This is a genomic window from Kribbella sp. NPDC050281, assembly GCF_040655855.1.
GTDB lineage: Bacteria > Actinomycetota > Actinomycetes > Propionibacteriales > Kribbellaceae > Kribbella.
Genome location: NZ_JBFAKS010000007.1, coordinates 1 through 54,981, shown reverse-complemented (window position 1 = coordinate 54,981; position 54,981 = coordinate 1). Strand labels below are relative to the sequence as shown.

58 protein-coding genes, 3 tRNA genes and 1 riboswitch (1 of these 62 only partly in view) are annotated in these 54,981 nt (G+C 67.2%); of the genes, 30 read left to right on the top strand and 31 right to left on the bottom strand.

The annotated features are described in order from the left end of the window. Positions 1-1,078: the 3' portion of a serine/threonine-protein kinase gene (locus tag AB0I34_RS09865; RefSeq protein ID WP_360442370.1), read on the top strand. Its footprint begins 335 nt before the window's first position; only the last 1,078 of its 1,413 coding nucleotides appear in the window; the start codon falls outside the window, past its left edge; it ends in the stop codon at positions 1,076-1,078. On the opposite strand, the gene AB0I34_RS09860 is transcribed toward AB0I34_RS09865, so the two are convergent. Continuing rightward, positions 1,075-2,016: a hypothetical protein gene (locus AB0I34_RS09860; RefSeq protein WP_360442367.1), complete on the bottom strand. Its 942-nt coding sequence runs from the start codon at positions 2,014-2,016 to the stop codon at positions 1,075-1,077. The genes AB0I34_RS09865 and AB0I34_RS09860 overlap by 4 nt on opposite strands. A gap of 132 nt (positions 2,017-2,148) precedes the next feature. Here AB0I34_RS09860 and AB0I34_RS09855 point away from each other — a divergent pair, with 132 nt between their 5' ends. The 4 genes from AB0I34_RS09855 to AB0I34_RS09840 are packed head-to-tail and all read left to right on the top strand — an operon-like array spanning position 2,149 to position 6,320. Further along, on the top strand, positions 2,149-3,483 hold the full coding sequence (locus AB0I34_RS09855) for a dipeptidase (protein ID WP_360442364.1): 1,335 nt from the start codon (positions 2,149-2,151) through the stop codon (positions 3,481-3,483). 43 nt (positions 3,484-3,526) lie between these two features. Then, the gene (locus tag AB0I34_RS09850) at positions 3,527-4,651 is read left to right on the top strand and encodes an NAD(P) transhydrogenase subunit alpha (RefSeq protein ID WP_360442361.1); all 1,125 of its coding nucleotides are present in this window, start codon (positions 3,527-3,529) and stop codon (positions 4,649-4,651) included. Continuing rightward, a complete protein-coding gene (locus AB0I34_RS09845) occupies positions 4,648-4,953 on the top strand; it encodes an NAD(P) transhydrogenase subunit alpha (RefSeq protein WP_360442358.1) in 306 nt (101 codons plus the stop codon). The genes AB0I34_RS09850 and AB0I34_RS09845 overlap by 4 nt, the downstream gene beginning before the upstream one ends. Further along, positions 4,950-6,320, top strand: a complete 1,371-nt coding sequence (locus tag AB0I34_RS09840) for an NAD(P)(+) transhydrogenase (Re/Si-specific) subunit beta (RefSeq protein ID WP_360442355.1) — start codon at positions 4,950-4,952, stop codon at positions 6,318-6,320. Before AB0I34_RS09845 ends, AB0I34_RS09840 begins: the two co-directional genes overlap by 4 nt. Positions 6,321-6,330: 10 nt before the next feature. On the opposite strand, the gene AB0I34_RS09835 is transcribed toward AB0I34_RS09840, so the two are convergent. Continuing rightward, entirely contained in the window at positions 6,331-7,314 is a 984-nt protein-coding gene (locus AB0I34_RS09835; protein ID WP_360442353.1) for a LuxR C-terminal-related transcriptional regulator, read from the bottom strand. Between the two features lie 320 nt (positions 7,315-7,634). Between AB0I34_RS09835 and purF the strand changes: the two genes are divergently transcribed. Then, on the top strand, positions 7,635-9,197 hold the full coding sequence (purF, locus tag AB0I34_RS09830; protein ID WP_360442350.1) for an amidophosphoribosyltransferase: 1,563 nt from the start codon (positions 7,635-7,637) through the stop codon (positions 9,195-9,197). A gap of 50 nt (positions 9,198-9,247) precedes the next feature. Next, the gene (gene purM, locus AB0I34_RS09825) at positions 9,248-10,330 is read left to right on the top strand and encodes a phosphoribosylformylglycinamidine cyclo-ligase (protein ID WP_360442347.1); all 1,083 of its coding nucleotides are present in this window, start codon (positions 9,248-9,250) and stop codon (positions 10,328-10,330) included. A gap of 176 nt (positions 10,331-10,506) precedes the next feature. Here the strand turns inward: purM and AB0I34_RS09820 are convergent, their stop codons facing one another. The 3 genes from AB0I34_RS09820 to AB0I34_RS09810 all read right to left on the bottom strand — a co-directional run bounded on the left by AB0I34_RS09820 (position 10,507) and on the right by AB0I34_RS09810 (position 12,654). After that, positions 10,507-10,692, bottom strand: coding sequence for a DUF3073 domain-containing protein (locus tag AB0I34_RS09820; protein ID WP_131361552.1), 186 nt, complete (start codon positions 10,690-10,692; stop codon positions 10,507-10,509). A 205-nt stretch (positions 10,693-10,897) separates the two neighbouring features. Continuing rightward, entirely contained in the window at positions 10,898-11,704 is an 807-nt protein-coding gene (locus AB0I34_RS09815) for an ABC transporter permease (protein WP_360442344.1), read from the bottom strand. Positions 11,705-11,766: 62 nt separating this feature from the next. Continuing rightward, a complete protein-coding gene (locus AB0I34_RS09810) occupies positions 11,767-12,654 on the bottom strand; it encodes an ABC transporter ATP-binding protein (protein WP_360442341.1) in 888 nt (295 codons plus the stop codon). A gap of 143 nt (positions 12,655-12,797) precedes the next feature. Between AB0I34_RS09810 and AB0I34_RS09805 the strand changes: the two genes are divergently transcribed. Continuing rightward, positions 12,798-13,988 carry a histidine kinase gene (locus AB0I34_RS09805; protein WP_360442338.1) on the top strand — a complete coding sequence of 397 codons (1,191 nt, stop codon included), beginning with the start codon at positions 12,798-12,800 and terminating at the stop codon, positions 13,986-13,988. Next, entirely contained in the window at positions 13,985-14,641 is a 657-nt protein-coding gene (locus tag AB0I34_RS09800) for a response regulator transcription factor (RefSeq protein WP_360442335.1), read from the top strand. The genes AB0I34_RS09805 and AB0I34_RS09800 overlap by 4 nt, the downstream gene beginning before the upstream one ends. 102 nt (positions 14,642-14,743) lie before the next feature. Here the strand turns inward: AB0I34_RS09800 and AB0I34_RS09795 are convergent, their stop codons facing one another. Together AB0I34_RS09795 and AB0I34_RS09790 are read right to left on the bottom strand one after the other, a co-directional pair. Continuing rightward, entirely contained in the window at positions 14,744-15,601 is an 858-nt protein-coding gene (locus AB0I34_RS09795) for an NlpC/P60 family protein (protein WP_360442333.1), read from the bottom strand. Continuing rightward, positions 15,601-15,793: riboswitch (cyclic di-AMP (ydaO/yuaA leader) on the bottom strand. It overlaps the preceding gene by 1 nt. A gap of 270 nt (positions 15,794-16,063) precedes the next feature. Continuing rightward, the gene (locus AB0I34_RS09790; RefSeq protein WP_360442330.1) at positions 16,064-17,026 is read right to left on the bottom strand and encodes a threo-3-hydroxy-L-aspartate ammonia-lyase; all 963 of its coding nucleotides are present in this window, start codon (positions 17,024-17,026) and stop codon (positions 16,064-16,066) included. 94 nt (positions 17,027-17,120) lie between these two features. Between AB0I34_RS09790 and AB0I34_RS09785 the strand changes: the two genes are divergently transcribed. Then, on the top strand, positions 17,121-17,483 hold the full coding sequence (locus AB0I34_RS09785; RefSeq protein WP_360442327.1) for a YciI family protein: 363 nt from the start codon (positions 17,121-17,123) through the stop codon (positions 17,481-17,483). A 62-nt stretch (positions 17,484-17,545) separates the two neighbouring features. On the opposite strand, the gene AB0I34_RS09780 is transcribed toward AB0I34_RS09785, so the two are convergent. The 3 genes from AB0I34_RS09780 to AB0I34_RS09770 are packed head-to-tail and all read right to left on the bottom strand — an operon-like array spanning position 17,546 to position 19,051. Then, positions 17,546-17,731 (bottom strand): YegP family protein, encoded by a 186-nt coding sequence (locus tag AB0I34_RS09780; RefSeq protein WP_360442324.1) that lies wholly within the window; start codon positions 17,729-17,731, stop codon positions 17,546-17,548. 54 nt (positions 17,732-17,785) lie between these two features. Continuing rightward, positions 17,786-18,379, bottom strand: a complete 594-nt coding sequence (locus AB0I34_RS09775; RefSeq protein ID WP_360442321.1) for a GNAT family N-acetyltransferase — start codon at positions 18,377-18,379, stop codon at positions 17,786-17,788. After that, positions 18,380-19,051 (bottom strand): TetR/AcrR family transcriptional regulator, encoded by a 672-nt coding sequence (locus AB0I34_RS09770; RefSeq protein WP_360442318.1) that lies wholly within the window; start codon positions 19,049-19,051, stop codon positions 18,380-18,382. It abuts the gene before it with no gap. A gap of 91 nt (positions 19,052-19,142) precedes the next feature. Here AB0I34_RS09770 and AB0I34_RS09765 point away from each other — a divergent pair, with 91 nt between their 5' ends. Continuing rightward, positions 19,143-20,567, top strand: coding sequence for an MFS transporter (locus AB0I34_RS09765; RefSeq protein ID WP_360442315.1), 1,425 nt, complete (start codon positions 19,143-19,145; stop codon positions 20,565-20,567). A 79-nt stretch (positions 20,568-20,646) separates the two neighbouring features. Here the strand turns inward: AB0I34_RS09765 and AB0I34_RS09760 are convergent, their stop codons facing one another. The 4 genes from AB0I34_RS09760 to AB0I34_RS09745 form a co-directional block, all read right to left on the bottom strand. Continuing rightward, complete coding sequence (locus AB0I34_RS09760; RefSeq protein WP_360442312.1) at positions 20,647-21,768, bottom strand: hypothetical protein; 1,122 nt, start codon at positions 21,766-21,768, stop codon at positions 20,647-20,649. Between the two features lie 95 nt (positions 21,769-21,863). Beyond that, positions 21,864-22,895, bottom strand: coding sequence for a hypothetical protein (locus tag AB0I34_RS09755; protein ID WP_360442309.1), 1,032 nt, complete (start codon positions 22,893-22,895; stop codon positions 21,864-21,866). Between the two features lie 134 nt (positions 22,896-23,029). Beyond that, positions 23,030-23,524, bottom strand: coding sequence for a GNAT family N-acetyltransferase (locus AB0I34_RS09750; protein WP_360442306.1), 495 nt, complete (start codon positions 23,522-23,524; stop codon positions 23,030-23,032). 80 nt (positions 23,525-23,604) lie between these two features. Continuing rightward, positions 23,605-24,618 (bottom strand): hypothetical protein, encoded by a 1,014-nt coding sequence (locus AB0I34_RS09745; protein WP_360442303.1) that lies wholly within the window; start codon positions 24,616-24,618, stop codon positions 23,605-23,607. 593 nt (positions 24,619-25,211) lie between these two features. Between AB0I34_RS09745 and AB0I34_RS09740 the strand changes: the two genes are divergently transcribed. The 4 genes from AB0I34_RS09740 to AB0I34_RS09725 all read left to right on the top strand — a co-directional run bounded on the left by AB0I34_RS09740 (position 25,212) and on the right by AB0I34_RS09725 (position 28,736). Further along, the gene (locus AB0I34_RS09740; RefSeq protein WP_360442300.1) at positions 25,212-25,982 is read left to right on the top strand and encodes a hypothetical protein; all 771 of its coding nucleotides are present in this window, start codon (positions 25,212-25,214) and stop codon (positions 25,980-25,982) included. 150 nt (positions 25,983-26,132) lie between these two features. Further along, the gene (locus AB0I34_RS09735; protein ID WP_360442297.1) at positions 26,133-27,569 is read left to right on the top strand and encodes a hypothetical protein; all 1,437 of its coding nucleotides are present in this window, start codon (positions 26,133-26,135) and stop codon (positions 27,567-27,569) included. A gap of 251 nt (positions 27,570-27,820) precedes the next feature. Further along, complete coding sequence (locus AB0I34_RS09730; protein WP_360442294.1) at positions 27,821-28,165, top strand: hypothetical protein; 345 nt, start codon at positions 27,821-27,823, stop codon at positions 28,163-28,165. Positions 28,166-28,271: 106 nt separating this feature from the next. Beyond that, the gene (locus AB0I34_RS09725) at positions 28,272-28,736 is read left to right on the top strand and encodes a pyridoxamine 5-phosphate oxidase (protein WP_360442292.1); all 465 of its coding nucleotides are present in this window, start codon (positions 28,272-28,274) and stop codon (positions 28,734-28,736) included. Between the two features lie 70 nt (positions 28,737-28,806). On the opposite strand, the gene AB0I34_RS09720 is transcribed toward AB0I34_RS09725, so the two are convergent. Then, entirely contained in the window at positions 28,807-29,532 is a 726-nt protein-coding gene (locus tag AB0I34_RS09720; protein WP_360442290.1) for an SDR family NAD(P)-dependent oxidoreductase, read from the bottom strand. 123 nt (positions 29,533-29,655) lie between these two features. Here AB0I34_RS09720 and AB0I34_RS09715 point away from each other — a divergent pair, with 123 nt between their 5' ends. Genes AB0I34_RS09715 through AB0I34_RS09705 form a run of 3 tightly spaced genes read left to right on the top strand, consistent with a single transcriptional unit; the run spans position 29,656 to position 32,045 of the window. Then, positions 29,656-30,639: a sigma-70 family RNA polymerase sigma factor gene (locus tag AB0I34_RS09715; RefSeq protein ID WP_360442287.1), complete on the top strand. Its 984-nt coding sequence runs from the start codon at positions 29,656-29,658 to the stop codon at positions 30,637-30,639. A 5-nt stretch (positions 30,640-30,644) separates the two neighbouring features. Beyond that, complete coding sequence (locus AB0I34_RS09710) at positions 30,645-31,304, top strand: tyrosine-protein phosphatase (RefSeq protein WP_360442284.1); 660 nt, start codon at positions 30,645-30,647, stop codon at positions 31,302-31,304. A gap of 9 nt (positions 31,305-31,313) precedes the next feature. Next, complete coding sequence (locus AB0I34_RS09705; protein ID WP_360442281.1) at positions 31,314-32,045, top strand: dienelactone hydrolase family protein; 732 nt, start codon at positions 31,314-31,316, stop codon at positions 32,043-32,045. On the opposite strand, the gene AB0I34_RS09700 is transcribed toward AB0I34_RS09705, so the two are convergent. Beyond that, positions 32,042-32,857, bottom strand: coding sequence for an AraC family transcriptional regulator (locus AB0I34_RS09700; protein ID WP_360442278.1), 816 nt, complete (start codon positions 32,855-32,857; stop codon positions 32,042-32,044). The two genes, AB0I34_RS09705 and AB0I34_RS09700, sit on opposite strands and share 4 nt — an antisense overlap. A gap of 68 nt (positions 32,858-32,925) precedes the next feature. Between AB0I34_RS09700 and AB0I34_RS09695 the strand changes: the two genes are divergently transcribed. Continuing rightward, positions 32,926-33,354: a VOC family protein gene (locus AB0I34_RS09695; protein WP_360442275.1), complete on the top strand. Its 429-nt coding sequence runs from the start codon at positions 32,926-32,928 to the stop codon at positions 33,352-33,354. 1 nt (position 33,355) lies between these two features. Here the strand turns inward: AB0I34_RS09695 and AB0I34_RS09690 are convergent, their stop codons facing one another. Continuing rightward, on the bottom strand, positions 33,356-33,793 hold the full coding sequence (locus tag AB0I34_RS09690; protein ID WP_360442272.1) for a GNAT family N-acetyltransferase: 438 nt from the start codon (positions 33,791-33,793) through the stop codon (positions 33,356-33,358). A gap of 308 nt (positions 33,794-34,101) precedes the next feature. Here AB0I34_RS09690 and AB0I34_RS09685 point away from each other — a divergent pair, with 308 nt between their 5' ends. After that, positions 34,102-34,590, top strand: a complete 489-nt coding sequence (locus AB0I34_RS09685; RefSeq protein ID WP_360442269.1) for a hypothetical protein — start codon at positions 34,102-34,104, stop codon at positions 34,588-34,590. Between the two features lie 5 nt (positions 34,591-34,595). On the opposite strand, the gene AB0I34_RS09680 is transcribed toward AB0I34_RS09685, so the two are convergent. The 3 genes from AB0I34_RS09680 to AB0I34_RS09670 form a co-directional block, all read right to left on the bottom strand. Next, the gene (locus AB0I34_RS09680; RefSeq protein ID WP_360442267.1) at positions 34,596-35,294 is read right to left on the bottom strand and encodes a class I SAM-dependent methyltransferase; all 699 of its coding nucleotides are present in this window, start codon (positions 35,292-35,294) and stop codon (positions 34,596-34,598) included. Positions 35,295-35,351: 57 nt separating this feature from the next. Then, entirely contained in the window at positions 35,352-35,666 is a 315-nt protein-coding gene (locus AB0I34_RS09675) for a hypothetical protein (RefSeq protein ID WP_360442264.1), read from the bottom strand. Positions 35,667-35,887: 221 nt separating this feature from the next. Next, entirely contained in the window at positions 35,888-36,607 is a 720-nt protein-coding gene (locus AB0I34_RS09670) for a hypothetical protein (RefSeq protein ID WP_360442261.1), read from the bottom strand. Between the two features lie 362 nt (positions 36,608-36,969). On the opposite strand from AB0I34_RS09670, the gene AB0I34_RS09665 reads away from it, so the two are divergent. After that, complete coding sequence (locus AB0I34_RS09665; RefSeq protein ID WP_360442258.1) at positions 36,970-37,359, top strand: hypothetical protein; 390 nt, start codon at positions 36,970-36,972, stop codon at positions 37,357-37,359. Between the two features lie 18 nt (positions 37,360-37,377). Here AB0I34_RS09665 and AB0I34_RS09660 read toward each other — a convergent pair whose 3' ends face one another. Both AB0I34_RS09660 and AB0I34_RS09655 read right to left on the bottom strand, forming a co-directional pair. Then, positions 37,378-38,361 (bottom strand): glycosyltransferase family 4 protein, encoded by a 984-nt coding sequence (locus AB0I34_RS09660; RefSeq protein ID WP_360442255.1) that lies wholly within the window; start codon positions 38,359-38,361, stop codon positions 37,378-37,380. Between the two features lie 564 nt (positions 38,362-38,925). After that, positions 38,926-39,972 carry a hypothetical protein gene (locus tag AB0I34_RS09655; RefSeq protein ID WP_360442252.1) on the bottom strand — a complete coding sequence of 349 codons (1,047 nt, stop codon included), beginning with the start codon at positions 39,970-39,972 and terminating at the stop codon, positions 38,926-38,928. Positions 39,973-40,450: 478 nt separating this feature from the next. Between AB0I34_RS09655 and AB0I34_RS09650 the strand changes: the two genes are divergently transcribed. Then, positions 40,451-40,684: a hypothetical protein gene (locus AB0I34_RS09650; RefSeq protein WP_360442249.1), complete on the top strand. Its 234-nt coding sequence runs from the start codon at positions 40,451-40,453 to the stop codon at positions 40,682-40,684. Positions 40,685-41,696: 1,012 nt separating this feature from the next. Then, positions 41,697-42,389: a hypothetical protein gene (locus AB0I34_RS09645; protein WP_360442246.1), complete on the top strand. Its 693-nt coding sequence runs from the start codon at positions 41,697-41,699 to the stop codon at positions 42,387-42,389. A 369-nt stretch (positions 42,390-42,758) separates the two neighbouring features. Here the strand turns inward: AB0I34_RS09645 and AB0I34_RS09640 are convergent, their stop codons facing one another. Then, positions 42,759-43,268, bottom strand: a complete 510-nt coding sequence (locus tag AB0I34_RS09640) for a hypothetical protein (protein WP_360442243.1) — start codon at positions 43,266-43,268, stop codon at positions 42,759-42,761. A gap of 425 nt (positions 43,269-43,693) precedes the next feature. Between AB0I34_RS09640 and AB0I34_RS09635 the strand changes: the two genes are divergently transcribed. Then, positions 43,694-44,242 (top strand): hypothetical protein, encoded by a 549-nt coding sequence (locus AB0I34_RS09635; RefSeq protein ID WP_360442241.1) that lies wholly within the window; start codon positions 43,694-43,696, stop codon positions 44,240-44,242. A gap of 96 nt (positions 44,243-44,338) precedes the next feature. Here the strand turns inward: AB0I34_RS09635 and AB0I34_RS09630 are convergent. From AB0I34_RS09630 to AB0I34_RS09615, 4 genes are all read right to left on the bottom strand, one after another. After that, a tRNA-Phe gene (locus AB0I34_RS09630) sits at positions 44,339-44,414 on the bottom strand. A 44-nt stretch (positions 44,415-44,458) separates the two neighbouring features. Beyond that, a tRNA-Asp gene (locus tag AB0I34_RS09625) sits at positions 44,459-44,535 on the bottom strand. A 60-nt stretch (positions 44,536-44,595) separates the two neighbouring features. Continuing rightward, positions 44,596-44,668, bottom strand: a tRNA-Glu gene (locus tag AB0I34_RS09620). Positions 44,669-44,836: 168 nt separating this feature from the next. Continuing rightward, a complete protein-coding gene (locus AB0I34_RS09615) occupies positions 44,837-46,018 on the bottom strand; it encodes a hypothetical protein (protein WP_360442238.1) in 1,182 nt (393 codons plus the stop codon). A gap of 125 nt (positions 46,019-46,143) precedes the next feature. On the opposite strand from AB0I34_RS09615, the gene AB0I34_RS09610 reads away from it, so the two are divergent. Both AB0I34_RS09610 and AB0I34_RS09605 read left to right on the top strand, forming a co-directional pair. Further along, positions 46,144-47,076, top strand: a complete 933-nt coding sequence (locus AB0I34_RS09610) for a LuxR C-terminal-related transcriptional regulator (protein WP_360442235.1) — start codon at positions 46,144-46,146, stop codon at positions 47,074-47,076. A gap of 17 nt (positions 47,077-47,093) precedes the next feature. Next, complete coding sequence (locus AB0I34_RS09605; protein WP_360442232.1) at positions 47,094-47,444, top strand: metallopeptidase family protein; 351 nt, start codon at positions 47,094-47,096, stop codon at positions 47,442-47,444. A gap of 60 nt (positions 47,445-47,504) precedes the next feature. Here the strand turns inward: AB0I34_RS09605 and AB0I34_RS09600 are convergent, their stop codons facing one another. Both AB0I34_RS09600 and AB0I34_RS09595 read right to left on the bottom strand, forming a co-directional pair. Next, positions 47,505-48,236, bottom strand: coding sequence for a polyprenol monophosphomannose synthase (locus AB0I34_RS09600; RefSeq protein ID WP_131361578.1), 732 nt, complete (start codon positions 48,234-48,236; stop codon positions 47,505-47,507). Between the two features lie 108 nt (positions 48,237-48,344). Then, a complete protein-coding gene (locus AB0I34_RS09595) occupies positions 48,345-48,695 on the bottom strand; it encodes an STAS domain-containing protein (protein ID WP_360442229.1) in 351 nt (116 codons plus the stop codon). A gap of 309 nt (positions 48,696-49,004) precedes the next feature. Between AB0I34_RS09595 and AB0I34_RS09590 the strand changes: the two genes are divergently transcribed. From AB0I34_RS09590 to AB0I34_RS09580, 3 genes are all read left to right on the top strand, one after another. Continuing rightward, complete coding sequence (locus AB0I34_RS09590) at positions 49,005-49,748, top strand: SDR family oxidoreductase (protein WP_360442226.1); 744 nt, start codon at positions 49,005-49,007, stop codon at positions 49,746-49,748. Positions 49,749-49,768: 20 nt separating this feature from the next. Next, on the top strand, positions 49,769-50,497 hold the full coding sequence (locus AB0I34_RS09585; protein WP_360442223.1) for a DNA alkylation repair protein: 729 nt from the start codon (positions 49,769-49,771) through the stop codon (positions 50,495-50,497). 84 nt (positions 50,498-50,581) lie between these two features. Then, positions 50,582-51,388, top strand: coding sequence for a M23 family metallopeptidase (locus AB0I34_RS09580; RefSeq protein WP_360442220.1), 807 nt, complete (start codon positions 50,582-50,584; stop codon positions 51,386-51,388). A 41-nt stretch (positions 51,389-51,429) separates the two neighbouring features. On the opposite strand, the gene AB0I34_RS09575 is transcribed toward AB0I34_RS09580, so the two are convergent. Continuing rightward, positions 51,430-52,899 carry a DHA2 family efflux MFS transporter permease subunit gene (locus AB0I34_RS09575; RefSeq protein WP_360442217.1) on the bottom strand — a complete coding sequence of 490 codons (1,470 nt, stop codon included), beginning with the start codon at positions 52,897-52,899 and terminating at the stop codon, positions 51,430-51,432. 31 nt (positions 52,900-52,930) lie between these two features. Continuing rightward, complete coding sequence (locus AB0I34_RS09570) at positions 52,931-53,620, bottom strand: hypothetical protein (protein ID WP_360442214.1); 690 nt, start codon at positions 53,618-53,620, stop codon at positions 52,931-52,933. A 309-nt stretch (positions 53,621-53,929) separates the two neighbouring features. On the opposite strand from AB0I34_RS09570, the gene AB0I34_RS09565 reads away from it, so the two are divergent. Continuing rightward, on the top strand, positions 53,930-54,760 hold the full coding sequence (locus AB0I34_RS09565; protein WP_360442211.1) for a DUF4397 domain-containing protein: 831 nt from the start codon (positions 53,930-53,932) through the stop codon (positions 54,758-54,760). The last annotated feature ends 221 nt before the right edge of the window (positions 54,761-54,981 follow it).

Sequence of the window (54,981 nt, the reverse complement as noted above, 5' to 3'; positions counted from 1 at the left end):
CGTCATCACCGAGGTCGGCAAGGGCCTCAAGCACCTGCACATGCGCGGCGTTCTGCATCGCGACGTGAAGCCGGCCAACGTGCTGTTCCGCACCGAGCCGGATGGTGCCCGCGCGATGCTCGGGGACCTCGGTCTGGGTAAAGCGGTTCAGGACGTGTCCCAGCTGACCATGCCCGGCGGCACTCCGGCGTACGTCGCGCCGGAGCAGGTGCGCGGCGAGCGGCTGGACCACCGGGCGGACCTCTACTCGCTCGGAGCGGTCGCGTACGCCGCCTTCACCGGCCAAGCGCCGCATGGTGTGGCGAGCCTCGGTGCGGTGATGCAGATCGAGTCACCGCCGCCGTCGATGACGACACTGCGCGCGGACGTCTCGGACGCGATCGACGTCGTCGTACGTCGTGCACTCGAGCCGGACCGGGACAAGCGGTGGCCGGATCTGGACAGCTTCCTCAACGCGTTGCGGGAGGCCCACGCCACCGGCAAGGTCCCGGTCGGACTGGTGCCGGCGGCCGAGATGCCGACGCCTGTGCCCAAGACGGCCGGTGGGGTCGACCAGGAGACCGCTCTGGTCAGTGCCAACGAGCCGACCGTCGCGGTTCCCCCGAAGCGGTCCGGCCGGTCCCGCGTGATCGCCACAGTGCTGGCCGTCGTACTGGCAGTCGGCGGCGGGTACGGCGGCTATCGGTACGTCTTGAGTCGCCCGGTGAAGGTGGAAGCCAACGGACTGTCGGTGGAGGTCCCGCGCGAGTGGTCCCAGAAGGCGCAGGCAGACACTCAGTTGCTGGTCGCCACCGACACCGCCGGATGGCAGACGGATACGAGCGTCGAGGGTGTCTACCTCGGTCTGGTGGCCTCGTCGACGCTGCCCACGAGCGCGACGGCGCCCGAGGGCTGTACGTCGCTGACTCCGGAAACGTCTGACACGACCGCCACCTTCAGGTACAGCTGCAACAACGTGCCGACCGTTGTGGAGCAGTACCGGAAGGTGAACGAGTCGACTCTGCTCCGCGTCCAGGTCCGTGAGGACAACCCGAAGAAGCGTCAGGCAGTGCTGGACTCCGCGGAGTACAAGCCTTAGGGGACCAGGGACGTCAGGGACGAGATCGAGGCCTTGTGCAGCCGGGGAATGACGTTGAGGGTGGCCGGGTCCGAGGCGTACAGGTATGAGCCGGACTCGTAGACCAGGTACGCCGTTCCGTTGTACTCGGTGATGCCCTCGGTCATGCTCGGCGCCCGGAAGCAGCTGAGTGCGGCCGCGTCCAGATCCTTCTGGCCGCGCTTCACGACGTACAGGTTGCTGCGGTTCCCGCGCCCGTACGACGTGCTGTAGATGAAGTGGCCGGCGGTGACCGTCAGGCCCTGCGTCTTGGTCGGCACCTCCCACGCGCCGGCCACCGTGGTCAGCGTTCCGTCGTCGGCGATCTTGTACTCGTACATGGTCCCGCGGCCGGTGTCGTTGAACGTCCCGGAGAACAGCGAGTCCCCGTAGCTGCCGATGAACGACGCGCCGGCCACGTCCCGCGCGGTCCCCACCTGCGCGAGGTACGGCGTACCCGCTGCCTTCAGGGCGTCCCGCAGCGAGGTCAGGCTGTACTTGCGGATGCTGCTGCCGGCGCCGGACACGAACGCCCAGCCCTTGCTGACGGTGATGCCGCCGACGTGCGACTCGGCGATCGCGACCACGCCGACGGTCGATCCGGTGGCCGGGTCGATGCCGTAGATCTGCGAGTCGGCGCCGGCGCGGTACGAGCCGACCAGCAGCAGGTTCTTGCCGGAGCCGTCCCAGTTGTACCAAGTGCCCGCGCCCTGTGGGGTGTAGGTGCTCAGGTTGGGGATGCTCGCGCTGTTGCTGAACCGGGCGTCGTACTTCTTCGACGCGGACGGGCCGTCGTAGAAGGTCGCGCCGCCGGTGGTGGCGGTGTCGCAGGTGATCGCTGCACTGGCGGGCAGTGCGGCGGTGAGTGCGGCCGCGGACGTGACGACGGCGGTCAGGATGGCGAGGGGGCGACGGGCCATGAGTGAAGTCCTCTTCGGTCGGGCGGAAACCTACGAGGACACCAGAGTATGACGGCAATCAGTAACATGGCCAGACAACGACCACAGCATTCCGGGCGGCGGGCCGGCGAACGGACGCCGTACGGTAGGCGCATGACCGATCTGTCCGCGGCGATCGACCGCGTTCTGCCCAGTGTCCGTGCCGACCTCGAGGACCTCATCCGGATCCCGTCGGTCAGCTACGAGCCCGCCCGCGCGGCCGACGTCCAGCGCTCCGCCGAGGCGACCGCGGCGCTGTTCGAGGCCGAGGGGTTCACGGTGAAGATCGTCCGGGCCGGCGACGGCGCGCCCGCGGTGATCGCGAAGAAGGCCGCGCCGGCCGGTAAGCCGACCGTGCTGCTGTACGCGCACCATGACGTCCAGCCGACCGGGCCGGTCGAGCAGTGGACCTCGGACCCGTTCGTGCCGACCGAGCGCGGCGACCGGCTGTACGGCCGGGGTGCGGCCGACGACAAGGCCGGCATCGCCGCGCACCTGGCCGCAGTACGGGCCTTCGGCAACGATCTGCCGGTGGGTGTGACCGTGTTCGTGGAGGGCGAGGAGGAGATCGGCTCGCCGACCCTGCTGCAGTTGCTCGACGAGTACTCCGAGGAGCTCGCCGCCGATGCGATCGTGATCGCCGACTCGGGCAACTGGGACGTCGGCCGGCCGGCGCTGACCGTGTCGCTGCGCGGCCTGGTCGAGGCGTACGTCGAGGTGCGGACGCTCGAGCACGCGGTCCACTCGGGGTTGTTCGGTGGGCCGATCCCGGACGCACTGTCGACGCTGTGCCGCCTGCTCGCCACCCTGCACGACGACAAGGGTGACGTCGCGGTGGACGGGCTGCACGCTTCGCGGGCGGCGGATGTGGACTATCCCGAAGCGCGGCTGCGCGCCGAGTCGAGTGTGCTGGACTCTGTCCGGCTGACCGGTTCGGGTTCGCTCGTCGACCGCCTGTGGACCCGGCCGTCGATCGCCGTACTGGGCATCGACGCGCCGTCCGTGGCGGAGGCCAGCAACACGCTGGTGCCGGTCGCGCGGGCCAAGGTGAGCCTGCGGGTCGCGCCGGGCGACGACGCGATCAAGGCAAGCGCGGCGCTGAAGGCGCACCTCGAGAACCACGCGCCGTGGGGTGCGCAGGTCACCGTCACCGAGGGACAGAACGGCCAGCCCTGCAGCGTGAACGCGCGCGGCGCCGGGTACGAAGCGGCCCGGTCCGCCTTCCAGACCGCGTGGGGTGTCGAGCCGATCGACATGGGCATGGGCGGGTCGATCCCGTTCATCGCGGAGTTCCAGCAGACCTTCCCGGAGGCCTCGATCCTGGTCACCGGCGTGGAGGATCCGGACACCCGCGCCCACGGCATCGACGAGGGCCTGCACCTCGCCGAGTTCACCAAGGTCTGCCTGGCCGAAGCCCTTCTCCTTCAGAACCTGGCGAACCAAGCGTGACCGGGCTTTCCGGCGACCCAGTGTTTGGCATAGGTTTCGGCGAGTGAAGATCGCAGTCGTACGGGAGACCAGACCGGCGGAGCGCCGGGTCGCGCTGGTGCCGGAACAAGTCGCGAAACTCATCGAGCTCGGCTACGAGGTGGCGGTCGAGCCGGCCGCCGGCGAACGGGCCCTGTACTCCGACGACCAGTACCGCGATGCCGGTGCCGAGGTCGCCTGGGGCGCCGACCACGCGGCCACCATCGTGACGTCGGTCCAGCCGTTGGAGCGGGAACGCCTGCAGCGGCTGCACGCCGGTACGGCGCTGATGTCGTTCCTGCCGACGAATCCACCGGATGTGGTCCGCACCGCAACCACGGCGAAGCTCACCGCGTTCGCGATGGAGCTCGTCCCGCGGATCTCGCGCGCCCAGTCGATGGACGCGCTGTCCTCCCAGGCGCTGGTCGCCGGGTACCGCGCCGCGATCGTGGCGGCCGAGCGGCTGCCACGATTCTTCCCGCTGAACATGACCGCGGCGGGCACCGTGCCGCCGGCCCAGGTCCTGGTCCTCGGCGCCGGCGTCGCCGGCCTGCAGGCCATCGCCACCGCCAAACGGCTCGGCGCCGTCGTCAGGGCGTACGACGTCCGGACCGCGGCCGCCGAGGAGATCGCCTCGATGGGCGCGCAGCCGATCGAGCTCGAGCTCGGCACCCTGGACGGCCCCGGCGGGTACGCCCGCGAGATGACGCCGGAACGGGCCCAGCTCCAGCGTGAGCTGCTGACCCCGTTCGTCGCCGCCGCGGACGCGCTGATCACGACCGCCGCCGTACCCGGGCGGACCGCGCCGATCCTGGTGTCGCGAGCGATGGTCGAGCAGATGAAGCCCGGTTCCGTCGTCGTCGACCTGGCCTCCGAGCAGGGCGGCAACGTCGAGGGCTCGGTGGCCGGCACCGAGCTCACCATCGGCAACGCGCTGGTCTGGGGCGGCGCGAACGTCGCCAGCCAGATGGCCGGACCGGCCAGCCGGCTCTACGGTCAGAACATCGCGAACCTGATCCGCCTGATGACCCGGAACGCCTCGTTCGATCCGGACTTCAACGACGAGATCGTCCGCGGCTGCTGCGTCACCCACGACGGCAGCGTGCTCCACGAGCCGACCCGCGAGCTCCTGAAAGGACAGTCCCTGTGACCGAGTCCATCGCGCTGCTGACGATCTTCGTCCTTGCGGCGTTCGTCGGGGTCGAGGTGATCAGCAAGGTCTCGTCGACCCTGCACACCCCGCTGATGTCCGGCGCGAACGCCATCCACGGCGTCATCCTGGTCGGCGCCATCATCGTCACCGGGCAGGCCGACTCCGCGATCGTGGTGGTCGTCGGGCTCGTGGCCGTCGTCCTCGCGACCGTCAACATGGTCGGCGGATTCGTGGTCACCGACCGGATGCTGCAGATGTTCAAAGGCCCGGGGGCACGCAAGAAGGAGCTGCGCAAGTGATCCCCACCTGGGCCCAGATCGGTTACCTGGTCGCCGCGGTCTGCTTCATCATCGCCCTGAAGGCGCTGTCGTCGCCCCGCAGCGCCCGGGCCGGCAACCTGCTCGGTGCCGCCGGGGCGGTGCTCGCCGTCATCATCACCTTCGTCGCCTACAAGCCCGATCACCTGACGCCGATCCTGATCGCGCTGGCGGCCGGCACCGTCGTCGGTGTGGTCGGGTCGCGCCGGGTGCAGATGACGCACATGCCGCAGCTCGTTGCCCTCTTCAACGGTGTCGGCGGTGGCGCGGCCGCGCTGGTCGCGTTGATAGAGCTCGGCGAGGTCAGCGACGACGCGACGGTGGCCGCGATCGCGACCGCGTTCACCATCCTGGTCGGTGCGGTCAGCTTCTCCGGCTCGATCGTGACGTTCGCCAAACTGCAGGAACTGATGACCACCCGGCCGGTGACGTTCCCCGGTCTGCCGGTGCTCTTCATCGCCTCGATCATCGGCGGGATCGCGCTGGCCGGCTGGCTCGTCTCCGATCCGCGCGTGTGGGTCGGCGTACTGCTCTGCCTGGTCGGTCTCGCGGTCGGCGTGATGCTGGTGCTGCCCGTAGGCGGTGCCGACGTACCGATCGTCATCTCGCTGCTGAACGCCTTCACCGGCCTCACCGTGGCCGCGGGCGGTTACGTGCTCGGCAACACCCTGCTGCTGGTGGCCGGCACGCTCGTCGGCGCCGCCGGTACGTTGCTGACCAAGCTGATGGCGGACGCGATGGGCCGGTCCGTCTTCAACATCCTCTTCGGTGCCGTCCGCGGTGGTTCGACTCTGGGCGGCGGTACGGCGTCCGAGCGGCCGGTGATCTCCGGTGGCGCGGAAGATGTCGCCATCCTGCTCGGGTACGCGAACAAGGTCATCATCGTGCCCGGGTACGGGCTGGCCGTGGCGCAGGCGCAGCACACGCTGCGTGACCTGGTCGACGAGCTCCAGAGCCGCGGTGTGAAGGTCGACTACGCGATCCATCCGGTCGCCGGCCGGATGCCCGGCCACATGAACGTGCTGCTGGCCGAGGCCCAGGTGCCGTACGACCAGTTGCGCGAGATGGACGACATCAACGGCGACTTCAAGTCGACGGACGTCGTCCTGGTGGTCGGCGCCAACGACGTCGTCAACCCCGCCGCCCGGAACATGCCCAGCGCCCCGATCTACGGGATGCCGATCCTGAACGCCGACGAGGCGCAGCGGGTGATCTTCCTCAAGCGCTCCATGCGTCCGGGATTCGCCGGTATCGAGAACGAACTCCTCTACGACCCCCGGACGACCCTGCTGTTCGGCGACGCCCGCGAATCCCTCACCAAGCTTCTGGCCGCACTGAAGAGCGTCTGACCGGAGGCGGTCAGACCCAGCCGCGCTTCGCTGCCGCCACGCCCAGCTCGAAGCGGCTGGCGGCATTGAGGCGCTCCGACAGGGTCGCGGTGATTCGCCGGGCCGTCCGCAACGAGATGCCCAGCAGACGCGCGACCTGTTCGTCCTTCGCGCCGCCCGCGAGCAGCCGCAGTACTTCGGCCTCGTGGGGCGTCAGGGGCGCGTTGTCCTCCCGGTCGTCCGCGTCGAAGAGCTCGGTGGCGCGGGCCCAGTAGGAGTCGAACAAGGCGAGCGCGACCGAGACCACGGCGGGGCTGCGGTGAATGACCGCGCCGACGGTCGGGTTCTCCGGGTCCATCGGCATGACCGCGATCTCCTGGTCGAAGATCAGCAGCCGCAGCGGCAGCGTGGGCGTCGCCCGGATCTCGCCGCCGAGCTGATGCATGGCCGCGGCGTAGTCCAGCGCCTGCTTGGACGAGGTGATGCTCTGGAGATAGACGGTCCGCATCCGTAGCCCGCGCTCGAGCAACGGAACATCCGGCGACTTGTCGATCGGGTGGGTGACGTCGTCGATGTGCGCGGGCACCAGGCCCCACAGTGTGTCCTTGGCCTTCAGGCCCAGCTCTTCGATCCGCCGGGAGGCGTTCGCCCGGCCGTTGAGCACCTCGACGTCCCCACTGCTGCGGGCGGTCAGGAGCTCGTTGTACTGCTCTGCCAGCACCTCGGCCGAGGCTTCGGCTTCCTTGAGCTCGCCGAGCATCTTGTTCAACTCGGTCCGCCGCCGCTCGGCCAGGCCGGTCAGACCGACCCGCGGGTGCACCGCGTGCTCACCGTCGGGGTTCGTCCAGGTCGGGACGAGCAGCTCCAGCTTCCGGAGCTTCTCCATCAGCTCGTGAACCTCGGTCACCGGCCTTTTTACTAGCGCGGCAATGTTCTCGGGCGTACTGTCTGGGTGGCTGAGAAGGGCGTGATAAACCGCGAAGGTGGCTTCATCAACACCCAGCGGCTCGAGCACGTCCTCCTCCTTCTCAGTCTTGTCGGAACCGACCATATACAGAGCGCGTCGACACAGAGCACTCCTCAGCCGGTCACGGCTCATTTTCGAAGGGACAGATGTGTGATCAGGAAATTGCTCATTGTAGTTGGTGTCGCCGCGGTGCTGACATTGGGCGGCGCCCCACTGACCGCGTCGGCGGTCGGAGGCAGTGAACCGGGCTGTATCCCGGTGCTCTGCTGGTGACCGTAGCTTTCCACTGAGTAGTCGTAGGACGGGCTCCCTGTGCCCGGCCATCGGATCGGGCCAGGGCACCCCGTGACGTCCCGTAGACTGACGCCGTGGCTCGTGGCGATGGTCGGCTAACCCATGACCTTGACCCGCAGGACCTGGGACCGCAGGACGCGTGTGGCGTCTTCGGGGTCTGGGCACCGGGGGAAGAGGTTGCCAAACTCACCTACTTCGGGCTCTACGCCTTGCAGCATCGAGGGCAGGAGTCGGCTGGCATCGCGGTCAGCAACGGAAGCCAGATTCTGGTCTACAAGGACATGGGTCTGGTCAGTCAGGCGTTCGACGAGGCGACCCTCGCGTCGCTGCGCGGACACATAGCGATCGGCCACTGCCGGTACTCGACGACCGGGTCCAGTGTCTGGGCCAACGCGCAGCCGACGTTCCGGTCGACCGCGACCGGGTCGATCGCGCTCGGGCACAACGGGAACCTGACCAACACCGGTGAGCTGGCCGAGAGCCTGAACGGCGGCGGCGACCTCGATCTCGGCCTGGACGCCGACGTCGAGCACGCCAAGGCGAACGCGAAGCACGGCGCCTCCTCCGACACCGACATCCTCACCTCGATGCTCGCCGGGTATCCGGACCTGACCATCGAGCAGGCGGCCGCGAAGGTGCTGCCGAAGGTCAAGGGCGCTTACAGCCTGATCTTCATGGACGAGAACACCCTGTACGCCGCTCGCGACCCGCAGGGCATCCGCCCGCTGGTGCTGGGCCGGCTGGAGCGCGGCTGGGTGATCGCCAGCGAGACCGCTGCCCTCGACATCGTCGGTGCCTCGTTCATCCGCGAGGTGGAGCCGGGCGAGATCGTCGCGGTCGACGCCGACGGCCTGCGCTCGACCCGGTTCGCCGAGCCGGACCCGAAGGGCTGCCTGTTCGAGTTCGTCTACCTGGCCCGCCCGGACACCCAGATCTCCGGCCGGCGGATCTACTCCACCCGCGTCGAGATCGGCCGCCGGCTGGCCGGCGAGCACCCGGCCGACGCCGACCTGGTCATCGCCACGCCCGAGTCCGGGACGCCCGGCGCGATCGGGTACGCCGAAGCGTCCGGCATCCCGTACGGATCGGGCCTGGTCAAGAACGCGTACGTCGGCCGCACGTTCATCCAGCCCAGCCAGACGATCCGCCAACTGGGGATCCGGCTGAAGCTGAACCCGCTGCGCGAGGTGATCGAGGGCAAGCGGCTGGTCGTGGTCGACGACACGATCGTGCGCGGCAACACCCAGCGCGCGGTGATCCGGATGCTGCGCGAGGCCGGCGCGAAGGAGATCCACGTCCGGATCACGGCGCCGCCGGTCAAGTGGCCGTGCTTCTACGGCATCGACTTCGCCAGCCGCGCCGAACTGATCGCGAACGGGCTGAACACCGAGGAGATCTGCCGCTCGCTCGGCGCCGACTCGCTCGGCTACATCAGCCTGGACGGCCTGATCGCGGCGACCACAGTGCCGAAGGACAAGCTCTGCCGCGCATGCTTCGACGGGGTCTACCCGGTCGCGCTGCCGGATCCGGAGCAGCTCGGCAAGCACCTGCTGGAGCTGCCGGTGTCCACCGACGTCGACGGCCTGGCCACGGTCTCCGGTGGCGCCGGTGCCGCCGACGCCCTGAGCCGTCCGTAGCCAGATCAGCCCGGCGTACGTCGTACCGCCGGAGTATCGAGGAGATGAACGTGAGCGAAGGCGCGAGCTACGCCGCTGCCGGAGTCGACATCGAGGCCGGTGACCGGGCCGTCGAGCTGATGAAGGAATGGGTGGCGAAGGCGACCCGCCCGGAGGTGGTCGGTGGGCTCGGCGGGTTCGCCGGGCTGTTCGACGCGACCGCGCTCACGTCGTACCGGCGGCCGCTGCTGGCGACCTCGACGGACGGGATCGGGACCAAGGTCGCGATCGCGCAGAAGCTGGACAAGCACGACACGATCGGGTTCGACCTGGTCGGGATGGTCGTCGACGACCTGGTCGTCTGCGGCGCCGAACCGCTGTTCATGACCGACTACATCTGCACCGGCAAGGTGGTCCCGGAGACGATCGCGCAGATCGTGAAGGGCATCGCCGAGGCGTGCGTGGAGGCCGGTACGGCGCTCGTCGGCGGCGAGACCGCCGAACACCCGGGCCTGCTCGAGCCGGACGAGTACGACGTGGCCGGTGCCTCGACCGGTGTGGTCGAGGCCGACGAGGTGCTCGGTGCGGAGCGAGTCCGCGCGGGCGACGTCGTCGTGGCGATGGCCTCCTCCGGCCTGCACTCGAACGGGTACTCCCTGGTCCGTCACGTCTTCTTCAACCGCGCTCGCTGGACGCTGGACCGGGTCGTGCCGGAGCTGGGTACGACGCTGGGCGAGGTGCTGCTGACTCCGACCAGGGTGTACGCGAAGCACTGCCTGGAGCTGATCGCGGAGCTGAACGGCGACGTCGAGGGTGACGCCAAGCCGCTGCACGCGATGTCGCACATCACCGGCGGTGGGTTCGCGGCGAACCTGGCCCGGGTCATCCCCGACGATCTCTCGGTCCGGATCGACCGGTCGACCTGGGCGCCGGCGCCGATCTTCGGCCTGGTCGGGCTGCTCGGCGACGTCGCGCTGCCCGAACTGGAGAAGACGCTGAACATGGGTGCAGGCATGGTCGCCGTACTCGACCCGTCGTCCGCTGACGCCGCGATCGCCGAGCTGGCGTCCCGCGACATCCCGGCCTGGGTCTGCGGCGAGGTCACCGCGACGCCCGGTGGCACGGTCGCCCTGGAAGGCACCTACGCCAAGTAGGGACCCGCGCAGGTAGCTCTCAGGCCGTGCCTGCCCAGGCGCCGCCCGCTCGAGCAACCGATTTCTGGGCAGGCTCGACCGCTCCGGGTGGTGCTGGTGTGGTGGAACACGTCGGGCGCACGGTCAGCCTGCTCAGCACCCGAGGGCACTGAGCAGGTCAGCCGAGCTGTCGTTGCTTACCGACGGGGGTGGTATTCGTCGGCGTCGTAATCGTCGCCGTCGTTGTCGCCGTTCGCAGAACGGTCGCCACCCTGGTCACCGGACAGCTCTTTCTTGAGCTGGTCCAAGTCGGTGTCCCAGGTGCGGTACTTCAGGTCGCGAGCGACCTTCGTCTGCTTGGCCTTTGCACGGCCGCGCCCCATAGCGTCGACCCCCTCGCACAAGTCAACCGGGTACGCAGCGTGGCGCCCACGGATCAGTCGTCAGTAATCGTGCTTCTAGGTTACCCGGACCCGGGGATCGACACACGCACCGCCCCCTGGCTGAACCGCCGAAGAGGTCCGATCACCCCGTCGGCGGGGTGGGCCGGTCCCCTCAAACCGGCCCACCCCACCGCGTCGGACCCCGTTACTTGACCTCGCGACGTGAGCTTGCCCACAGTCCGACGATGGTCGGGACAACGATCCAGACCGCGATCGAGGTCAGTGTCTCGGGCACCATGCCGTGTAGGTCGCGGTCCGCGATCCGGCCGAAGGCGCCGAACACGTCCAGCCAGTTCGCGTTGTCCTTGAACAGGGCCGGGCCGGCCAGCGACCAGGCGGTCGGGGCGATGAAGTAGACCAGAATCGCGACCGCGGTCTGGGCGATCACGGCGCCGAAGGCGGCGGCCATCACCACGTTGAGCGCATTGGTCAGGTACGCGCCGGCCAGTGCTCCGCCGAGCCCGGTGTACGACGAGCCGTCGCCGCCGACCGCGCCACCGAGCGCTGTACCCGCCAGCGCCAGCAGGTTGGTCACGGTCAGTACCACGATGCTGATGATGAGCGCGGAGACGAATTTGGCGATCTGCACCCGAACCCGCCGGGGCGACAGCGTGAAGGTGGTCAGCGCGGTGCGCTGCGTCCATTCGCTCGTCATCGCCATCACGCCGATGACCGGCAGCAACAGCATCACGCCGGTGGAGGCCGCACTGAGGAATCCGTCGACGGTGGCCGGCCCCTGCGGCAGGTGGGTCAGTTGCCAGCCGATCGCGATGACTGCCAGCGCCAGGATCGCGCCGATCAGCAACTTGCCGCTGCGGGTGTCCACGGACTTGCGCAGTTCGATGCCGACGAGTTTCAGGAAGGACTGCCCGCGGACGGGCGGAAGACTGGTCGTCGCCTCGGCCCGGTGCTTCGCCGGGGTGGTGGGCGCGACGTCGGTCACGGTGGTCATGGCTATGAGCTCCAAACTCGGTGCTTGATGCTGAACTCGCTCTGCTCGTTCAGGAGAAGTGGTCAGGCCGCTTCGGCGGCCGGAGTGGTGAGCTGGAAGAACAGGTCCTCCAGGCCGGCGCCGTCGCTCTGGCGCAGTTCGAGCAGGATCTGGCCTGCGGCCGCGGCGGCCCGGCCGACCTGCTCGGCGGTGGCGTCGACGCGCAGCGCGCCGTCGTGCAGCGGCTCCAGCCGCAGACCGGCCGCGGTCAGGGCCTCGTTCAGGCCGATCGGGTCGAGGCCGCGGACGAGCGTGCCGCTGCCGGCCAGCAGTTCTTCCAGCGAGCCGTTGGCAACGATCCGGCCGCCGCCGATCACGACCAGCCGGTCGACGGTCGCCTGGACCTCGCCCAGCAGGTGGCTGGACAGGATCACCGTGCCGCCGCGGGACGCGAAGTCCTGGAGCAGTCCACGCATCCACCGGATGCCCTCCGGGTCCATCCCGTTGGCCGGCTCGTCCAGGATCAGTACGGCGGGATCGCCCAGCAGCGCACTCGCGATACCGAGTCGCTGCCGCATGCCCAGGGAGTACTGCCCGACCCGGCGTTTGGCGGCGTGGCTGAGGCCGACGGCCTCGAGCATCTCGTCCACGCGCGTCTTCGGCACTCCGAGCAGGCTGGCGTTGAGCAGGAGCGTCTCCCGTCCACTCCGGCCCGCGTGCTGCGCGGCGGCGTCCAGCATGACCCCGACGACCCGGCCCGGGTTCGGCAGGTCGGCGTACTTCTTGCCGTTGATGGTCGCGGTGCCTGACGAAGGCGGCGTGAGGCCGGTCAGCATCCGGAGTGTGGTGGACTTGCCGGCGCCGTTCGGGCCGAGGAAGCCGGTGATGCTTCCCGGCTGGACGGTGAAGGACACGTCCTGGACGGCAGTGGTGCTGCCGTACCGCTTGGTCAGGTTCTCGACGGTGATCATGACGTCGAGTCAACCGTCACCGACCCCCGCGGCACATCGGACGACAGGCTCGACCAACCCCCTACGAAAGTCTCTCGGGGACATCCCCGACCCCCACCTGATGGGGGACGAGACGGCGTACTCCGGGCAACTACGCTGACAGAATGCGACGGTTGCGCCGGTGGTACGCCTGGTGGGTCAGGCATGCCCCGCGCCTGCGCGACTTCCTGTACGTCGGCTTCGGCCTGCTCACGATCGTTCTCCAGGCGGCCTCCGGTGACGGCGGTTGGGACATCAAGGACTGGTACGTCCTGGGCGCCGGGACGGTGGCGTCGGTCGCGCTGTTCTGGCGCAGGCGGTTCCCGGCGACCGTCACGGCGATCGGCGTGCTCTCGATGCTGACGGCGGGCGTCCTGGTCCCGATGGGCCTCGCCCTGCTGACGCTCTCGATCCGCCGCCGCGACTTCGTCCTCGCGATCCTCGGCGTCGCGGGGTACGCCGCCTACATCCTCAACACCTGGAGTGAGGGCGGCGGATTCTGGGTGTCGGTCTTCAGCGGACCGTTCCTGATCGGGAGCTGGATCGCGGCCGGCGCCTACATCGGCGCCCGCCGGGATCTGATGGTGTCGTTGCGAGATCGTGCCGAGCGTGCCGAGGCGGAGCGCGAGTTGCGCAGTGAGCAGGCGCGGCTGGGCGAGCGGGCCCGGATCGCCCAGGAGATGCACGACGTGCTGGCACACAAGGTGTCGCTCATCGCCCTGCACGCCGGCGGCCTCGAGGTGAACCCGGCCGTCGGCCCGGACAAGGTCGAGGGGTCGGCCCGGTTGATCCGGGAGACCGCGCGGCAGGCGATGGAGGATCTCCGCGAGGTTCTCGGCGTACTGCGTTCCGACGTCAGCGTCGACGGGGCCGACCTGACTCCGGTGCCGCGGGCCGCGGACCTGGAGCGCCTCGTGACGGCGTCGCGGGATGCGGGCGTGAGTGTGGCGGGCGAGTTCACGCTGCCGGACGACGTACCGGTGTCGATCGGACGGACGGTCTACCGCGTGGTCCAGGAGTCGCTGACCAACGTGCACAAGCACGCCCGGGGTGCGTCGACCGAGGTCCTCGTGTACGGCGACCGCGGCGACGGGGTGACCGTGAGGGTGACGAACGTGCGTCCGGTGGCTGCTGGTTCACTGCTCCCGGGCGCCGGTGCCGGACTGGTAGGGCTGCGTGAGCGGGTCCAGCTGGCCGGTGGGCGGCTGTCGACGGGACCGACGCCCGAAGGCGGCTGGCGGGTCGAGGGCTGGCTGCCCTGGCCGGACAACCGGGAGAGTGCCGAGCCTGTGCATGTGGACGAAGGGGAACGATGACGCGGCTGCTGATCGTGGACGACGAGGCGCTGGTCCGGGCCGGACTGAAGATGATCCTGGAGTCGGACGACGAGCTCGAGGTGGTCGCCGAGGCCGAGGACGGTGCGGACGCCGCGCGGATGGTGAAGGAGAACCGGCCGGACGTCGTACTGATGGACATCCGGATGCCGCGGCTGGACGGACTGGCCGCCACCCGCGAGGTCCAGGCGTTGCCGGATCCGCCGAAGATCGTCGTACTGACGACGTTCGACCTGGACGACTATGTGTTCCGGGCGCTGCAGGCCGGGGCGAGCGGGTTCCTGCTGAAGGACACTCCGCCGCGCGAGCTGGTGCAGGCGATCAAGGTGGTGGCGGCCGGGGACGCGATGCTGTCGCCGGCGGTGACCCGGCGGCTGATCGGGCACTTCGCCGCCGACCCACGGGCGGACCGCCGGCGGGCGGCGAAGGAGCGGATCGCCAAGCTAACCGATCGCGAGCGCGAGGTGCTGGTCGAGGTCGGCCGCGGCCTGCAGAACTCCGACATCGGCAGGACGCTGTTCATGAGTGAGGCGACGGTCAAGGCACACGTGTCGCGGGCGCTGGTGAAGCTGGACGCCACCAACCGGGTCCAGGTCGCGATCCTCGCCTACGAGGCCGGTCTGCTGGACGGATAGAGAAACCGGCCCAGGCCGTCGGAGGGGTGGGGGGAACGACGGCCCGGACCGGTTTCGGGGTCAGCGGCGCCCGTGGGGGGAGGAGACGCTGACGGGTCGGACTCAGACGCGGCCGAAGGCCACCTTGCTGGTCCAGATCTTCGCCTTCGCGACCGGGCGGCCCGGCCTCGAGGCGTGCCACAGCATGTTTCTGCCGGCGTAGATGCCGACGTGGTACACGCGGCCGCCACTGCTCTTGAAGAAGACGAGGTCACCCGGCTTCGCGGACTTGCGGCTGATGTGCTTTGTCGCCCTGTACTGCGCTCGCGACGTACGCGGCAGCTTCTTGCCGGCCTTCTTGTAGACGTAGCCGGTGTAGCCGGAGCAGTCGAAGCCGCGCGGTGTCGTGCCGCCGTAGCGGTACGGCCTGCCCCTCAGCTTCGCGGCCTCCCTGAGCACCCTGGCCCGGAAGGTCGACGCGGCGGGCTTGCCGTACGGACCGTAGAGGATCCCGCGCTTCGCGGCCCAGGTGAGCCGGCCCCAGGTCTTCGGGTCCGTGTACCCGGTCGCGCGAATGCCCCAGGAGCGCTGGAACTTGATCAGCACCCGGTAGGTGCTGGTGCCGAAGTAGCCGTCCGGCCCGAGGTGCAGGGCACGCTGCACGTACGAGACCGTCTTGCCCTTGTCCCCGCGCCGGAGGTACGGGTGGCTGTTGATCGGCGCGTTGCCGCGGATCTGGGCCGGGGTCAGGGCGGTGGTGGCCGCCGAAGCGGGCGCCGGGCTGGTGGTGACGCTGATCGCGGCTCCACCGCCGACAGCAAGGCCAACCGACAGGACTGCGGCAGCCGCCCCCCGGGGTGCGCCGGACTTGGTGTTCTTGCGGTGTTTGGCGACGGTCCGGCCGATCGGCCGGACGGTACTGGCCTCGCTGGGCTGGCTGACGGCGCGCCAAAGCGACGTCCGCCGGGCAGTGACGGGCATGGTTGTCTCCCGACGCCTGTGAAGTTAGCTGTCGGGTTCGGGCTGGGAAATCATCGCCCGGTCCGCTCCCGCGGACTTCACCCCAGGGTTCCGACCACTCACGGTCGAGACCCAACCTCCTGGGTCCCCCACCTCTGCCATGGTTCTTCGAGGGGAGCACATGTGCCTGGCAGAGCTCGGCGTTCACACATGTGCGGTCCGTGTTGTTTACCGAACCGCCGACGACTGTATAACAGAACGATCACGACGCAAACCCTCAGATCCACAGGGACCCTCTGGTAAGGCCCTCAACGGCTCCCTGACGGATCAGGGACTTGGGGTGAACACAAGGTGTCCTGAGCGTGTCTGAGCGCGGCTCAGACGGCGAATCAGCGGCTCGGTGTGACTCCGGTCACATTTCATTGTGGCTCTCTGTGACAACGAGCACAGCGAGTACTCAGGCACCTGTAGGTGCTTACGAATTCAGCTATCTCCGAGCAGCTCGCGGAACCGGTCCAGCCCCACGTTCCCGCCGGACAGCACCACCCCGACGCGCTCCGGCAGACCCTGGATCCGCCCGGCCAGCAGTGCCGCCAGCGCGCTGGCCCCGCTCGGCTCCAGGACGATCTTCAGTCGCTCGAACGCGAACGCCATCGCGGCCACGATCTCGTCGTCACTGACCAGCTCGAAGCTGTCCACCAGCCGCCGGTTCACCGCGAACGTCAGCTCGCCGGGCGACGAGATCGCCTGCCCGTCCGCAATCGTCCGCGGTACGTCGATCTCCACCCGCTCGCCCGCGGCCAACGACCGGGCGTGGTCGTCGCCGGCCTCCGGCTCGACGCCGATCATCCGGATCCCCGGCGACAGCAGCGTCGCCGCGGTCGCGCAGCCGGCCATCAACCCACCGCCGCCGACCGGGACCAGCAGTGCGCCGAGCCGGCCGACCTCCTCGATCAGCTCGAGCGCAACCGTCCCCTGCCCCGCCATCACGTCGTAGTGGTCGTACGGCGGAATCAGCGTGAGCCCACGTTCGGTGGCCAACTCCTTGGCCAGGGCGGCCCGGTCCTGCGTATACCGGTCGTAGGTGACGACCTCAGCGCCGTACCCACGGGTGGCCGCGAGCTTCGTCGGGGGAGCGTCCTCGGGCATCAGGATCACCGCGGCCGTCCCCGCGATCCGGGCCGCGAGAGCGACCGCCTGCGCGTGATTCCCCGACGAGTACGCCGCGACGCCGTGCTGGAGCTGGTCGGCGGACAACCGGCTCACCGCGTTGTAGGCGCCGCGGAACTTGAACGCGCCGATCCGCTGGAAGTTCTCCGCCTTGAGGAAGACGTGCGCTCCGACCCGCTCGTCCAGAGTCCTCGAGGTGAGGACCGGCGTACGGTGGGCGACCCCGGCGATGCGCTCGGCGGCGGCCCGGACATCTGTGAGACTCAGCTCGGCCATGGGGCGACGCTATCGCGATGTCAAGATCGCCCGGGCGGCTCCGTACTCATCGTCGAGAGGCCCCCGCACCGGGGGCTGTGGTGAAGGAGAGATCGTGAAGTACCTACTGATCATGAACATCAACCCCGACGTTCTCGCCGCGCTGAGTGAGGAGGAGCAGCAGGCGATCGGCGCCGGTCACCAGAAGGTGATGGCGACCATGAAAGAGTCGGGCGAGTTCCACAGCACCGTCGCACTGGCCGAGCCGGCCAGGTCGACGGTGGTCAAGGTCCGCGACGGCGTACCGGCGGTGACGGACGGGCCGTTCGTGGAGGCCAAGGAGTTCCTCGGCGGCTACTACCTGATCGACGTGGCGTCGGCGGAGCGGGCCCAGGAGTTGGCGGCGATGATCCCGGACGCCGCGATCGAGGGCCTCGGTATCGAGATCCGGCCGGTGGTCTTCGAGGAAGGTCTCTGACCGTTGCCGACAGCAAAGGGGTTCTCCACAGGTTGTGGAGAACCCCTTGTTTTCTGTGGGTTTCAGTCCGTCTGGTCGTCGATCTTCGCCTCGGGGGCGTTCTTCTGGATCGACTCGATCCCGTTCAGCGCCGCGGCCTTGCTCGAGTAGCTCTCGCTGCTGGTCGCGATCACCTCGCCGTTGCCGGCCTTCAGCCGGAACCGGAACTCGCCCGACTTGTCCTTGTAGAGCTCGAACTTCCCCGCCATCGGTCTACCTCCGTGAGGATTGTTGTCACTGTCCGTGTCGGGAGCGTAGCGCCGTCAGCCCGCCGGAACCTCGCGCACCACGCCGGGCGGGCCGGACCAGCCCGGCCACGGACCGGGCGACGGGCCGTCGCCGTCCGGGCGCTCCTCTTCCACTGTCTTGTACGGCTTCAGCCCGCGCGCCTGGTAGTTGGCCAGCGCGGCCGGACCGTCGAGCGTGTTCGTGTTCACCCAGACGCGGGTGATCGGATCGACGCTCTCGTGCCGCTCGTGCAAGGTCCACGCGTTCCGCAGACCGACCGTCAGCAGGTGGCCGCCGAGCCCGCGGCCGATGAATCCGGGCAGCAGTCCGAAGTTCTCGATCTCGACCTCGCTGCCGACCCCGCGCATCGCGACGTACCCGGCCGGAATGCCGCCGGCCCACGGGACGTAGGTCTCGAAACCGGGGCGGCTCAGCCAGTCGACCCACTGGTCCCAGTTCCAGCCGAGCTTGCCGAACCAGTGCCAGTGGCCGCCGACGGCGGTGTAGAGGTACCGCCCGAACTCCGGTGAGACCTCCTCGACCCGGCGGATCTCCACCGGCTGCTCGCGGGCCGGAACCAGCTCGTCCGGGCTGTGCTGCTGCAGGTAGGTGATGACGCTGAGTGCCAACTACTGCTCCTTCTTCAGTACGCCGCAGATGCCCGCGACCACGAGTTCGATCCCCAGAGCGTAGTAACGGTCGGTCGAGGTCGGGCAGATCAGGGTGTCCGCGGCAGCCGTGATCAGCGGGTACTTCCGCGGCGACAGGCCGGCCAGGGCGGCACGCTTCATCCGCAGGGAATCCTCGCGCGCGACCGGGTCAGTCACCTCGCGGGTGATCGGGTCCGTGGTCACCAGGGAGATCAGCGAGCAGACGGACTGCCTGCCGACCTCGGCCGCGTCGTCGATCGAGAATCCGCCCTCGGTGAGCAGTTCCATGATCCGCTCGGACATCGACAGTCCCGCCTCGGACACCAGGATCCGGGTCAGCGTGAGGTCCGCCAGTTTCGGGTGCTCACGGAGCGCCGTCACGAACGCCGTCAGCACCTCGGTCAGCCGCAGGTCCCACCGGTCGTCGGTCGGCTCCGGAAGTACGACGTCCGCGAGCAACCGGTCGCCGAGGGCGGCCAGCAGATCGTCCTTGTCCTTGAAGTGCCGGTACAGCGCCATGGGCGTGACGCTGTGCTGGGTCGCCAGACGGCGGAGGGTGACCGAGGCCGGTCCCTCCATGTCCGCGAGGGCCAGCGCGCTGTCGACGACCTTGTCCGGATCCAGGCGGCGAACGGGTTCTTTGGCAATCACGTTGACAAGTTTACACCGTAGACCTACCGTCTACGGAGTACGCATACAGCGTATACATACAACGTAGACTCTCGTTCTGAGTGAGGTAGGCATGCGACGCAGTCCCTGGGCCACCCTGGCGGTGCTGGCCCTAGCGCAGTTCATCGTGGTGCTCGACGTGACGATCGTGAACGTCGCGCTGCCGCACATCCAGGCGGATCTGAACTTCTCCGCCGACTCCCTGCAGTGGGTGATCAACGCCTACACCCTGCTCTTCGGCGGCTTCCTGCTGCTCGGCGGGCGGATGGCCGACCTGCTCGGGCCGCGCCGGGTGTTCGTCGCGGGCCTGCTGCTGTTCGGTGTCACCTCGCTGGTGGCCGGATTGTCCAACTCACCTGAGTTCCTGATCGGTGCGCGCGCCGTACAGGGTCTCGGCGGGGCGCTGCTGTCGCCGGCGGCGCTGGCGATCCTGACCATGACGTTCGCGCACGGGCGGGAGCGGAACATCGCGATGGGCGTGTGGGGCGGTCTTGCCGGTCTCGGTGGAACGCTCGGCGTCGTGGCCGGCGGTCTGCTGGTCGACTCGCTCAGCTGGCAGTGGGTGTTCTTCGTCAACGTGCCGATCGTGCTCGCACTGGTCGCACTCATTCCGGTGTTCGTCCCCGACGTACGGCATCACTCCGGACGGCGTACGTTCGACACGCTTGGCGCAGTGCTCGGTACGGCGGGCCTGATGGCGATCGTGTACGGCGTGGTGCGGTCGGAGCCTGCTGGTTGGGGTTCGTTCGAGGTGGTCGGCGTACTGGTCGCCGGAGTGGCGCTGTTGATCTCCTTCGTCGTGGTGGAGCGACGCTCTGCTGCTCCGCTGGTGCCGCTGCGGCTGTTCCGCTCGCGTGCGTTGAGTGTTTCGAGCGCATCGCTTGCTCTGAACGGTGCTGGGTTCCTCTCCATGTTCTTCCTGACTGCTATCTACCTGCAGCAGGTCCGTGGAGACAGTGCGCTCGACGCCGGTGTGCACTTCCTGCCCATGGGTGGTGCGGCGATCCTCGGGGCGGTCCTGGCTTCGCAGCTCGTGCAGCGCGTTGGTACGCGTACGGTGCAGCTGGCCGGCGCAGTACTGAGCGTGGGTGGTCTGCTGCTTCTCTCGCAGGCCGATGCGTCCGGCAGCTACACCTCCCAGCTGCTCCCCGGGTTCATCATCTTCGGCTTCGGCATCATCGGGGTCGGCGTACCTGGTCAGATCACCGCTGTCTCCGAAGTACAGCCGCAGGAGGCCGGCGCTGCGTCCGGTGTGGTCAACGCGATGTACCAGGTCGGTGGTGCACTGGGCCTGGCCATCGTCACGACCTTGTCCATCACCCACACCACCAACGAACTGACCCACGGCGCCACTCAGCAACACGCCCTGGAAGCCGGCTTCGAACGCGGCCTCCTGGTAGCCGCCGCCTTCGCCGTAGCCAACGTCCTCCTCACCCTCGCATCCCCCCAACTCCAACCCACCTCAGAACAACTAACCGAAGCCACCGCCGCCGCCTGACCCACCCAACAACCCCGGCCGCCTCCGCGGCCGGGGTTGCCCCATGAGCCCCAGGAGGCCGGGTCGCGTATCGGCGTCGTCATACCGCGCCGAGGTCCCGGCCCAGCCTCAACCGCCTCCTGCGTCTCCTTGGCTTCGTACCGAACCCGCACGACGTCCAAGTCGGCAGCCCGAGTTCGGCGAGTGCGTCGGGTTCGCTGCGAACGTGGACATCGCTCTGGAGCGTCCGCTGCCACCTGATCTCGTCCTCCTGCCACCGATTGATGAACTCCACACACAGGTCAGCTGAGATGCTCGCTGCTCTGTTCTCGGCGGTCTGCAGTGAACGCTGTGCGTCCAGCACGTCCAGGTAGCCGGCCGGACTGGCGCTGAGCTGCTCGCGAAGAAGTGCGCCGAGGGTCTCATCGATCATGGCCCGCCGAATCTCGGTGAAGTCCGTCCAGTACCGCGGTCGCGTGGCGGCTGCCAACTGCTCTTCGAAGGTCGAGCCAGGCATGCTGTCGAAGATCGCATAGAGCCCCTCCGCAAGCAGGTCTCCGAACTCTTGTTCGTCCGCGCGGGCCGGATCCGCAAAGGGCAGGTATTCCGCCTGCTGTACCTCACCGACCTTCGGCAAGGACCGGGCGGCGGCGTGACGTGCGAAGAAGAACCAGTCCTCGTTGTAGATATCGGCGAAGAAGGACAGCCCGGGGTCGCGCAGGTTGACACCCAGCGTTGCGCCACTGACGAACACATCCTGTTTGAACCCGACGAGGCGTCGCGCATGACAGACCACCGAGTTGTCGGGGAAGTACCGGGAGATCATGGACGCCACCGGATGCCGATCGAGCTGGCCGGTCATCCGCGCGACAGCTGGGTGCGCGATGCGGCTGATGTCGTCGTCGACGAACATGATCTTGCTCCAGCCGCGCATCAGCGCGAGCAGCAAGCCGAGGTTTCGCTTCACGCTGAGGTCGCTGGACCTGCTGGCAGAAGCTTGCTTAAACTCCGCTCCCGACGTCCCCGGGAGATCGAAAGGCAAGCTGTAGTTCTCAGGCACCTCGACCACGAGCGCACGTGCTCCGAACGTCTTCTCCATACGTTGTGCGACCTGTGCGAGCTGTGCTTGCTGGCTGCACAGGATGACCAGCGGTATCGAGAGTGAAGCGGAGAGGGTGATGATGTCCTGCAAGCCTGACGCCGGTCGTGCGGTCGGCACCACGATGGCGTCCAGTCGAGTGCGCGATCGCGGCACGCGACCCGCCTGCTCATCGCGAAGCAGTGACGCGTGAGATGGCCCGTGGTTGAACTGGCGGCTCACTCGTCCGGCTCCTCTGGACTCCACTCGAAGAGCCGGTTCTCACCGATCTCGAGATCGGGCGTGATGGTTTCACCGCCGACCACCGGCACACGCAGGAGCAGCGCATAGGATCCGCCGGGGAACCGGTGCGCGAGGTACGCCTCGTTTCGCTCGCGGACCGCGTCATGGGTGAGGGTCCGGACGGCGCCCAGCGCGCCGCGACTGTAGACACCGTTGCAGATCGTGATGGTCCGGCTGTGGTTGAACGGATTGCGCAGCCGAACGAGGAGTGCGACGTCCTCGACCAGTTCTGGCGGTCGGGTGTCGCCCGAGGCAACCCACAACGGCCGATACTCCGCTCCATCGCGCGATCGGAAGATCTCGCCGTCGTTCAGGTCGGGGACTGTCACTTGCTCGATGGGGAGTTCGTCCAGCACGCGCATCAGCCGGCTGGTGACGCTGTTGAACCCGATGCCTCCGAGCAGGATCAGATGGCCGGACAGGTGGTCTGCGTTGATCTCGGTGGGCAGACGGTGCTGTACGGGAAGCTGTGGGTTCGAAGCGCGTACGTGGCCCCACATCTCGATCAGCGCGTCGAGGTCGGCATACCTGTACAACCGCGTGTGGTTCGCGTCGTCCTCCTCCGCCAGCGGCGAACGAAGGTCGACTGGCAGCTCCGGACAGATCAGCGTGATGCGGCCGGATTCGAAGTCGAAGGTGTACTGCCCATCGACCGGCGGATCGAGCTCGTGGCGAACCGCGTCACGCAGGCCGAGCAGTTCACGATGAAGCGTCTGGAAGGGTGCCCGCTCGTCCGCACTCAACTCTTGCTCACGGCGTACCCGCGCAGGCGTGTCGTCAGTTCTGGCGAAGAGCAAGGCGTACGCGCGTAGCCGTTCCTCCGGAGGCAGTTTGGGGTTGGACTGCGACTCCCACGAGCTGATCGTCGCAACCGCGACACGCGAGTCGGTGCTGAGCGCGCGCGCCAGCTCGGACTGGGTCAATCGCTGGGACTCCCGCAGGTCCCGAAGTCTCCTGGCAAGTCGCACGGCCTCGAGCGAAGGGGCCAAGATGCACTCCTGGGAGATCTCTCGTCATGCCAGCCATTCGCGCCGCCGCGCGGAAACGACGCTGAGCGCTCGGTCACCTAAATTATGCCCCAGTTCACCAAACGCTGAAAGCACTACTCCGAGTTCGCAGGCGATCCGACTACTTTGATGTGCTTCAAGAACTCTTGTTCGTACCTTCGGCGGCCGTTCGACTTGATCTCCTGTGTGTCCAGCGGTCCGGTGTAACCCAGTCGCAAATAGAAATCTCGAGCCGAGTGATTTTCGGTGAAGACCCAGAGCCGCAGCTCTTGCGCTTTCTTGGTCGCCGCAGCGCTCTCCAGCGCCGAGACCAGCATCTCGCCGATGCCTCGGCGGCGCATGTCCGGAGCGACCCAGAGTGCCTCGAGATGCATGTCGTCGTGTGAGCGAGCGTTGCAGTTCAGTTTTACAAGACCGACTCGTCTTGTATCGAACGTCGCCATGAGCCAAACGTTTGGATCAAGCTCCTGACGCCACTGTTTCTCGCCGTAGTCCCGCTCGGTGGACATGTCGCCGAAGAATGATTCAGGAGAATCTGTCAGCGCTTGCAGTCGCAATTCTCTGAGGGTTCGCCAGTCGTCCGGGGTCAAGTGGCAGACAGAAACCCGCGATCGGCCAACCTGTCGAAATTCTCGCACCGTAGATCCCTTTGTGTGTTCGCGGCCAAGGCTCACTCGCCGGCCCCCTCGTCCGGCGACCACTCGAAGAGACGGTTGCCCTGCGTCTGCAGGTCAGGCGCCAGTGCACCGCCGTTCTTCGTCATCTCAACCCGCATGAGCATCGCGAACGATCCGCTCGGGAACCGGCTTGCGATGTACTCCTCGTTCCGATCGCGAACCGCGGCATTCGTGAGCGCACGGACCGCCCCCAGCACTCCGCGGCTGTAAACACCGCTGCAGATGGTGACGGTGCCTTGGTCCGTGTAGGGATTGCGCAATCGGGCGAGGAGCGCGACGTCCTCGACCAGTTCGCGGCGGCGGCCGTCACGCCATACGTCTTCGGCCTGATCTGCTGCGATTCGCCCCGCGTCAACGGTCTTCGGGCCGTCGTTCTCGACTTCCATCCACTCGGGACGGAACTCTCGACCGCCCCGCGCGCCCAGTCTGAAGATTTCGCCATTCTCCAGGTCCGGGACGACAACCTGCCGAATGGGGAGATCCGCCAGCTTTCTCTGGAGACGAGCAGCGACCCGGTTCCAGCCGATGCCGCCGAGCACGATCAGATGACCGTTCAGATGGCTGTCCCCGACCTCTGTTGAGGACACATGCTCCACCGGCAGTTCGGGATTGGAGGCACGGATGTGGCCCCAAAGCTCGATCAACGCATCGAGGTCTGCGTAGCGGTACGCCCAGGCGTAGTTCGGATTCTCTTCCTTGGCCAGCGGAGAGCGGACACTCTCCGGCACCTCGGGGCACACGATCGTGATCGGGCCGCTCTCGAAGGTCCAGATGGAGCCGCTGGACGATGACGTGACCACGCCGCGCACCGCGTCGCGAAGGTCGACGAGCTCCTGGTGCAGCGCATTGAACTGCTCGCGTTCGGCAGTGGTCAGGTCCTGCTCGCGGGGCAGATGTGGAGCATCACCCGCGCGAGTCTTCGAGAAGAGAAGAGCATAGGAACGCAAGCGGTCCTTGGGTGGCAGCTTGGGGTTGGTCAACGACTCCCACGAGCTGATCGTCGGCACAGCTACCCGCGCGTCCTTGCTGAGTGCTTCCGACAAGGTCGCCTGAGTCAGGCCGCGAGATTCGCGCAGATCCCGCAGTCGTCTGGCGAGTCGCTCCGCCTCTGCTGAGGGCGCCACAGGTCACTCCCGAATGGTCAGCCGGCACAGTAGCCAGCATCCGATCACCATACTGTCTACTCCTCTACCAGGCCACAACCGAAGCTCGGTAGAAGGAGAGTTGCTGACAACCTCCCGTCGATGCCGTGGTCGATTCTGATCACTAATCGTATCGTCGCGTGACTCTACTGTGACGACGCGCGATATTGCAAGCGAGGATCGATTCCGTGTTCTATCTTTATACCTAAGTACACCTGAAGACAGGTGAAGCCACACGGTTCAGAAGGAGAGATGCACTGCGATCCAGCCCGCGCGATGTTTGTTGATCGAAGCAGGTGCCCCATGAGCAGAATCATCGCCGCAGCACAGATGCTCACCGTGACGCCTTCGCCCTTCGTGGGCGTTCGGCCCCACCTCGTTTCATCACAGCGAGGAAGCTTCGTCATCCAGGACCACGGCGCAACGGGGCGCGTAGGTCACGACGTACCTTCACGGCCATGAACGCCGCTCCAGGCGAGATCGCCGCGATCAACGAACTGGAGCTCGGCAACTGGCGCACCGCCTGGCGCATCCTCGCCGCCGGCGGGTTGACGGACGCGTACATCGGCGCTGATCTGAGGGCGATCGCCCGAGCGATGTCGTACCGGGCGGCTGGTGACTTCGGCCTGGCCTGGTCGACACTCGGCGTCGCGGCAGCGAGCGTCCATCGCTGTCAGCCGGGCGTCCCTGTCGCATCGTCGCAAGGAACCGACATCGTCCGGTTCGCGCTGCCTCCGGACCCCGGTCCGCGGGTGGGAGCGGCGTACCGGACGGTTCGGCTGATCTGGCGCGAGCAAGGCGAATTGCACCTGCTACGTCGTCAAGCGGCCGAGCGCCCGATCGGCATGACCCAGGACAGGCACATCCTTATGCTGGCCTTCGTCGAGTACTTGTGCTGGGTCGAGTGTGATCGAGAGAGCTGGCTGCAAGAGGTCACCACGGACGACGAGAGCGCGTCGGTGGAGGCACGAATCCACGAGTTCCGCGAACGCCGGCGGGAAGGCTTCCTTCGCAGTGCCACCGAGCTGCGGCGCCTGGACCGCCCGACGGCAGGGGGGATGACTCGGGCGGTCTGGGATCGCATCGACCAGTACTACGGGCTGCGCCGGTTGGCGACACACGAACTGGGACGACGTCCGGCCCCGCCATGGGTCGACTCGGTCGTCCCGGAAGGGACCCCGGCACGGAAGGCTGCCTCAGTCGCGTGGACGATGGCTCAGCCAGCTTGATCAGCGCAGCTCTTTGCGTGGTCTTTACCTGTTGATCGATGGGCCATAACCTTTGGGGAACCGTGTTCCATCGCATGGTCGGCCTTCAGATCGTTGAGATCGTCAACGATCGGGCGACCGGTCGGCAGCGCGCGAGGAGGGGTCGATACGATGATCGCGATCCTCACCGCGCCCGGGACCTGCACTTCCGAGCCCGAGATTCGTATTGCCGGGTCGAAGCCTGCCGATCTCTTCAGGACGACTGACCTCGGATCCGGCATCGGCGTCGAGATCGACCTGTCGGAACCGGGACGATGGCGTTCCGTCACCGTGCACCGCTGGGAACGGGCCGACCTGGTGCTGCTGCGAGCAGTCATCGGACCGGACGCCGTACACCATCTCGAGCGCTGGCGCGACGAGCGGATCGCCGCGGGCTCCCGACGCCTCGAAGCCGAACTGTCTGTCGACTTCACCCCGGCCCGGCCCTGGCTCAGAGCCGCGGTCATCGATGCGCTGGACTGGTGGCTTCAGCTCCCGCTCGATCAGCCGTTGCTCGACGCCGAGCGGGCAGTCGTCCACGCCCGGGCTGCGAGATCGCTGCCCGCGGGCTCACTCCGTCGGGATGTCGCGGACCGCGCTCTCGTGCTCGCGCGGCGTTCTTCGGGCGGGTTCGTCGAGTACCTGGACGGTCTGACAGGGTCGGCGGAATCGTTGCCTCGAGCTCTGTTCTCGGGGCTGTCCCGCCTCGTGAACGGATATGCGGCGCTCGGTCGGCGGGTCGTCGACGGCCCGGACGGCGACCTGGATTCCGTGGCTGATGCGTGGCTGAGGCTCAGGGCGGTTGTTCCTGTCGCCGCAACCTTCAGGCTTCCCGATCGGTCCGTGACCTATCAGCTGAGTGACCGGCCGCTGCTCAACACCACGCCGCTGAGGAGCTCGGTCGACCCGCGCCAACTGCGCGCGCGCATCGTCGATACGGACGTGCGGGCCCGGGAGATCCGCATGGTCAGGTCAGGTGAAGGCTCCGTTCGCGTGATTGTGCCTGCCTTCGGTGCGCGTCAGCAGCCGGCGCTTCTGGCGGATCGCCTGATGGTCCGACTGGTCGACAGCAGATCGGGCGCGGCCCATGAACCGGTGCTCCTGACTTTGAGGTCGGGCCGCGAAGCCGAGCGGTTCGGTGCGGCGACTCCGGTGTTCACCGAGATGGTTCCGCTGCGCGGTGCATCGCCTGAGTATCTGCGCGCGGATGTGTTCGACCCCGACAGCCAGGCTTCGCCGGCGCGAAGCGACACCGACGACGAATTGCTCCGCCAGCGCCGAGGGCAGTTCGTCCTGGGTGAATGGCGGCGCGCCGTGGCCGAGTCGCGCCTGTCCCGGGGTGCGAAGGTACGGCGGCGCCGTCTGACTCGGCTGCTCGACGTACTGACGCAGACGAGTCCTGACGCCGGGCAACCGGCGTTCTTCGGAGGTCCGACGCCGGCGGAGATCGCTCAGCTGATCGGCCACCCAGGCGCGCGGTCGGAGATCAGGCACTCGTGGTTCGCGTCGACTGAAGGAGCCGGCGAACTGCTCGTCGCCGAGCTTGCGGCGGTGCACGCGAACCGCTGATCAGGGTGGGCTTTCGGCTCGGCGATGCCGTCGCGGCATCGTTGATGGCCTTGTCGATCAGGGGTACGGCGTACTTGGGATCAAGAGCGCGGCCGTGAACGGGCACAGGCCTCGCTCCGTTGACCCAGGAGCACCCCATGACCCTCACCAGAGCGAGCAGTCTGAACAGAAGGCGGGGTCCGGCGCTGGTCCGTGCGGGCGGCGCCACCGACGTCCAAAGGCCGGATGGCCTGATACAGCTGGGGACGCGCATGGCTTCCCGACCGTCGATCTCGCTCTGGTTCGTGATGGCCGCCGACCTGGCAACGGTGGTCTGGATGTACACATTCGGTTCGTGGCTTGACCACACCTCGAAGTTCACTGCCACAGCGACGCTGGGCGGCCATCACATCCTCGTCCTGGTACTGGCTGCCCTCGCCTTCGCAACACTCGCAACCCTCGCCCTCATGACCGACGGCTTCACCAACACCACCCCACGCCTGTCCCTGGCCAAGAACTTGGCCTGCATTCTCTCCGTCGTGGCACTGACCGGCCTGGTAGCACTCATCCTCGCCAGCCTCCTCAGCCGAGTCCTCTTCGGCCGCCTACGCCCCTGAGTTCTCCCGCCCGTACTCCTACTTCGCCTCACGCCGCACCTCGACCGGCAACCGGCGTACTGTCTGAGTAGGGGACGGAGTTGGAGACTCCGTGGGGGAGGTAGTCATGACTGCAGTACAAGGCGATCTTGCACTTCTGCAGGATCCGGTCGCACAACGACTCCTGGGATCACGTGAGCCGGCACGGTTCGCGTACACCTGGACCGATGGGACTCCGCGCGTGGTGCCGATCTGGTTCACCTGGACTGGGGACGAACTCGTGTGTGGTACCCCGCCGAGGGCGCCGAAGCTGAAGGCGTTGGCGGAGGTCACCGACGTCGCGGTCACGATCGACGACTCGTCCGGCTGGCCGTACAAGGTGTTGCTGCTGCGCGGGATTGCGAACGTCGAGATGTACGACGACGTCGTACCGGAGTATGCGCAATCCGCCGATCGCTACCTCGGCGCCGAGCAGGGTGCGGCGCTGATCTCGCAGATGCGGGGGCAACCGATGGCCCGCGTCGCCGTCAGGCCGACCTGGGCCGCGGTGCTCGATTTCGAGACCCGGTTCCCGAGCGCGCTGTCGCTGTAGTCCGCACGCCTGGGAGGGCGCCTGATCCGCCCGACAACCCCGGCCACCCCGGCCGGGGTTGTGGTCGGCGTCAGCGGGAGGTTGCGAGGAGGGCGGCGTTCTGGCGTTCGAGGGCTTTGACCGAACCGGTGGTCCAGCCTGGCTCCAGAGCGGCTGACAACGGGTCGGGGAAGATCTCCTCGTCGCCGGCTGCCACGCCGTCGAAGATCGCTCGTGCGACCGACTCCGGAGTCGCCTTCGGTACGTCGAGGTCGCGGGACATCTCCGTGTCCACCGGCCCGGCCAGTACGGCGTACACGCGGACACCGCTCGGGGACAGCAATGCGCGGAGGGATTGGGTGAGCGAGAACGCCGCGGCCTTGGAGATCGAGTACGCCGGGCTGACGGGCACCGACGCGAGGGCCGCCGCCGACAACACGTTCACGACGGCACCACGCGAGCGCCTCAACTGAGGCAGGAACGCCTGTGTGGTGGCGTGCGTGCCGAAGAGGTTGACCGCCAGGTGCCGCTCGAGCATCGCGCGATCCCCGAGATCGTCGTACTGCAACAGGCCGGCGTTGTTGATCAGGACGTCGAGCGAGTCGGCGCTCTTTGCCGCGATCTCGATCTGGGTGTCATCGGTGACGTCCAGATTCAGGGTGGTGACGCGTTCGTCCGGGTGATCGAGCGGCCGGCGCGTACCGGCGTACACGCGGGACGCGCCGCGCCGCAGCGCTTCCTCGACCAGGGCCTGTCCGATGCCTCGGTTGGCGCCGGTGATCAGGACGGACCGGTTCGCGATGGGGTCTTCCGACATGGTGTCTCTCTCCTTCGGATGGGCTTGCTGAGGAGACAGACAGGGCAGGCGCGGGAAACTGAGCGCTGCGGGAGCGACCAGTTCTGTCCATGGCCGGTGTCAGTATCGGCATGGAGGTGACGAATGGACTCATTGTTGCAGCGCGCGCGGGCGGGTGACCGGGACGCGTTCGCGGAGTTGGTGGAGCCGCATCGCCGGGAGCTGCAGGTGCATTGCTACCGCATGCTCGGATCGTTGCAGGACGCCGAAGACGCGTTGCAGGAAACGTTGCTCTCGGCATGGATCGGGCTGGACGGGTTCGAAGGGCGGTCGTCGGTCCGGACCTGGCTGTACCGGATCGCGACCAACCGTTGCCTGAACGTACTGCGATCGTCTTCACGCCGACCGGTGGCCGCGACACCGTTCCCGGTCACGCCACCACCGGAGCCGTCGCGGATGGGTGAGGTCCCGTGGCTGCAGCCGTATCCCGACCTGCTGCTCGACGGTCTGCCTGACGACGACCCTGGCCCCGAGGCTCGCTACGAGTCCCGCGAGGCGATCTCGCTGGCGTTCGTGACCGCCGTGCAACTGCTGCCGCCGAACCAGCGCGCGGTCCTGCTGCTGCGCGACGTACTCGGATATCGGGCTCGCGAAGCCGCTGAGATCCTCGGCCTGACCGAGCCCGCCGTGAACAGCGCACTCAAACGAGCCCGTACGACGATGGACGCTCAGTCAACCGGCAGGCCGACGCGCGGTCCCGAGGATCGTGACCTGGTCGAGCGCTTCGTCGCCGCCTTCACCGCGCAGGACGTCGACGCACTCCTCGCCCTGATGACCGACGACGTCTGGGTCCGGATGCCACCGCTCCCGTTCGAGTACGGCGGCACCGAAGCCGTCCACCGCTTCTTCACCGTCCTCGCCGGACACCGACGCGAGATCGCGAAGATGGTCCCGGTCGGCGCGAACGGCCAACCAGCCTGGGGCGAGTACATCCGCGACCCCGTCACCGGCGTCCTCCACATCGTCGGCGTACTCGTCATCGGCATCACCGGGACCCACATCCACGAACTAACTCACTTCGAAACAACCCTCGCGCCGTACTTCGGCCTGCCCCGGACCCTGGGCTGACACCCGTGCTGAACTGGCCGAACTGCACCAACGCACGAGATCTCGGCGGGCTGCCCTTGGCCGACGGCGGACGGATCCGCGCCGGCGCACTCGCCCGCAGCGACAACCTCGATCAGCTCACCGACGCCGGCATCGCCGCAGTGCGTGCAGCAGGCGTGAGTCGCATCGTCGACCTGCGCAGTGTGTGGGAGTGCGAGACGTACCCATCGCCGTTCACCCATGACCACCGCTGGCTCAACGTCCCCCTCACCGACCCCGCCGACCCGGACGTCTCCACGTCGGACCTGTTCGAGCAATACCGGATCCTCATCGACGACTACCCCGACCGCTTCGCCTCCGCGATCACTTCGATCGTCGACGCCCCACCCGGCTGCGTCGTACTCACCTGCCACGCCGGCAAGGACCGCACCGGCCTCGTCACCGCCCTCACGCTTGCGCTGATCGGCGTACCTCACGAGGCCATCGCCGCCGACTACGCCATCACCAACCTCACCGAATCCCGCCCCGGCTTCGCCCTCCCCACCGCCGAAACCATCCTCCGACTCCTCGACCACCTGGACACCGAGTACGGCGGCCCGCGCCCCTACGTCATCCAAGCCGGCACGACCCCCACCCACCTGACATCCTTGACCACCCGCCTCAGTCAGGTGGACCGGCAGGGCTAAGGTGCGGACATGGGCTCCGAGACGATCGACATCACCATGTCCGACGGCGTCGCTGACGCCTACCTCGCACGACCCTCAGACGACGGGGCTCATCCGGGCGTGCTGTTCGTGATGGATGCGTACGGCGTGCGGCCGCAGATCGAGCGGATGGCGGACCGGATCGCCGAGCACGGGTACGTCGTACTCGCACCGAACGTCTTCTACCGCTCCGGCCGGTCACCCGTGGTCCCGCTGGACGAGATCAGCGATCCGGGACTGTTCGCGCGCCTCCGGCCGATGTTCAACGAACTGACGCCTGAGCGGATCGTCAGCGACGGCCGCGTCTACCTGGACACCTTGGAGCGCGTCGCGCCCGGCCCGGTCGCGATCACCGGTTACTGCATGGGTGGACGGGTCGGCTGGCGGATCGCCGCGGCGTACCCGGATGGCGTCGCCGCGCTCGCCGGATTTCACGTCGGCGGTCTGGTCGCCGATGGCGACGACAGCCCACACCTGACCGCCGGCAACCTCAGAGCCGAGGTCTACCTGGGCTTCGCGGACAACGACCGCAGCGCCACTCCCGAGCAGATCGCCGAACTCGACCGCACCCTCACCGACGCCGGCGTCCCGCACCGCGCCGAGGTCTACCCGGGAGCCGCCCACGGCTACACCATGGCCGACACCCCGGCGTACAACGAACCCGCCGCCGAACGCCACTACACCGAACTCTTCGCCCTACTCGACCGCACACTGAAGCCCTAGCGGAAGCGGTGCTGATACTCAGCCGGTGTCATCCCGAGGCTCCTCTGGAAGTGCCGATGCAGATGGCTCTGATCAGCGAACCCCGTAGCCTCGGCGGCTTCGGCAATGGACATGCCCGCCTCGAGTAGACGTCGGGCCGCTCGGATCCGGTGAGCAAGTTGCAACGCATGAGGTGGAAGCCCAGTGCGTTGCCTGAAGAGCCGAATGAGCCGGAACTTCCCGGTCCCCGCGACCCCGGCAAGCTCGTCCAGCCCGACGTTCCGCTCAGGCTGATCAGCGAGGTACTCGAAGGCTCGCTGTAGCGCCCGCCCGTCGTGCGCGGTGATCGGTGGGCGCGCCGAGCGGATGGATGAGGTTCGGTCGATGAGAAGGCGGAGCCACTCGACCAGCCGCTCGTCCTGCTCGAGCCGTGAACTCGGCGCCTCGAGCGTGGCATGCAACCGCAGGAACCCGGCAGCCAACTCAAGATCACTCGACACCGGCTCCGGGAACAGTACGTCGGCCAACGGATCAGCCTCCGCGTCCTCAGCCAGCGCGGCCAGATCAGCCACCTCGATGACCATCAAGCGCGCATCCCACGGCCGCTCCTCGTCGACCGATCGCCCCGAATGTGCGTACGACGGATCCCAGGCAACCAACTGTCCCGGCCGCACCACCCGCTGCTCGCGCCCCCGCCAGGACCGCATCGGCTCGCCACCGACGACGCCGAACACGTACTCACCCCGCGGATCCACCGCGTACCGAGTGGTCCGCCCCGCCATCAGCAGCACCCGCCCTTCACCCGGCGCCCGCCACATCCGAACCTGCTCCACCTCGCCATGCTAGGCGCCCGCAAGAACGTTCAAGACACCCTCGACTGTGGCGGCCTAGGTTGCTCGACATGTCGATCACCCCACACATCGTCGTCCAGAACGCCGACCGCGCCGCGGCCTTCTACCGCGAGGCCTTCAACGCCGAAGAACTGGAACGAATCCCCACCCCCGACGGCCGACTCATGTCTGTCCAACTCCGCATCGGCGGCTCTCTTCTCCACCTCGCCGACGAGTTCCCCGAAATGAACGTGCTCGCCCCGCCCACCATCGGTGGCACCGCCGTAGTCCTGGCCCTCGACGTGGCAGACGCCGAATCGGCCCTGGCCCAAGCTCTGACCGCCGGCGCCGAGATCCGGCATCCCCTCCAGGAAACCTTCTGGGGCACCCGCCACGCCCAACTGACCGACCCCTTCGGTCACCTCTGGAACATCGACCAGCACCTGCACGACGTACCCCACGAAGAAGTAGTGGCCGCCGCAGCCCGAGCCTTCTCCTGACCTACCTGAACGTCTTCTTGTAGAACGTGGCGGAGTCTTCGTAGCCCAAGGCAACATAGAAGTCCCCCGCCCGCCGGCTGGCGAGCGCAAGGTAGGCGGCGCCGGTCGACTGTGCCCATTCCTCGGCATGCTCCATCAGTAGGCGCCCCACGCCCAGCCGACGGGCACCCTCGTCGACCATCACTTCCTCAACCCAGGCGACAGGTCCGTTGGCGAGAAAGGTCGTATGACTGTTGCCTAGCAGGTACCCGACGACACCCCGGCCAGGCACCTCTGCAACCAACAACAGCGTGTGCGCCGCGGTCAGAAGCCTCGCGAAGGACTCGTCGAACGCCGCACGCTCGGGCACGAACGAGGTTGCAAACTCCCGCGCAAGCCCCCAGACCTCGTCCCGATCGCCCGTCCCTGCACCCCGAACAACCACCCGATGATCAGCCATGGGGCACAGTTTGCCATCCATATGCAGCAAGCATTTGATCATTACCGCAGGTGGGTATGTGAGCGACCACTCAAGGTCGCCATTGTGACGCCCATCAAAAATGCCTGCGGACCACCTCGGTGCAGCAGTATTATGGGATCAGGCGAAACATTAATCCGCGGTGCGAGTCTCGGCCGGCGGACACGAAGTGGCCGTGCCTCGGGCCACCGAGCCTCAGCGAAGGCCCTGTGCCTGTAGCGCGACCTGGCACCAGCTGCCGGTCGTCGCGGATCGCGGCCGACCGGCCCGGGGGAAGGCAGGGATGCAGGATGTCCGATGATCCTGCAGTGCGCGCGGAGTTGCGCGCTCGAATCGACACAAGGCGGGCGGGTATCTCCGCCTTTCTGCACCAGGTCCGTCCACGCCGCAATCGACTGACCAATATCAGCATCGTCAGCAGCGCGCTGGCGGCGGTTTTGGTGGCAGGTCCGGCCGTCGGCGGCCTGGCATTCACGAACAGCGTCAAAGAAGAACTATCAATCGCCACCGCTGCGGGCGTTTGGAGACCGCTCTGTGTGGCCGCATTGATCGTCTCTTTGGTGTCGGTGATTTCCGCCAACCTGAGCAAGTCGCAGGATCTCGCCGCACGCGTCACCGCCGCCGAGGTCTGCAGCACGGAGCTCGAGGGGGTGGCGACTTCCCTCCAGTTCGGCCACCTCTCCGTGGAAGAGGCAGCCGAGCAGTACCACCAGTCCGTCAGCAAGATCCCCTTCGTCGAGGACCTGTCAGACAAACCGCGTTCGTTCGAACAGACGTGAGCGGCTCAGGTTGCTTCGAGAACGAAGAAGAGGAAGCTCAGGAACCTTGACCGGTCCCCGATGTTCGGCGGTCGCAGCTCGCGCGGAGCCTCGGGGGAGAAGGGTGGCTCGGCGAGAACGGAGATGCGGAAGCCCGCCTCGGTGAACGCGTCCGTCATCGCGTGCAACGGCCGGTGCCAGAACGTCAGTACTGCGTCCTGGCCGTTGAAGCTGAACTCCTCCGCGTGCTCGGCGACCTCGAAGTAGTCGGCGTTCGGCTTGAGGATCTTGTAGATGATGGGGTGGTTCACCGACAAGATGAGGCGGCCGCCTGGCTTCAGAAGGCGCCGCAGCTCAGCCAGAGGCGGCGTCCAGGCCTTGAGGTAGTGCAGTACGAGCGAAGCGACGACGTCATCGAACGCACCGTTGTCGAAGGGGAGTGGCTGGCCGAGGTCGGCCACGTGCAGGTCTGCATCGTCACCCAGGCGCTGCCGCGCCAGCTCGATCATCGCCGGGCTGCCGTCGAACCCGGTCACGATGGCACCCTTGGCTCGCAGCGCCGCAGACAAGGGCCCAGAACCGCACCCAGCATCGAGAACCCGGCGGCCCTTGACGTCCCCCGCCAACTCGACCATCGCCGGCTGCTCGTAGTACCTGTTCAGAAGGCTGGAGTCGTTCTCCGCCGAGTAGCTTTCAGCAAACCCGTCATAGTGATCAGCCTTCACCGAGTCCTCACTCTCATTAGGGTCTCGCTGCGCTAGGCCACCTTGGCAATCTTGCATTCAAATGCCCGCCGGTCCGATGGGAGCTTGCGCCGGGGTGGTTCCGCCGAAGGTGGTCGTGTCGCGAACCTCGAAGGTCTGACCGCCGATCCTTTGGTGTGAAGCTGCATGCAGGACGTCGACGGTCACCGAGTAGCTCGTCGCGTCGCCTGAAATCGTGCCGCTGATCGTTACGGTGCCCTGCGATCCGACGGTGTTCACCTGGCAATCGACGTTGGTCTTGTAGCTCTTCGGAGTACTGCGTCCTGGCACACCGATCAAATAGAGCACGGTGAAGACGACCAGCAACGCCAGCACTCCGAACGCGAAGATCATGCGAGTCTTCCGTCGAGGCCCCCGAGGCGAGCCATAGTCATTGGCCAAGGTCCACTCGCCGGTCGGCATCCCCAGTCCCCCCGCAACCCTGACCGATCCTGCGCAATAAGCGGCCGTCAGCATACATCTCGGTACGTGACCTCGCTCCCGCGACCGAAGGTGCCACCCGCAACCGTTCCGCGTCACGTGCAGATGCCAGCTTGCGGCCGTCGGCTGGGGTGTCAGCTGCTGGTCGGGTTCGGGGGTGTGCCGGCCGCCTTCGGAGCCGGTGCACCCTGTGCGGGGATGGTCGGCGCCGGCGGTGTCCGTCGCGCCGCGCGCAGCACGCCGATGACGGCGCCGATGAGCCACAGCGCGAAGGCCACGGACGCAATGCCCCCGCTCCAGAAGCCGGACAGGCACAGCAGGACGACCGCGTAGGACGCCCAGGTCGCCCACGTCGGCAGGGCACCTGCCTGCTGGGCGATCCGTGTCGTGACGGCGACGAGCACACCGCAGCCGATCAGCCCGGTGAGCGCGAGGATCTGCCCCGCCATGCCGAGCGCGCGGACGGTGTCCGGATCCGCGGTGAACTCGTCCGACCATGCCGCGAACGCGCTCCCCAGATCGAGTGAGACACCGGTGATCATCAGCCCGCTGAACAGCGCCGCGGCCGGCACGATCGCGTGCGCGAGCGGGTCGCCGCCGGACAGCCGGTCCAGCACTCGCCGCAGACCGGTGGTGAACCAGAGCAGCAGGGCGACCCCCGCAGCGAGCACGGGCGGCGCGACGCCGGCGGCCGCCTGCCGCCCGTCGTCGTTGAGCCTCTCGAGGATGGCGGCGTCCGACATGCTTGGGTCGTCGACGCCGACCAGGTACCCCAGCGCCACCCCAACAACGAGCAGCACAATCGAACCGGCACCCGCCCACCCCGCGCGCCGAAGTGCCCGTGACTCGTCCATCTCGCCTCCCCACAGCCGCGCCCACGGGTGAAGTGGTGCACGCACCAAGATCCGCCCCGCGGCGCGAAGTACCCCAGTCCGAGCATGCGTCCGTATCGAGCCACCAGCAAGGGATGACTGCCTTTGCCGCCTACACAGGTACGACGAACGACGAGACAAGGCCAGTGCGCGGTGGGGATGTACGCGCACTACGTCGACACTGCGACTGCTCCACTGGCCTGACGGTTGGCCGCCGAAACCGTCTGCCGGGTCGCCAAGACACCGCCGCAGCAGTTGGGTCGCCCGCTCACGACGTGGAGCCCGTCCAAGCTGGTCGAGTACCTGGCCGAGCACAAGCACGTCCGGATCAGTACCGAGTCGGTGTGCCAGATCCGGCCGGGAAGCTGTACGTCGTGCGCGACAACTACGGGCCGCACAAGAAGACTGAGGTCCTCGACTGGCGCCATGCCAACGGGATCGAGTTGGTGGTCACACCGAGCAACGCGTCGTGGTTGAACTGGATCGAATGCGAGTTCACCGCCCTGCGCTACTTCACCCTCGACGGCAGCGACTACCCCAGCCACACCGCCCAGGAAACCGCGATCGCCGGCTACGTCCGCCTTCCAATCGAGGCGCTTCCACCGGGTCCTCCTCGAGTGGCCACGCAGCATTTGGTGGTCGGCCGACGGGACTCCGCACCAGCTGCTCCCTTCGGCGGGAACCAACAGCGAATGTGCGCTACACGCCAACTCGTCACGAGAAACGGACGGTAATGAACAATTTGGCCCAATTCAGGCGAGAGACTCGATCGCGTGAATCGTCTGGGTCAGCTCGGAGAGATGTTTGTGGTGAATGTATTCCGATCTGGCAAGCGCCCTCCTGCCCGCCTCGCGCTCGTACTCAGGATCAATTGTCAACCGACTGATCTGACTCCGCCACGCTTCAAGGTCTTTCAAGTGCAGGTATATCGCCGATGGTCCCATCGCCTCCCGGACGCCCGCCAGCATGTTAGATACGACCGGAATCCCTGAAGCGGCCGCTTCAAGTGCCACCATTCCGTACGACTCTGATTTCGAAGGCATCAGCAGCACCCCGGTGCGCGACCACACGTCCGACCGCATGTCAGGCGTATGGTTCTGAATGGTGACATTTTCCGGGAAGTTGTCCGTCTCCTGGATGCCGTATCCACCGACCACGCCCAGGAAGGGGATATCCGGGAGTTGTTCGGCCATCGAACGGAAGAGGCCGACCCCCTTGTCCTCGCGGAGATTCACCAGTGTTACGTGGCTTCCTTTGTGGGTGCGCTGAATATCTGGACTGACGGGTGGGTGGAAAACCTCGGATCGACCGCAGTGGGTCATGAAGAAATCGCGCAGCAGTCGCGTGTTGAAGATCGTGAGGTCGGGCCGGCAGGCGATCAGGTTCCGGTATGCTCTGGGGTCATCTCCGTGAACAACCTCGATGTACTTGGCTTGGTGGGATCTGGCCAGTTCGGACGCTGTCGTGCTGGCGCCGAGTTGGCTGATGACCACATCGATCGATCGCGAACCGTCAAATATCGCTCGGAGTTGCGCGATGGTGCAAACCTTGATCTGGATCCCGTCAAGGCAGACCTCTTCGAGCGGCAGGACGGAGTCCCTTCGGACCTCAGGAATCACCAGAACCTGAACGGAATGGCCGGCATCCGCCAGTCCGCGGAGCAAGGCATGTGTCATTACTTCGGCGCCCGCCCGTCGCCAGGGAAGGTACAACGGAAATATTGCGACAATATTCACGACAAGTGCCTTTCTGGGTACGTCGTCGGAGGCCGCTGCAGTTGCGGCCGATGATGTATCTGCACGGGGAGCCTGGTGGCCGCAACCGGTTTCAGGAAGGCGAGGCGCCGGACCGGGTCCTCGGTCAGGTGCTCCGGAGTTTCGCGGCGAGAGCTGAAGTGGATCGATCCGGGATCAGTGGAATTGCGACCGTGCGACCGTGCCACAGATGGCGCTCTCGACAGCATCCGCGAGTGAGTTGGAAGCCGCTCCAGTCATCGCGAGCGTCTGCACCTGCAGCGCCGAAGCCACGCGCGCTGCCGCATCAAGTTCGGGCTCTCGCCACTCGTGGTCAGCAGGATCAACACGTCTCCCTGACGTGCATGCGCTCGCACCTGTCGTTCGAATGTCTGCTCGTAACCCGAAGTCGTTCCCGATCGCCGTCACGGCCGAGCTGTCCGCGTGCAGCGGAATGGCCGAGAACGGAGGTCGGTCACCATCGAACCTGCCCACCAGTTCCGCGTGTCACCGAAGCCGCGACGGTGCCTTGGACCCCGGCGTCAGGGGCGGGGCGAGCCGAGAGGGTCAACACCGGCCTCGCAGCAACTCGCTCGAGACGACATGCTCGACGAAGCGCGCTGCGGCATCCATCAACTCGGGCGCTCGCTGGAGATCGATGGTATTTCGCAAGGCGCCGGGGGTGACAGTCGCCAGAGCGGCTCTCGGGGTATTCGCCGCGGCGGAAAACTCCACGGTGACCGCCGCCCAGGCGAGGAAAACCTGGAACATGATCGGGCGGGTGATGATCGGGTCAACGGGCCAGGTAGTGCGCCAGATGCGCTCGAATTCGGCCACCAGATCCCGCCCTTCCCAACCACGTGCCGTGAGCCAATCGAGGGCGGACGTTTCCGTGGTCGCTTCATCCGGGCGCGCCTGAGTCGTTACCCTCGCCTCAGCCTGCCAGCCTACATATGGCAGCAGGTCAACGGTGGCGTCGGCGCCTGACGCGTCGGGTGACCAATGCTCGAAATCGTCAGCGAACAGAGCCGAGCGGATCGGTCCTCTCTCGACCTTGCCGGGCCACAGGCTCGGCTGATGGGTCACATCGTGCTGCACAAGATTCGGCACGCAGATACCGACGGCCAGACCGCGAGATCGGCAGAACTCCCACAGCAGCTTCGAGTCTCGTGTTTCACCGCGTTCGATGGCTTCGGCGCAGCAGCGGGCGAACTCCTGTGCGGCGTCCGCTCGCATCAACAGCGCCTGCGGTGGGATGGACCGCTGGAAGATCGGCGCGATGCCACGGCCCTGCATCGCCGCGATCCGGACCGCCTGCCCGTTGACCGATCCCCAATCGGCGAACATGCTGACAGCGTCGCAGCCACCGGTCGACACGGCGCGCAGCCGCGACTCGAAGTCAGCGCAGATGGTCGTGTCATCTTGCAGGACGAGGTGGTATCCCTCATCACCTGCGCTGTCCCAGGCAATTGCCGCTGCCCTCAGCGCCGACGGCGCACCATCCGGCTCCGGGTCCACGACCACGGTCGGGCTCAGAGTCGGCAGTTTCGCGGCCAGTTCCTCAGCTCGTTCCAGCCGTCGAGGATGGGCCATGATGCTTGCGCTGATCTTCAACGTCGCTCCTTTCGTCATACGAGCGCGGATCCCGCAGCCCTGAGACAAGGGCTAGCATATTGATGTCGGTCATCGATATCCAAAGGCTGTGAGCGCACATAGGTTCTGATGAGTTCGTGTCAACGCCAATGATGATTCCGCCTCGAATCTCTGCCGCTGGGCCGTCAAGTGTTCTCGAGTTCGAGTGCCTTCGCAACCAGATTGCGCGTGTTGCCGTAATCCACGACACCGACCGTTGGCATCTCGGGGACTTTCTCCGCGCCCTTCCGTGGGTTGCCGTCGCAGCGTCGATCGCCGCGACAGGTCTATATTCGGATGCCTCGTACGGAGCACTCGCAAAGGCGACGGGCCTCTTCTCCGCCATCTTTTCCGTGCAGGCGCTCTCGGCCTCTGTAGCGCGGCAGTACGACCTTGTTGTTGTGCCTTCGGCCTTCCCTCCTGCTGGTCTGGATCCGCGCTTCTCGCGAGCCCTCTATTCGTGGAACGGCAGATCTTCGAGTCGCTGCGGTTCGACATTCGGCCGTTGATGCAGGGATGGGTCTGGGGCGCCCAAGAATCTCCATCAGCGGACGAGCCTGCCGCGCGGGTGCGGGCCATGATGGAACGACGGGTCCGTGACAATTACACGGACTTCCCGGCTCCACCATTGGTTTCCGACGCCGCCGACCATTCCTTGCTGGCTGCGGTGTCGCGGCGCATCTCGCGTTTCTGATCGATTCTGGCGGGTGCTTCAACTGCCCTTGATTCTGCCGGCTACTTCGCCGAGATCCAGGCGGGAGCCGGTTGGGGCAGTGGCCCAGGAAGAGATGGTGATCTGGTCGCCGTCTGCCAGGAACAAAGACCTCGTTGAGCCGATCCAGACAGAGCCCTGTCATGGCGGCCAGTTCGTCAAACTACAGGGCCGGTACTGGCCGGCCGACGCGCTCGAGATGGGCCGTCAAGCGTTCTCCGTCGGCGACCTCCGGCTGGCTGCATCAAGGACTCAGCCCGACCTGCGGCGCGATCGCGTCGTCCTGACGGTGTGGCAGTCGGCGTTCCGCCGTGACCTCGGTCTTTGCCTGGCCCGTCTTGCCGTCGCATACGCTGTCAACGTCGGCGACCGGGGTAGGATCGCCGGCGGACGAGCTCGTGACCAAGTCCGGCGTATCGCGGCCACGCTTTATCGGATCGCCCGCGAGCACAACGTCAAGAACACCAGGTCGGCCCGCGCGGATGAGACCGGCTGTCTTCTTGGATCGCGATGGCACGGTGACGGAGCCTCGTCACTATCCCAGCCGTCGAGAGGCACTAGCGAGCGCCGCACGCAACCCCGGGGACTGCTGCAGTCACTGCTGCAGTTCATCCGGATCCCCAACTACGGCGTCCTATACCCGCAGGTGAGAAAGGTGGTCAGGGCGGTCTCGAACCGCCGACCTTCCGCATCTCAGATCGACAGAGCTGTCCAAGTCTGTCGGCGGCACTATCGCCGTGCGTGTCTTGACGTTCGTGTGAGGCTGCCAGTGAAGCCGTGTGTTGCTGAACTGGTCGCTGGAGTCAGCTGGTCGACGTCTCGTACTCGCCGGAGTCCGGCTAGGCCAACCCGGCTGCGATCAGGAGTGCTCCGGGTATGGTGTCCCTTCTCCTGCCGCTAGGCCTGGAGTTGAAAGCGAGCGCCCGTGACGAATCGATCCGCTCCATCGACGCTTGATGGTGCACTGAGCCGTCTTGTCGAGACCTTTCGCGGAATGACCGCTCGGGCGGACGAGACGAACTGCGAATGCCACTGGGGCTCGGCAGAGGAACTCGCGAGCCTCAAGGTTCCGGACATTGAGCTCGAGCCGGATCTGTTGCGCCGCACCTGGCAGGCACCGGACTGGTACGACCATGCGTCGGTGATGCGAAGAGTGCTGCCCCAGTTGGCGAGCGCTCTCGTCACCGGTGGCGTCAGCGACTACGACCTGGTGGAGGTCGGTGACTCGCTCGCTCGGGCCCACTGGCAGCAGTGGCCGGCCGAGCAGGCCGAGGTTGTCTGGGGCTTCCTGCACGCGTGGTGGGCTCATTGCCTCACCGCCTCCGCTCGGCCGGCACCGTCTCACGAAGCGTTTGCTCTGTGCGCTGAGGCAACAGGCACGGTCGGCCCTTGGCTTGCCGCGTGGGAGGCGATCCGTTATCCGCTGGCCGACCAGCGTCTCGCGGAAGCCCTCACGCAGTGGGATTTCCACTTGCTGCAGGACATGCTCCCCTGGTGCACGGTGGACCACGAGCAACAGAAGTCCCGCGACCTCACCACGTGGCTGCTCCGCCATGCCCCCAGCCGACTCGGCAACCACGGTGATCCCGATCATCTTCGAAACGTCCTGCGGCTCATGGCGATCACTATTCCTGCCCGCTTCGACGACCCCCGCTGGCCGTTCCCTGTCTACGAAAGCAACGATTAGCCGACTCTCGGCGCCAGTTGGATCTGGCGACCTCGAACGGTGGCACCACCGGACAGATGACGCTGCGGCAAACCGCAGGTCAGAAGGTGGTCAGGGTCGGCCTCGAACCGCCGACCTTTCGCTTGTCAGTTCGACTGAGCCTCACGTTCGGATTGGCTCACTTGTTGCTATGCGAGGCATGGTGGCGAACGGCGACGACAGATGGTGCTGGTTGTTGCTGTGCCGATCGCTGTACCTTCGGCACGTGCCGGGTCGCTTCGGGCGACAATGTGGATCTCAGCAGCTGACCGTTCGGGTGCCGGCCGACGTCCTGCAAGCATGTGCAGTCCTCAAGTGACTAGTGCACAAGGTGCTGCTGTGGCTTGATGCTCAGCCGCCGGGCGCGGCCAGCCAGCGCCTCCAACTTGCGACAGTAACCGGCATGCCTTGATCGTCGAGTACTGCGCTGACGTATCCGGCTCGCAGCCGCACGAGCGGGTCGGTTGACGCGGCCGCGTCCGCGAGCAGGTTCCGGAGTTCGGGACTGTCGAGGCGTCGCGCCAAAGCCGCGTACCAGCGGTCCTCACACCAGTGCTCGCGATTGACCGCGGCCATCACAAGGTCGGTCAAGGCTTCCTCCCAGCCCAACGGGCCGGCCTTGATGAAGCCGCGCAGAATCCTCTCTTTCTGCTCCCATGGCGACCAAGGCGCTGCGGTTCGCCACTCGTCCTGAAAGCCGACTTCCCACCGGAGGAACAGGACTGCATACGGCACTGACTCTGCCGCTGCGTCGTCGAGCTCCTGATAGCGCGCTCGGCCGAACTTCCCGGCAACGCTGTAGAGCGTTTGAGCGATGGCGTTGCTCTGCATGGCCTCCGCCTGGTCGTATTCAGCGGTCAACCTCGGTGAGTGCGAGAAGTCGGAGCTGCGGCCGTTTTGGTACCAGAGGGTGTTTGACCACCGGAGCCCGGCGGACCACGTAGCTATGAGCTCGCCCTGCCGGTCCAACGCCGCCCGCCGACGCGCAGGATCCGGATCAGTCAGGTCGAACAACCATCTGTGACTATCTGACGGCACCGGCTGCATGCCCGCAGCCTGCCAGAACCTCGCGCGGCCAACGGAACTGGTCGCCACCTACCTGCGTTGCTGTGCTGGCGCCACCGGCCTCTGCGGGAGAAACCGCAGATGAGGGGTGGTCAGGAGCGGTCTCGACCGGCCGACTCCGCTGGGAGGGTGAATGACGCCATTTGTTGCCGTACGGCCTGCCCGCTAACGCATCGGTACGTCCGGTTGGAGCCGCAGGGACGCTGCTCCACACTGGATGGATGTCGGAGCAGGTTCTCGCCGCGGAGATGGACGAGTGGCCCAGCAGTCAATTGAGGCTGTGGATCACAACGCTGACCGAGGCATCCGCACCCGCCGAGACCAACTGGTGGTTGCGAGTGCGAATCATGCCTCAGAGCCGTGCCTATAACCGCAGGTTGGCAGCCGATGTTCGCCGGGAGTGGGCGATGGTGTTCTTGCTGCTGGTCGAGGGCAGCGAGAGGTTCGCCGGCCTTGACCGATGGGAGGCAGCCACGGACGCCGCGAGCATGCGAGCGCTGCTGATCAATGAGCTTGGGCCGCTGCCTGGCGACGAGACGTGGGATCCGGCGGCACTGGTCCGTAGCGTTCTCGCAACAACGACTCTGCATCCCCAAGCTGCCAGTGAGTTGGCTCGTCGATGGAGAGCGCTACCTCGCGAGGAGATGCTGCTGCTCCGGCGCCACAAGAACCTGCTCGCACCGCTGACAATGGTGATTGACCGGGTACCCGCCGGATCAGACCGAGACGTCGCCCGAGCATGGCTGGCGGTACGAGCGAGCCTGCCCTGACGTCGATGTGCTCGGACGGCGTGATCACGGTCACCTTGCCGCATGTGGCCGGCACGCGGGGGAAAGAAAATCCCTCCCCGGTGGAGGAGAGGGTGGTGGTGGTCAGGGGCGGTCTCGAACCGCCGACCTTCCGCTTTTCAGGCGGACGCTCTACCAGCTGAGCTACCTGACCGGGGAGAAAGTAAGCGGCGGTGTGTGAACACCGCCGCCTTCTCCTGGCGACCCAGACGGGACTCGAACCCGCGACCTCCGCCGTGACAGGGCGGCACGCTAACCAACTGCGCCACTGGGCCAGATTGACTCGATGATCCTACAGCATCTCCGAGGTGGTTCTGACACCGGCCTTTCGGCCGTATCCCCAACGGGATTCGAACCCGCGTTACCGCCTTGAAAGGGCAGCGTCCTAGGCCACTAGACGATGGGGACTCGGACCCGCGGGAGCCGAAGCTCCAGGGACAGCCGTAAGCATAGAGGAGTTGTGGCCGCGCTCCAAAACGAGTTCCGGGGCGGGCGCCGTACGCCGGGGAGGAGGTGGGCGTACGGCGCCCTGGCCGGGGGAGAGCCGGCCTACTCAGCTGATCGCGCGGCCCGGGGTCAGGGGGTCGCGTCAGGGGCGATCAGCGTCGGGTACTGCGCTGCGAACAGGTCGTAGAAGCTGCGGGACGGCAGGATGTGACCCTGTGGACTGGCTGAGTCGGCGACGCCGTACGCCCAGAGGGCCGAGCGCATCCGCTGGTTCGGTGTGCCGTGGTGGCCGGCGGCGGTGAAGCCGCAGTCGCCCAGCTGGTAGAACATCTGGCCGAACGACTCGACCCGCTTCCAGTTCATCGAGGCGCCGCGAGCATGGGTGAGGAAGTACGCACTGAACGCGTCCGCCATCAGCTCGGCCCAGCGCGACGCCTCGGGCGCCGGCAGGTCGTCCCGCATCAGGCCGTCGGCGTACTGGACGTGGTGACCGAACTCGTGCGCCAGGATCGCCTGCGGCGCCACATCGCCGAGTCCGACCCGGGCGAAGCCCTCCATCACGCCGTCCCCGAACGCGATCCGCTTCGGAGCGGTGCCGTACCCGGGGATGTTCTCACCGCCTGAAGCCGCGTACGCATTGAACGTGAAGATCGGCAGATCGCCGTACCCCAGGGTCGCACTGTTGAGCTCATGGGCGACCAGGTCGGCAGACACCCGGGACTGCTCCGCGTTGAAGCCGTAGATGGCGGTGAAGACCCGGTAGTTCACCTCTGGGTCGAGCATGGAGCGGCCGTGGGCAGGCACAAGCTCGATATTGCTGGACGGGATGTCCCAGAAGCGGCCCAGGTCCTTGATCGTGCGGTTGACCTGGTTGGTGAACTCGCCATGGGCGCCGTAGGTGAACGGACCGGTCTGCGGCAGGTACGCCGCGTCGATGAGCGACATCTGGAACAGCAGGACGTGGAGTACGGCGAGGATCTGCTCGAACGTCCAGGTCGACGTGTCGGGCATGACCGCGCTCACCACGGCCGGGGTTTCGGTGGAGCACTCGTACTGGGTCGGGTCGATGGCCGCGATCAGCGCGTCCCGGACCGGGTCGTCCGGCAGACCGAGCTGCGCGCGTACGGCGTCCGCCCGCGCCCGCATTGCCGGCAGATTGTCGACGATCTGCTGGATCTCGGGGGACAGTTGCTGCGGTACGGCGCTCTGGACCGCAACGCCGGCCGGTGCCGCCGAGGCGGCGGGGGTGGCCGCTAGCCCGAGCGAGAGGCCGACAGCTGCGACTGCCGACCAGACCATGCTCTTTCTCATCAGGGATCTCCTAGTGGACGGGGACGAGCGGCATCAGTATTGGCAGCGTGTAGCGGCCACTACGAGACCTCGTGCTGTCAGAAACCGGCATGGCGAGAACCTGTCGCCTGCTGATACACAGAGACATGGAGCCGCTCCAGGCACTGGGTCTCTCGGCCGCGGCCGAGGTGCTGCTGCTCGACCTGCTGCTGAACCCGGAGGCGATCCAGCAGGCTCACCCGGACGAGTGCCTGGACGAGCTGATCGGGCTCGGCCTGGTCGAACGGACCGACGACGGCCTGGTGGTCCGTCCGCCGCGGCTGGCTATGGACGCGCTCGCGGAGCGGCACACCAAGCAGGCCGCCCTGGCCCACGAGAGCGCCGATTTCCTCACCGAGCTGTGGAAGTCGGCTGCCGGCCGCCAGGACTACTTGGAGATCCTGCCGACGTACGCCGCCGCGCAGGCCGTACTGAACTCGGTCCAGTCGGACGCGCACAGCCAGGTCCGGGCCATGACGATGGGCAACCTGGCGGCCCGCGAGATCCGGATCGTCGAGGGCATGTTCGACGCGCTCGAGCGAGGCGTCAGGTACGAGGTCATCTACGGAGCCCACGTCCTCCAGGACGCCAACGCGTTGCACATGGTGCGGTCGTGCATCGAGGCCGGGGAGCACGCTCGGGTGTTCCCCCGCGTACCGCTGAACATCACTGTCGTCGACGACCGGTGGGCACTCGTCGGTGCCCGGTCGGAGGTCGAGCGTGGGCCGGAGTTCGTCGCGATGGTGGTCCACGACTCGCCGTTGCTCGCCGGGCTCGCACGGGTCTTCGATGCGCTGTGGCGGATCTCCGTACCGATCACCAGCGCGACCGACCTCAACGACGTGACCGCCGGACCGGACCTGGAGTCGAAGCGACTGCTGACCTATCTCAGCGCAGGCCTGACCGACGAGTCGATCGCTCGGGAGTTCGGCGTCAGTGAGCGCACTGTCGCGCGCCGGATCGGCCGGCTGCAGGAGGCGCTCGGCGCGCAGACCAGGTTCCAGCTCGGCGTCCAGGCGTCCCGTCAGGGCTGGCTCTGACTCACTACGCTGGCAGCGTGATCGAGATGAGCCGGGCGGACTTCGAGGTGCTGGTGTCCGAGGCGCTGGACGAGGTGCCGCCGGAGCTGGCGGCGTTGATCGACAACGTCGCGATCTTCGTCGAGGACGAGCCGCCAGCCGGGGACCCGGCGCTGCTCGGGATCTACGAGGGCATCCCGCTGACCGAGCGCGGGCACTACTACGGCGGCGTACTGCCGGACCGGATCACGATCTACCGCAACCCGACGCTGGCGATCTGCGACAGCGTGGACGACGTCGTCGACGAGGTGAACATCACCGTGGTGCACGAGATCGCGCACCACTTCGGCATCGACGACGCCCGCCTGCACGAGCTCGGCTACGGATGAGCCCAAGCGGATGAGCTCAGGCGGATGAGCTCAAGCGGATGAGCTCAAGCGGAAGAACCGTCAGGAAGACCGCTTGAACAGCAGCTTCCACGGCATCAGCGCGGACTCCAGTTGCACCTTGAGACTCATCTTCGAAGCACCCGCGGTCCGCTCCTCGAACCGGATCGGTACCTCGGCGATGTGCAGCCCGCGCCGGACCGTGCGGTAGTTCATCTCGACCTGGAACGAGTACCCGTTGCTCTGGATGGTGGTGACGTCGATCCAGCGGAGCGTGTCCGCCTTCCAGGCCTTGAAGCCGGCGGTCGCGTCCTTCACGCCGAGCCGCAGGATCGCGTTCACGTAGAAGTTCGCCCAGGCTGACAGCGCCCGGCGGTGCCAACCCCACTCCGCAGCGGCCGAACCGCCCTCGACGTACCGCGATCCGATCACCACGCCGGCGTCCGTCGTCCGCAGCGTCTCGACCATGATCGGGACCACCGAGGCCGGGTGGGACAGGTCGGCGTCCATCTGGATGACGATGTCGGCGCCGTCGTCCAGGGCGCGGCTGATGCCGGCGATGTAGGCGCGGCCGAGCCCGTTCTTCTCGGTCCGGTGCAGCACCGAGACCTGCTCCGGAGACGCCTTCGCCAGTTCGTCGGCGACGTCGCCGGTACCGTCCGGGGAGTTGTCGTCGACGACCAGCATCTGCAGGCCGGGCAGGTTCAGGTCGGACAGCAGCCCGGCCAGCACGGGCAGGTTCTCCCGCTCGTTGTAGGTCGGCACCACGACCACGATCTTCGCTAGCTCACCCATGACATTCCTTCTTCGGAGACACCGGACGCTACCGTATCGGGCGGTCGAGCCGGTGACACGTCACCTGCCGAAGAACGAGTGTCGGCCAGGCCTGGCAACCGTGGCGGATCAGAGCTCCGCCAGGGCCTCCTCGACCGTGGAGTAGATGCGGAACTGACCGCCGAGGCCGGTGACTGCGAGCGGGCGGTCGACCGGACGGCCGACGCCGACGAGGGCCAGCGTGATGTTGTGCTGACCGGCCAGGTTGCGCGCCTCGACCAGGTTGCCGAGGCCGGCGGAGCTGCAGAACGTGACAGCGGACACGTCGATCAGAACCAGTCGGGCCGGCGGTGACACCGCGGCCCGGATCGACTCGGAGGCGAAGTCGGTGGTCGCGATGTCGATCTCACCCGACATCCGGACCAGCAGTACGCCGGCTTCCAGCTCCACGGTCACAGCGTCGAAAGTCGTTCTGATCATCTCGCCGTCCCGCGGCTCTGGGTGGCTTGTCACGCCGGTCTCTCCCCCGGGTAGCCACGAACGCCGGTAGGTCCTGGCGGGATGGAACTGCCCTGCTCTCACCGTATGCCCCAACGGCTTAACGTCACAACGGGTCTGACGCGGATGACCTCGGAGCGTGACCTTGACCGGATGTAAGCGCTGCCAGCCCTTAGGTGTGCCTGCCCGAAGCGTCAAGCCGTGCGGCGATGCGAGCAGTCCGCGCGACGAAGCCGACAGGCCCCGAGCCGGTGGTAGACAGGGAGGAAACAGACGACTGAAGGAGTGGACATGGGCGTACTCGACGGCAAGGCGGCTCTGGTCACCGGCGGCTCGCGCGGGATCGGAGCGGCGATCGTCCGGCGGCTGGCCGCCGACGGTGCCGTGGTGACGTTCACCTATACAAGCAGCGAGGCCGCGGCCGCGGATGTGGTCGCGGAGGTGAAGGCGGCCGGCGGTGAGGCGATTGCGGTCCAGGCCGATCAGGCCGACCTGGGTGCTGTCGACGAGCTGTTCGAGCGGGCGGCCGAGCCGACCGGCACCCTCGACATCTTCGTCTGCAACGCGGCGCAGGCGAAGGTGCAACGGATCGCGGACGTGACCGAGGCCGACTACGACGAGACTTTCGCGACCAATCTCAAAGGCCCGTTCTTCGCGATCCAGCGGGCCGGCCAGGTGCTGCCCGACGGCGGCCGGATCATCGCCCTGTCCACGCTGAACACCGCGGTCCCCGGTCCGGGCATCTCCCTGTACGCCGGCAGCAAGGCGGCGCTGGAGCTGTTCGTCAGGGTCGCCGCCCGTGAGTACGGCGCTCGCCGGATCACCGTCAACGCGGTGTCGCCGGGTGCGACCGACACCGACATGTTCCACCGGGAGAACCCGCCGGAGGCCAAGGACCGTCTCGTCGGGATCACCGCGCTCGGCCGGATCGGCGAGCCGGCCGAGGTCGCCGACGTGGTCGCCTTCCTGGCCGGCCCCGACAGCCGCTGGATGACCGGCCAGAACCTCCGTGCCACCGGCGGCCTCCTCATTTGAGCACCAAGGACCTACTCGATTTGAGTACCAAGGACCTACTCGCTGACATCGACGCTGCGGCTGACCCCGCGGTGGCGGAGGTGCTGTCGCGGTACTTCCAAATGCAGCCCGGTGGGTACGGCCACGGCGACCAGATGGTCGGGGTGAAGCTGTCCACGATCCGCGGACTGCTCAAGCCCTACCTTCGCGCCGGCCTCCCGCTGCCCGAGCTCGAGCAGGCGCTGACCAGCCCGGTCCACGAGCACCGGCTGGCGATCCTTTGCCTGCTGGCCGATCGGGCCGCCCGTGCGCTCAAGCCGCGTACGGCGGACTCCGCGGAAGTCACCGCGATCCACGACCTGTACCTGCGCAGTACGGCGTACATCAACAACTGGGATCTGGTCGACTGCAGTGCGGCGGACATCGTCGGCGGGTACCTGTCCGACAAGCCGCGGGACGAGCTGCAGGCCCTGGTCCGATCGCCGTCGTTGTGGGAGCGACGGATTGCGCTGGTCGCGACCCAATGGTTCATCAGACGCGGGGACAGTGCGGACATCTACGCGCTCGCGCCGCAGGTGCTCGACGATCCGCAGGACCTGATCCACAAGGCCTCCGGCTGGATGCTCCGCGAGGCCGGCAAACGGGTCTCGGAGGACGAGTTGCTCGCGTTCCTGGACGAGCATGCGGCGGCGATGCCGCGGACCATGCTCAGCTACGCGACCGAGCACTTCGCCCCCGACGTCCGCCGGCACTACCGAGCCTTGCGCTGACGTTTCAGTGCAGGTCGAAAGGCCTGCCGGAGGTGGCGACGTGGTCTTACCCTGAGCCCAACCGCTCGCGAAGGGGCCGCCCCGATGAACCTCAAGCGCATCCTCACGTCGTTGGTCCTGACAACACTCGTCGCCGCCGGGCTGATCGCCGTACCGACGGCCGCGATGGCGGCGCCCGGCTTCCAGATGCCGATCCCGTGCGGACTGCGGTGGACCACCGCGAGCCACAGCGGTCACGCCAGCCAGTGGATGATCGACATGGTCGACCCGGGCGGCCACACCCGAGGTACGCCGGTGCTCGCGTCGGCCGGCGGCACGGTCAGCACGTCACTGCTGTCCTCCACCGGCGGGAACATGGTCGTCGTCGACCACGGCGGTGGCTGGCAGACCCGCTACCTGCACATGGATCGGCGTGATGTTGCCGTCGGCAACACGGTGGGCCAGGGTACGCAGCTCGGCATCGTCGGCAGCACCGGCGACAGCACCGGACCGCACCTGCACTTCGAGCAGAAGCTGAACGGTGTCGTGCAGCAGGCGTCGTTCAACGGTCATGCGGTCCCGCTCACCTGGTCGTACAACCAGCACTACGAGACCAGCGCCAACTGCGGCGCGGGCGACGGGAAGTTCTGGGTGGACACCTTTGCGAATGCCCCCGGCTACAGCACCCCTGGTGGCACGCAGACCGGCACCCTGAACAAGGGCACCAACTATGTGTTCTGCCGGGTCTGGGGCCCGGAGGTCCGCGTGGGTACCGCGTTCAATCACTGGTGGCTGAAGACGGACCTGGATGTCGGCCCGGCGAACCAGTGGGTGTCGGCGTACTACCTGTCCCGCTGGGGCAACGACGAGGCCAAGGACAACTCCGGCCGCGACATCCCCGCCTGCGCCTGACAACTGCTTGCCGCCAGCAACAGACAGGCCGGCAACAGCTGTCAGCCCTCGCGGGTCTGGGCGTACGGCGGGGCTTCGACCGCGCAGTGCCGGTGGTGGTGCAGATGGACCGGATGGGCGGTCCGGTCGCCGATCGTGAACCAGGCCACTACGCTGCCAGAGGCGGTCAGTAGCGCTGAGATCCACACCGCCCGGTCGAACCCCTCCTGGAAGGCGGCCGGGTCGCGGTAGACGTCGCCGGTGATCCCGGCCGCCATCGGGATCGCGGCGACCGCCATCAGTTGCGCCGACCGGGCGACCGCGTTGTTCACGCCGGACGCGATCCCGGCGTGATGGTCCTCGACCGACGACAGTACGGTCGCGGTCAGCGGTGCGACCGTCGCGACCAGGCCGAACCCGAGGACGATGACGGCCGGCAGCACGTCTTCGACGTACGACGAACCCGGCTCGATCCGCAGCATCAGCAGCAGGCCCACCGCCATCAATGCCGGCCCGATGGTCATCGGGAGCCTGGCGCCGATCCGCTCCGAGAGTGCGCCGGACTGTCCGGACAGGGCGAGCATCAGGAGGGTCATCGGCAACAGCGCGGCTCCGGCCCAGATGGCGTCGTACCCGAGGGCGGTCTGGAGATAGACGACGAGCAGGAACGTCACCGTGCCGAACCCGCCATACACCACCACCGTGACCAGGTTGGCGCCGGTGAACTGTCTGTTCTTGAAGATGCCGGTTGGCAGCATCGGGTGCGAACTGCGGCGTTCGACCTCGACGAATGCGACGAAGGCGAGCACTCCGATCACCAGCGAGGTCAGGACGAACGGGTCGCCGAAGCCGTCCTCGCCGGCCTGGATCAGGCCGAAGGTCAGGCCGGCGAGACCGATCGTCGCCACCGCCGCACCGGCCAGGTCGAGCTTCCCGGCCGCCGTCTCGTCGCGTGTCTCGGGGACGTGCCGCAGCGTGACCAGGACGGTGACGAGTGCGATCGGCACGTTGATCACGAAGATCAGCCGCCAGGACACGCTGTCGACCAGGCCGCCGCCGACGAACGGGCCGACTGCCGCGGCCACCGATGTCAGGCCGGACCAGGTGCCGACGGCCCTGCTGCGGTCGGAGTGCTGGAAGGTGGTCTGCAGGATCGCCAGGCTGCCCGGGGTGAGCAGCGCGCCGCCGACGCCCTGCAGGACGCGGCCGGCGATCAACACCTCGAGGTTCGGCGCGACCGCACAGATCACCGAGGCGAGCGCGAACCAGATCACCCCGGTGATGAACATCCGTCGTCGGCCGAGCCGGTCGCCGAGCGAACCGCTGAGCAGGATCAGCGACGCGAGCAGCAGCATGTAGCCGTTGACGATCCACTGCAGCCCGCTCATCTCGGCGTTCAGGTCCTCGGCCATCGCCGGCAGTGCGACGTTCACCACCGTTCCGTCCAGGAACGCCATGCCGGATCCGAGGGCCGTCGCCGCTAGCACCCACCGAGCCCGGGCGGTGCCGAACGCGATCCGCTCATCCGTCATGAGCTCAGCGTAGGCCAGGCGTGATCCGGGGTCAGTTGGGCAGATCCAGTTGCAGTACGACGAGCGCCTTGTTGGCCGGGATGTCGGGCAGGATGCCGAGTGCGGGCGGATCGCCGACGGCACATCGGGTCTCGGTCAGCAGCGGGCAAACGGCGTTCAGCAGACCCTGGGTAACGGTGAGATTGGTCGGCAGGGTGCCGTCGGCTCCCGCGGTGAGAGGCCGGATCGCCGCGCCGGCCCGGCGGGACACGGACGGTGTGCGCTGGACGAACGAGCCGGACAGCCGGTAGCTCAGCTGGAGCTTGGTCGCGGCAACGGTCAGCGGAAGGTCCATGGGTGCGGCGAGACTGGTCTGCTCGATCGGCACCTGCTCGCCGTCGGCGATGACCTGCAGGTTCGTCGCCCGCGGCTCCGTTCTGGCCATCATCCCGGGCAAGTGCTCACCGGAGTCCGGCAGTTGCAGCTGGACGATATCTGTGGCCTCAGGCAACATTACGTCCTCGGTGATGTCGAACGACCCGTCGTTACGCGGTACGGCGGTCAGCCGGATGCCTGGCTTGGTCACTCCAGGACCGGGACTGACCGGCACGCCTTCGGCCGGGCTGACGCTGACGGAGGCGGTCAGACCGGGACTGGGGGCGACCGGTGTGCCGCCGGTGTCTGAACATGCAGCGGTCGCGCCGAGCCCGAGCGTCAGCGCGACCGCAACCAGTCCCCGCATTCCTGGGTACCGCCGACGGAGGTCCTCCACCCCCGATGCCTCGCTCGGGAGGAACTCCTGGCCCACCGCCGGTGCTCTGTTCGGAGAACTCCGTCCTGACATCAGTCATCGCCCCCCAGATCGGATCCGGGACGCTTCCTCTGGCGCCGGATCGGACTTGCGCTTACGATACGCCGAAATTAGTGGGGTGCGGCAATTAGTGCCGTATTTTTCAGGCGCACTTCGAGGGGGTTCGGAATGCAGGAACAGAGCGTGTCCGGAAAATTCCGGGCAGTATCCCAAGAGGCATTTTCGAGAATTCGGGGTCCGGTGATTCGAAGGGTGATTCCGTTGCTGCTGGCGGTGACGGTCGCGGCCGCGCCGGCAGTACTGACAGCACCCGCCGATGCCGCCGCGGGGGGCAACCTGTACGTCGTCCAGGGGCTGCCGGGCAAGTCGCTGGACATCAGCATCGACGGGAAGCAGGTCGCCGGCGGGGTGGCGGGCGCGAAGCTGGTGGGGCCGTTCGGTGTTGCCGCAGGCAAGCGGATGGTCACCGCCAAGCAAGGCGGAACGCTGGTCATCCAGCGTGAGGTGACGGTCGGCTCGGGTGCCAGCCTGGACGTGGTCATCCACCAGCCGGTGTCGCCGACGGGTGCGCCGCTGATCACGACGTACGCGAACAATCTGGACGCGGTGCCGGCGGACAAGGGTGGGTTGCGGGTCGCGCACGATGCGGCCGTCGGCCCGGCCGACATCCGGGTGAACGGCAAGGTGGCGTTCGCCAACGTGGCCAACGGGGAATCGCTCGAAGCGGTCGTTCCGGCGGCGACGTACAAGGTCGACATCGTGCCGGCCGGGGCGAGTTCACCTGTTGTTCTCGGTCCGATGGATCTGCCGATCAAGGCCGGATATCTGACCCGTGTATTCGCGGTCGGTGCGCCGACGCAGAAGACGATGACAGTGGCGGCCGGGACGATCAAACTCCCGAGCACGGGATCCGGCAAGCCGGGTCTGGTGAACACCGGGACCGGCGGACAGGCAGCAGGGCCTGACCAGGCGCAGAGCCCTGCCGCTGACGAGTCCGGTCTCTGGGTCGTGGCACTGCTGGTCGGTCTGCTGGCCGCTGTGGTGACGGTCCGGAAGGTGGTCCGCCGCTGAAGAGGCTCCTGCCCGGACTGCTGCTGTTGATGTTCTGCGTGGGCCTGGAGGGGTGCTCCGCGCAGGCCGACGGTGCATCGCCGGGCCCCGGATCGGACGGCGGCGTGTCAACGCCGTCGTCCGATCACGAGAAAGGGACGTCCTGCAGTCGCTGACCGAGCAACACGGCCTGACGCCGGCCCTTGTCTGACAACCCACTCTGATCCGGCACCGCCTCGGCG

What these genes read in the sequence shown, in the direction of transcription:
- AB0I34_RS09615 (WP_360442238.1), bottom strand. Translation starts at nt 46,018, where the DNA reads ATGAGAAAGAGCATGGTCTGGTCGGCAGTCGCAGCTGTCGGCCTCTCG.
- AB0I34_RS09725 (WP_360442292.1), top strand. Translation starts at nt 28,272, where the DNA reads ATGACTGCAGTACAAGGCGATCTTGCACTTCTGCAGGATCCGGTCGCA.
- AB0I34_RS09690 (WP_360442272.1), bottom strand. Translation starts at nt 33,793, where the DNA reads ATGGCTGATCATCGGGTGGTTGTTCGGGGTGCAGGGACGGGCGATCGG.
- AB0I34_RS09610 (WP_360442235.1), top strand. Translation starts at nt 46,144, where the DNA reads ATGGAGCCGCTCCAGGCACTGGGTCTCTCGGCCGCGGCCGAGGTGCTG.
- AB0I34_RS09570 (WP_360442214.1), bottom strand. Translation starts at nt 53,620, where the DNA reads ATGCGGGGACTGGTTGCGGTCGCGCTGACGCTCGGGCTCGGCGCGACC.
- AB0I34_RS09595 (WP_360442229.1), bottom strand. Translation starts at nt 48,695, where the DNA reads ATGATCAGAACGACTTTCGACGCTGTGACCGTGGAGCTGGAAGCCGGC.
- AB0I34_RS09580 (WP_360442220.1), top strand. Translation starts at nt 50,582, where the DNA reads ATGAACCTCAAGCGCATCCTCACGTCGTTGGTCCTGACAACACTCGTC.
- AB0I34_RS09805 (WP_360442338.1), top strand. Translation starts at nt 12,798, where the DNA reads ATGCGACGGTTGCGCCGGTGGTACGCCTGGTGGGTCAGGCATGCCCCG.
- AB0I34_RS09820 (WP_131361552.1), bottom strand. Translation starts at nt 10,692, where the DNA reads ATGGGGCGCGGCCGTGCAAAGGCCAAGCAGACGAAGGTCGCTCGCGAC.
- AB0I34_RS09685 (WP_360442269.1), top strand. Translation starts at nt 34,102, where the DNA reads ATGTCCGATGATCCTGCAGTGCGCGCGGAGTTGCGCGCTCGAATCGAC.
- AB0I34_RS09575 (WP_360442217.1), bottom strand. Translation starts at nt 52,899, where the DNA reads ATGACGGATGAGCGGATCGCGTTCGGCACCGCCCGGGCTCGGTGGGTG.
- AB0I34_RS09790 (WP_360442330.1), bottom strand. Translation starts at nt 17,026, where the DNA reads ATGGCCGAGCTGAGTCTCACAGATGTCCGGGCCGCCGCCGAGCGCATC.
- AB0I34_RS09600 (WP_131361578.1), bottom strand. Translation starts at nt 48,236, where the DNA reads ATGGGTGAGCTAGCGAAGATCGTGGTCGTGGTGCCGACCTACAACGAG.
- AB0I34_RS09645 (WP_360442246.1), top strand. Translation starts at nt 41,697, where the DNA reads ATGACCGCTCGGGCGGACGAGACGAACTGCGAATGCCACTGGGGCTCG.
- AB0I34_RS09695 (WP_360442275.1), top strand. Translation starts at nt 32,926, where the DNA reads ATGTCGATCACCCCACACATCGTCGTCCAGAACGCCGACCGCGCCGCG.
- AB0I34_RS09815 (WP_360442344.1), bottom strand. Translation starts at nt 11,704, where the DNA reads ATGACCACCGTGACCGACGTCGCGCCCACCACCCCGGCGAAGCACCGG.
- AB0I34_RS09590 (WP_360442226.1), top strand. Translation starts at nt 49,005, where the DNA reads ATGGGCGTACTCGACGGCAAGGCGGCTCTGGTCACCGGCGGCTCGCGC.
- AB0I34_RS09670 (WP_360442261.1), bottom strand. Translation starts at nt 36,607, where the DNA reads ATGGACGAGTCACGGGCACTTCGGCGCGCGGGGTGGGCGGGTGCCGGT.
- AB0I34_RS09810 (WP_360442341.1), bottom strand. Translation starts at nt 12,654, where the DNA reads ATGATCACCGTCGAGAACCTGACCAAGCGGTACGGCAGCACCACTGCC.
- AB0I34_RS09795 (WP_360442333.1), bottom strand. Translation starts at nt 15,601, where the DNA reads ATGCCCGTCACTGCCCGGCGGACGTCGCTTTGGCGCGCCGTCAGCCAG.
- AB0I34_RS09635 (WP_360442241.1), top strand. Translation starts at nt 43,694, where the DNA reads ATGTCGGAGCAGGTTCTCGCCGCGGAGATGGACGAGTGGCCCAGCAGT.
- AB0I34_RS09720 (WP_360442290.1), bottom strand. Translation starts at nt 29,532, where the DNA reads ATGTCGGAAGACCCCATCGCGAACCGGTCCGTCCTGATCACCGGCGCC.
- AB0I34_RS09730 (WP_360442294.1), top strand. Translation starts at nt 27,821, where the DNA reads ATGGCTTCCCGACCGTCGATCTCGCTCTGGTTCGTGATGGCCGCCGAC.
- AB0I34_RS09765 (WP_360442315.1), top strand. Translation starts at nt 19,143, where the DNA reads ATGCGACGCAGTCCCTGGGCCACCCTGGCGGTGCTGGCCCTAGCGCAG.
- AB0I34_RS09715 (WP_360442287.1), top strand. Translation starts at nt 29,656, where the DNA reads ATGGACTCATTGTTGCAGCGCGCGCGGGCGGGTGACCGGGACGCGTTC.
- AB0I34_RS09855 (WP_360442364.1), top strand. Translation starts at nt 2,149, where the DNA reads ATGACCGATCTGTCCGCGGCGATCGACCGCGTTCTGCCCAGTGTCCGT.
- AB0I34_RS09780 (WP_360442324.1), bottom strand. Translation starts at nt 17,731, where the DNA reads ATGGCGGGGAAGTTCGAGCTCTACAAGGACAAGTCGGGCGAGTTCCGG.
- AB0I34_RS09675 (WP_360442264.1), bottom strand. Translation starts at nt 35,666, where the DNA reads ATGATCTTCGCGTTCGGAGTGCTGGCGTTGCTGGTCGTCTTCACCGTG.
- AB0I34_RS09860 (WP_360442367.1), bottom strand. Translation starts at nt 2,016, where the DNA reads ATGGCCCGTCGCCCCCTCGCCATCCTGACCGCCGTCGTCACGTCCGCG.
- AB0I34_RS09740 (WP_360442300.1), top strand. Translation starts at nt 25,212, where the DNA reads ATGAACGCCGCTCCAGGCGAGATCGCCGCGATCAACGAACTGGAGCTC.
- AB0I34_RS09705 (WP_360442281.1), top strand. Translation starts at nt 31,314, where the DNA reads ATGGGCTCCGAGACGATCGACATCACCATGTCCGACGGCGTCGCTGAC.
- AB0I34_RS09800 (WP_360442335.1), top strand. Translation starts at nt 13,985, where the DNA reads ATGACGCGGCTGCTGATCGTGGACGACGAGGCGCTGGTCCGGGCCGGA.
- AB0I34_RS09735 (WP_360442297.1), top strand. Translation starts at nt 26,133, where the DNA reads ATGATCGCGATCCTCACCGCGCCCGGGACCTGCACTTCCGAGCCCGAG.